At 41.1% G+C, this 41,891-nt stretch carries 41 protein-coding genes and 1 pseudogene; 20 read left to right on the plus strand and 22 right to left on the minus strand.

All coding sequences use genetic code 11. The annotated features are described in order from the left end of the window. Positions 1–404: 404 nt before the first annotated feature. The 7 genes from HWQ38_RS08395 to HWQ38_RS08425 all read left to right on the plus strand — a co-directional run bounded on the left by HWQ38_RS08395 (position 405) and on the right by HWQ38_RS08425 (position 8,148). Positions 405–659 carry a hypothetical protein gene (locus HWQ38_RS08395; protein ID WP_292792204.1) on the plus strand — a complete coding sequence of 85 codons (255 nt, stop codon included), beginning with the start codon at positions 405–407 and terminating at the stop codon, positions 657–659. Between the two features lie 1,293 nt (positions 660–1,952). Then, the gene (locus tag HWQ38_RS08400; RefSeq protein WP_292792206.1) at positions 1,953–2,336 is read left to right on the plus strand and encodes an EamA family transporter; all 384 of its coding nucleotides are present in this window, start codon (positions 1,953–1,955) and stop codon (positions 2,334–2,336) included. A 36-nt stretch (positions 2,337–2,372) separates the two neighbouring features. Next, entirely contained in the window at positions 2,373–2,729 is a 357-nt protein-coding gene (locus HWQ38_RS08405; RefSeq protein ID WP_292792208.1) for an EamA family transporter, read from the plus strand. 91 nt (positions 2,730–2,820) lie between these two features. Further along, entirely contained in the window at positions 2,821–4,125 is a 1,305-nt protein-coding gene (locus HWQ38_RS08410) for an NAD(P)/FAD-dependent oxidoreductase (protein WP_292792210.1), read from the plus strand. 45 nt (positions 4,126–4,170) lie between these two features. After that, positions 4,171–4,977: a glycosyltransferase family 2 protein gene (locus tag HWQ38_RS08415; RefSeq protein WP_292792212.1), complete on the plus strand. Its 807-nt coding sequence runs from the start codon at positions 4,171–4,173 to the stop codon at positions 4,975–4,977. A 218-nt stretch (positions 4,978–5,195) separates the two neighbouring features. After that, on the plus strand, positions 5,196–6,668 hold the full coding sequence (locus HWQ38_RS08420) for a TldD/PmbA family protein (protein WP_292792213.1): 1,473 nt from the start codon (positions 5,196–5,198) through the stop codon (positions 6,666–6,668). 139 nt (positions 6,669–6,807) lie between these two features. Then, positions 6,808–8,148 (plus strand): TldD/PmbA family protein, encoded by a 1,341-nt coding sequence (locus HWQ38_RS08425; RefSeq protein ID WP_292792214.1) that lies wholly within the window; start codon positions 6,808–6,810, stop codon positions 8,146–8,148. A 356-nt stretch (positions 8,149–8,504) separates the two neighbouring features. On the opposite strand, the gene HWQ38_RS08430 is transcribed toward HWQ38_RS08425, so the two are convergent. The 5 genes from HWQ38_RS08430 to HWQ38_RS08450 all read right to left on the minus strand — a co-directional run bounded on the left by HWQ38_RS08430 (position 8,505) and on the right by HWQ38_RS08450 (position 13,091). Continuing rightward, positions 8,505–9,497 (minus strand): pentapeptide repeat-containing protein, encoded by a 993-nt coding sequence (locus HWQ38_RS08430; protein ID WP_292792215.1) that lies wholly within the window; start codon positions 9,495–9,497, stop codon positions 8,505–8,507. A gap of 69 nt (positions 9,498–9,566) precedes the next feature. Continuing rightward, complete coding sequence (locus HWQ38_RS08435) at positions 9,567–10,451, minus strand: hypothetical protein (RefSeq protein ID WP_292792216.1); 885 nt, start codon at positions 10,449–10,451, stop codon at positions 9,567–9,569. Between the two features lie 637 nt (positions 10,452–11,088). After that, positions 11,089–12,183, minus strand: coding sequence for an aspartate carbamoyltransferase catalytic subunit (locus tag HWQ38_RS08440; protein ID WP_292792217.1), 1,095 nt, complete (start codon positions 12,181–12,183; stop codon positions 11,089–11,091). Then, positions 12,141–12,317: a hypothetical protein gene (locus HWQ38_RS08445; protein WP_292792218.1), complete on the minus strand. Its 177-nt coding sequence runs from the start codon at positions 12,315–12,317 to the stop codon at positions 12,141–12,143. The genes HWQ38_RS08440 and HWQ38_RS08445 overlap by 43 nt, the downstream gene beginning before the upstream one ends. A gap of 321 nt (positions 12,318–12,638) precedes the next feature. Beyond that, positions 12,639–13,091, minus strand: a complete 453-nt coding sequence (locus HWQ38_RS08450; protein WP_292792219.1) for a Crp/Fnr family transcriptional regulator — start codon at positions 13,089–13,091, stop codon at positions 12,639–12,641. 309 nt (positions 13,092–13,400) lie between these two features. Here HWQ38_RS08450 and HWQ38_RS08455 point away from each other — a divergent pair, with 309 nt between their 5' ends. Then, on the plus strand, positions 13,401–13,904 hold the full coding sequence (locus tag HWQ38_RS08455) for a hypothetical protein (RefSeq protein ID WP_292792220.1): 504 nt from the start codon (positions 13,401–13,403) through the stop codon (positions 13,902–13,904). A 29-nt stretch (positions 13,905–13,933) separates the two neighbouring features. On the opposite strand, the gene mgtE is transcribed toward HWQ38_RS08455, so the two are convergent. Beyond that, complete coding sequence (gene mgtE / locus HWQ38_RS08460) at positions 13,934–15,286, minus strand: magnesium transporter (protein ID WP_292792221.1); 1,353 nt, start codon at positions 15,284–15,286, stop codon at positions 13,934–13,936. Positions 15,287–15,839: 553 nt separating this feature from the next. On the opposite strand from mgtE, the gene HWQ38_RS08465 reads away from it, so the two are divergent. Then, positions 15,840–16,496, plus strand: a complete 657-nt coding sequence (locus HWQ38_RS08465; protein WP_292792222.1) for a PEP-CTERM sorting domain-containing protein — start codon at positions 15,840–15,842, stop codon at positions 16,494–16,496. A gap of 160 nt (positions 16,497–16,656) precedes the next feature. Here HWQ38_RS08465 and nblB read toward each other — a convergent pair whose 3' ends face one another. The 7 genes from nblB to carB all read right to left on the minus strand — a co-directional run bounded on the left by nblB (position 16,657) and on the right by carB (position 24,415). Further along, on the minus strand, positions 16,657–17,322 hold the full coding sequence (gene nblB, locus HWQ38_RS08470) for a phycobilisome degradation protein NblB (RefSeq protein WP_292792224.1): 666 nt from the start codon (positions 17,320–17,322) through the stop codon (positions 16,657–16,659). A 91-nt stretch (positions 17,323–17,413) separates the two neighbouring features. Beyond that, positions 17,414–17,878, minus strand: coding sequence for a CBS domain-containing protein (locus HWQ38_RS08475; protein ID WP_292792226.1), 465 nt, complete (start codon positions 17,876–17,878; stop codon positions 17,414–17,416). Positions 17,879–17,966: 88 nt separating this feature from the next. Beyond that, on the minus strand, positions 17,967–18,095 hold the full coding sequence (locus tag HWQ38_RS08480; RefSeq protein WP_292792228.1) for a hypothetical protein: 129 nt from the start codon (positions 18,093–18,095) through the stop codon (positions 17,967–17,969). Between the two features lie 49 nt (positions 18,096–18,144). Continuing rightward, positions 18,145–18,576, minus strand: a complete 432-nt coding sequence (gene mutT, locus HWQ38_RS08485) for an 8-oxo-dGTP diphosphatase MutT (protein ID WP_292792230.1) — start codon at positions 18,574–18,576, stop codon at positions 18,145–18,147. A gap of 450 nt (positions 18,577–19,026) precedes the next feature. Continuing rightward, complete coding sequence (locus tag HWQ38_RS08490) at positions 19,027–19,371, minus strand: DUF760 domain-containing protein (protein ID WP_292792232.1); 345 nt, start codon at positions 19,369–19,371, stop codon at positions 19,027–19,029. Positions 19,372–19,604: 233 nt separating this feature from the next. After that, positions 19,605–20,561 (minus strand): RNA polymerase sigma factor, RpoD/SigA family, encoded by a 957-nt coding sequence (locus HWQ38_RS08495; protein WP_292792234.1) that lies wholly within the window; start codon positions 20,559–20,561, stop codon positions 19,605–19,607. Between the two features lie 587 nt (positions 20,562–21,148). Next, complete coding sequence (gene carB / locus HWQ38_RS08500; RefSeq protein WP_292792236.1) at positions 21,149–24,415, minus strand: carbamoyl-phosphate synthase large subunit; 3,267 nt, start codon at positions 24,413–24,415, stop codon at positions 21,149–21,151. 193 nt (positions 24,416–24,608) lie between these two features. Between carB and HWQ38_RS08505 the strand changes: the two genes are divergently transcribed. Then, the gene (locus HWQ38_RS08505; protein WP_292792237.1) at positions 24,609–24,752 is read left to right on the plus strand and encodes a hypothetical protein; all 144 of its coding nucleotides are present in this window, start codon (positions 24,609–24,611) and stop codon (positions 24,750–24,752) included. A gap of 316 nt (positions 24,753–25,068) precedes the next feature. Here the strand turns inward: HWQ38_RS08505 and HWQ38_RS08510 are convergent, their stop codons facing one another. Continuing rightward, positions 25,069–25,623, minus strand: coding sequence for a Dps family protein (locus HWQ38_RS08510; protein WP_292792239.1), 555 nt, complete (start codon positions 25,621–25,623; stop codon positions 25,069–25,071). A gap of 454 nt (positions 25,624–26,077) precedes the next feature. On the opposite strand from HWQ38_RS08510, the gene HWQ38_RS08515 reads away from it, so the two are divergent. From HWQ38_RS08515 to tumE, 4 genes are all read left to right on the plus strand, one after another. Further along, a complete protein-coding gene (locus HWQ38_RS08515; protein WP_292792241.1) occupies positions 26,078–26,329 on the plus strand; it encodes an Asr1405/Asl0597 family protein in 252 nt (83 codons plus the stop codon). Positions 26,330–26,398: 69 nt separating this feature from the next. Next, positions 26,399–27,064 (plus strand): (2Fe-2S) ferredoxin domain-containing protein, encoded by a 666-nt coding sequence (locus HWQ38_RS08520; RefSeq protein WP_292792243.1) that lies wholly within the window; start codon positions 26,399–26,401, stop codon positions 27,062–27,064. A gap of 979 nt (positions 27,065–28,043) precedes the next feature. Further along, positions 28,044–28,274, plus strand: coding sequence for an antitoxin TumA (tumA, locus tag HWQ38_RS08525; RefSeq protein ID WP_292792245.1), 231 nt, complete (start codon positions 28,044–28,046; stop codon positions 28,272–28,274). Next, entirely contained in the window at positions 28,264–28,647 is a 384-nt protein-coding gene (gene tumE, locus HWQ38_RS08530) for a toxin TumE (RefSeq protein ID WP_292792247.1), read from the plus strand. Before tumA ends, tumE begins: the two co-directional genes overlap by 11 nt. A gap of 74 nt (positions 28,648–28,721) precedes the next feature. Here the strand turns inward: tumE and HWQ38_RS08535 are convergent. Both HWQ38_RS08535 and HWQ38_RS08540 read right to left on the minus strand, forming a co-directional pair. Then, positions 28,722–29,228 (minus strand): annotated as a pseudogene (locus HWQ38_RS08535) (RidA family protein); the annotation flags it as partial. A 282-nt stretch (positions 29,229–29,510) separates the two neighbouring features. Then, a complete protein-coding gene (locus tag HWQ38_RS08540) occupies positions 29,511–29,942 on the minus strand; it encodes an NUDIX hydrolase (RefSeq protein ID WP_292792249.1) in 432 nt (143 codons plus the stop codon). 158 nt (positions 29,943–30,100) lie between these two features. Between HWQ38_RS08540 and malQ the strand changes: the two genes are divergently transcribed. Then, on the plus strand, positions 30,101–31,609 hold the full coding sequence (gene malQ / locus HWQ38_RS08545) for a 4-alpha-glucanotransferase (RefSeq protein WP_292792251.1): 1,509 nt from the start codon (positions 30,101–30,103) through the stop codon (positions 31,607–31,609). Between the two features lie 84 nt (positions 31,610–31,693). On the opposite strand, the gene HWQ38_RS08550 is transcribed toward malQ, so the two are convergent. Both HWQ38_RS08550 and HWQ38_RS08555 read right to left on the minus strand, forming a co-directional pair. Further along, entirely contained in the window at positions 31,694–32,506 is an 813-nt protein-coding gene (locus HWQ38_RS08550; protein ID WP_292792253.1) for a RodZ domain-containing protein, read from the minus strand. 29 nt (positions 32,507–32,535) lie between these two features. After that, entirely contained in the window at positions 32,536–33,294 is a 759-nt protein-coding gene (locus HWQ38_RS08555) for a pseudouridine synthase (RefSeq protein ID WP_292792255.1), read from the minus strand. A gap of 102 nt (positions 33,295–33,396) precedes the next feature. On the opposite strand from HWQ38_RS08555, the gene HWQ38_RS08560 reads away from it, so the two are divergent. After that, positions 33,397–34,110 (plus strand): DUF2993 domain-containing protein, encoded by a 714-nt coding sequence (locus tag HWQ38_RS08560; RefSeq protein ID WP_292792257.1) that lies wholly within the window; start codon positions 33,397–33,399, stop codon positions 34,108–34,110. A 233-nt stretch (positions 34,111–34,343) separates the two neighbouring features. Here the strand turns inward: HWQ38_RS08560 and HWQ38_RS08565 are convergent, their stop codons facing one another. Together HWQ38_RS08565 and cbiT are read right to left on the minus strand one after the other, a co-directional pair. Continuing rightward, on the minus strand, positions 34,344–35,231 hold the full coding sequence (locus tag HWQ38_RS08565; RefSeq protein WP_292792259.1) for a phosphatidate cytidylyltransferase: 888 nt from the start codon (positions 35,229–35,231) through the stop codon (positions 34,344–34,346). Positions 35,232–35,373: 142 nt separating this feature from the next. Beyond that, positions 35,374–35,976, minus strand: coding sequence for a precorrin-6Y C5,15-methyltransferase subunit CbiT (gene cbiT / locus HWQ38_RS08570; protein WP_292792260.1), 603 nt, complete (start codon positions 35,974–35,976; stop codon positions 35,374–35,376). Between the two features lie 94 nt (positions 35,977–36,070). Between cbiT and HWQ38_RS08575 the strand changes: the two genes are divergently transcribed. From HWQ38_RS08575 to HWQ38_RS08590, 4 genes are all read left to right on the plus strand, one after another. Beyond that, a complete protein-coding gene (locus HWQ38_RS08575; RefSeq protein ID WP_292792270.1) occupies positions 36,071–37,513 on the plus strand; it encodes a serine/threonine-protein kinase in 1,443 nt (480 codons plus the stop codon). Between the two features lie 60 nt (positions 37,514–37,573). After that, entirely contained in the window at positions 37,574–37,741 is a 168-nt protein-coding gene (locus HWQ38_RS08580; protein WP_292792262.1) for a hypothetical protein, read from the plus strand. A 24-nt stretch (positions 37,742–37,765) separates the two neighbouring features. After that, entirely contained in the window at positions 37,766–37,999 is a 234-nt protein-coding gene (locus HWQ38_RS08585) for a type II toxin-antitoxin system RelE/ParE family toxin (protein WP_366933258.1), read from the plus strand. Positions 38,000–38,078: 79 nt separating this feature from the next. Further along, positions 38,079–39,161 (plus strand): site-specific DNA-methyltransferase, encoded by a 1,083-nt coding sequence (locus HWQ38_RS08590; RefSeq protein ID WP_292792264.1) that lies wholly within the window; start codon positions 38,079–38,081, stop codon positions 39,159–39,161. Positions 39,162–39,618: 457 nt separating this feature from the next. On the opposite strand, the gene HWQ38_RS08600 is transcribed toward HWQ38_RS08590, so the two are convergent. Then, positions 39,619–41,001, minus strand: a complete 1,383-nt coding sequence (locus HWQ38_RS08600) for an ATP-binding protein (protein ID WP_292792266.1) — start codon at positions 40,999–41,001, stop codon at positions 39,619–39,621. Next, complete coding sequence (locus HWQ38_RS08605; protein WP_292792268.1) at positions 41,001–41,609, minus strand: cysteine hydrolase family protein; 609 nt, start codon at positions 41,607–41,609, stop codon at positions 41,001–41,003. Before HWQ38_RS08605 ends, HWQ38_RS08600 begins: the two co-directional genes overlap by 1 nt. Between the last annotated feature and the right edge of the window lie 282 nt (positions 41,610–41,891).

Here is a 41,891-nt window from a genome sequence, read left to right on the forward strand (position 1 = left end):
TTAATTTTATCAAACCCTTTCTACATAAGCTTTACGTCAAGTGTTTCTTGAAAGTTAAGAGGAGGTTTTACTAGGCTTTCACCTCTCCCTCTCCGACTCAAAGAGGGAAAGACTTGAACTTTAGTTCAAGGCAGGGAGAGGTTTGTCGAACTCACACTCAGGAACGTGGACTAAATAAAATGCAAAACTTCATTGTCTCTCTAGCTTCCCTCTCCTTTATAAGCAGAGGGATTGAGGGTGAGGTAAAATTCGAATTGGTGTAATATACAACGTTGCATAATCTTGACTTTATATAATATTTATTTCAAACGACTGTTGTGATTAAAAGCTGATTGGATGTAGAATTAACCCCAATTCCAATTTGTTTTATAAGCACAATAGTTTTTTGTTCAGAGGTTACTAAAATGCCTTTGTTTTTCTTGATACCACTGTGTACTGCTTTAGCCACTGGTTACTTATTTAAAAAGAGTACTGATGAAATTGCATATCTTGCAGGTGTATTTGCAGCTATTAGCTTGATTTTAAGTCTAGTATTAGCACCTTGGCAGATTCAGTTTGGATTTTTAATCACTGTCTTAATTATTACCAACAGACTTTTGCAGGAAAATGAGTCCAAACAAACTGAAGCTGCACGAAAACAACCTACACAAATTAAATAATACCAACTACCACGAACTAATTTTTTCTCAACTTTAAACTGTGGGAAATTATCAGACACCTAACCCAGTAATGTCTTTAAAAACGGAACTTGGTAATTTTTTATGGGAAATTCTTCGCTGTGAGTATGGTATTGACCACTTTAGACTCGCTTTTCAAATGCAACTGCAAGCTTATTGACTAAAAAGTGCTTCATAAATGTGCAAATTCTTAAAAATAAAAATTCATCTAGAGAAAGTTTCGATTTGATGAAGTTTCTGCTGAAGAATATTTTTGGTTAATGAAGTTTGGATGAAGTGTGGCGATATATTTGCAACAGGCTTTTATCGTGGTATTCTAGGAGGTGATTACATGTAACAATAAAGTTAAAGTAAATCTTTAGTGAAAATTATATGTAATTAAGAACAGTTAAGCCAAGATAATACTAAGTAATGTAAAAACATCTCAAATCAGATGCAATCAACATTAACTCCGAGTTGAACAACCAATGCTAGTTTATATTAGCCCTTGTGTTGTCAAAACTCCCTGTGGACATTCAGTAAAATTATCCAGAAACCTGTAAAGGAAAATACTGTAGACTGATTTATCTATAGTATGATTTCCGCAGACAAGCAGACTTCTGTTATTTCTTGTATTCCCATTTCCAAAAAAAGTACGTATACACACTCAATTTAAGTACAAACTTTTCTGAATCGGCTTAGTTACTAGCCGAGGTTACAGATATATCTGTGAGCCTAAAAATTCTGGCAGTCCATTTTTGTTCCCTCATCTCGAACTGTTGAATATGCGGGTCGAATCTGAGTTTAGTATCAGCAATGGCAAACTGCTCAACTTTGTGCAGAGCAAATTTGTGACAAAGCCCTCAACCTTAATTACATCTGTATCCACTATGACTTAGATATTGCGATCGCGCCAAAAGTAGTTTTGAAGCATAACTAGTTAAGACTGAACATTTCTGTAATTCACAGTTGGACAAAGGCTAAATTGATTATGCAAATTGCTAAACAATAAACTGGTTTCTCTGGTAGTATAACTCAGTAAACTAATTGAGCCTACTCTACTCCGATCATATCGGACGCTGCCATAATACAGCTACTATCCTGGAAGCTATATATTATTTAGTTGCTAACTCTTAGACATGAGCTCCAACATAGTAGGCTTCCTAATTTTGTTGTCTATTTACTGAAGTGGAAGTCAAATTGCACAGAAGGTGTTACTGAGATTTTAAACGTTCAAAACAACGGGCTGTTTACTGTCCGCTTCATACCGACTATATCGATTGAGGCAAATATACTATGAAATCTATCTCACAAATTTCTCACTTTAAAATAACTCCTTATATCATCCTGTTTATCAGTATTTTATTTAGTATTTCTGGGCAATTGCTGATGAAGCATACCATGAGCCATACAAATGAGGGACTATTTACTTGGGTATTTATTCAACAATTAACATTAGCTGTTAGTGTTTATTGCTTGGGAATAGTAAATTGGATATTGGCTCTGCGCTCTGTCAAATTGAGTATTGCTTATCCACTCACTAGTTTAAACTACGTCGGCATACTTTTTGGATCATACTACTTTTTTAATGAGGTAATTACACTAACTCGAATAGCAGGAGTCATCACTATTTTTCTGGGTGTTCTTTTAGTAGTTATTCCACTTAAAAAATCTCTATAAATTTTCTCTAGTTAATTCTACAAAAAGCATTGACAAATGAACATCATTAGTTGGCTACTTTTAATGGTTGTAGTTTTATTCGGAACAACAGCTAACGTATCACTCAAGTATGGACTTTACATTTCTAGCCCTACTAAGGGAGAAAGCACATCTCTCAAAAATCTATTATTGTCTCGTTATTTTTTGATTTGGTTTATCTGTTATACATTTATGACTATGTTGTGGCTTTATGTATTGCAGACAATTCCTTTGAGTCAAGCATTTCCAGTTCTAGGATTAATGTATGCACTTATACCAATTGCTTCTCACTATCTTCTAAAAGAGCAGGTTATATTTAGCCAGTGGTTAGGAATTTCCATTATCATAACTGGCGTAATCCTTGTTGGACATTAATAGCTTAATAGGCAAATAATCAAGTTATTAATATTAACAATCTCTGAATATAATTCTCTAAAACATCCTCACAAAATCTAAATTTAATTTTATGAATATAGGCATCATTGGCGGAGGCATAACTGGGCTAGTATTAGCCCAACGTCTTTCACATCAAGGACATACAGTCACTGTCTTTGATAGCAACAAGCAGCTTGGTGGACTTACCACCTATCATGATTATGGGTTGTTTACCTGGGATCGTTTTTATCACGTTATCCTACCTTCTGATACTCATTTAATAAATTTTCTTAGAGATATTGGTCTTGGAGATAAACTACGTTGGCATCGAAGTTTAACAGGTTTCTATGACAATCAAAAATTTTATTCTATCAGTAACACTATAGAATTTCTGCGCTTTCCTCTGTTTGGACTTATAGGTAAAATCAGATTAGCTTTTACTCTCTTGTATGGTTCACGCCTTAATAACTGGCGGCGCTTAGAGAAGATTTTAGTTGAAGATTGGCTATTGAAACTTGGGGGAAAACACACATACGAAAAGCTCTGGAAACCCTTGCTTTTATCAAAATTAGGAGAGAATTATAAGCGAATATCAGCAGTTTTTATCTGGGCTTATATTAAACGACTATTTTCAGCGCGGGATTCTTCATTAAATAAAGAACAACTTGGTTATGTCTCAGGCGGTTACAAAACTGTTTTTGACCATATAGAAAAATTAATTTACGCAGCTGGAGGTGATATTCGCACAGGTGTGGCGGTAGAGTATATCGCACCTCATCCAGAGGGTGGAATGTGGGTAGAATCTCAGGGAAAAAAAGAGCATTTTGATAAAGTCATTTTTACTGGGCCAGTTAATATTTTGCAACAGATTGCTGCCAATGAACTGGTGAAAGTTTCAGATACTGGTGAAACAGTAGAATATCTGGGTGTAATCTGCATGTTACTTATTACTCGCAAGGCTTTAGTTCCTTATTACGTAGTAAATATTGCCGATAGAAATATTCCTTTTACTGGAGTTATCGGTATGAGCAACTTAGTTTCTTTGCAAGAGACAGCAGGATATCACATCACATTCCTACCAAAATATATACTTTCTACTGACTCGTTGTTAAAACAGCCAGATGATGAATTGCGCCAAATATTTTTCCAGGGTATCCGTTTGATGTTCCCAGAACTAAAAGCAGATGATATTGTCGCAGCACATATTAATCGAGCTATTAAAGTACAGCCCCTACAAGTTTTAGATTATTCAAGTCTTGTTCCGAAAGTGAGTACTGAAAACGATGATTTTTTCGTCGTCAATACCTCACAGTTGGTCAACAATAGCGTCAACAACAACGCAGTTGTACGACACGTCGATGAGTTTCTCCAAAAATCAAAATTACTGAATTATTGAAATTTGATTAATGGTATTTTATTTTAAAAATCACACGAGGTTGTTATGAGTCTTTTTGTTCTTCTACCCGCATACAACGAGCAAGAATCAATTCGTCCCTTGTTCAAAAGATTTCAGACATTGCAGCAAATCTCTAATATGGACATAGAACTGATTCTTGTGGATGATGGCAGTAGTGATAAAACTGCTGAAACGGCTTTAGAAGAATCTCAATCACTGGGTATATTATTGAAATTAGTCCAACATCCCAAAAATGGTGGTTTAGGTCAAGCAATTAAAACAGGTTTCAGGACTTTCTTAGAAATTTCTCAAGAAGGCGATTTTTTAGCGGCGATGGATTGCGACAATACTCAACCACCAGAACTATTAATCAAGATGTATGACACCATGATAGCTGGTAGCTATGATATTGCGATCGCATCTAGATATCGAAAAGGCTCTAAAGTCATAGGCTTATCAAAATTTAGAGAGCTGATGAGTTACGGAGCCAGCTGGCTTTTTAGAATTGCAGCCCGTGTACCAGGTGTAAGAGACTACACTTGTGGTTACAGGCTATATAACCGTACTTTCGTCAGTAAACTGGATATGTGTTATGGGGACAATCTATTTACTGAAAGTGGGTTTGCTTGCATGATAGATTTACTACTGAAAGCCAAAGTGCTAAAACCAAAAATCGCAGAAATTCCAATGGTTTTGAGATATGACCAAAAGCCAACTGCCAGCAAAATGAAAATTCTTAAAACTATTACTCGAACTCTAAAGCTCTTGTTTAAGAATCTATCATCCACACCGCCAACTTTCAATCAGCAAGAAACAGCAAGAATTCCACTGAAAATAGGAAATCGTAAATAAACCTGAGAAGGATAGTTTGCTTATTATCTGCGTCTAAAACATTACATCCAGTTTCGTTACTGACAATATTTCACTGATGCTTAAGGGAGAGTGAGTTTCCCAGGTGAGGAAACCCCTACTACTTAATTGCTGACTCTGGCTTTCGCTCATTTGTTAGACTGAACACACCAGGATTTTTCAGTCAAATCTCTGAATTACGCCAGCAGACGAGGCTACTCATGCTTACAAGTACGCTACTTCTCTCGAATCAACTTCCGACCCTCCAATATTCCGCCACACCAGAGCGTTTCGATGAAACCTGGGAAGCCCCACTGGCTACCCTTCTGGGATTAGGACGCGCGGCTGGTGCGGACTTCATCGAATTATTTTTAGAGCGCCGCAACTATATTAGTTGTCTTGCAGAAGATGACTCCATCACGAGTATTTCACCTAGTCTGTCTACAGGCGCGGGAGTCAGAGTATTTCGCGGCAAAGCTGACTGCTACGTTAGCACCAATGACCTTTCTTTTTCCGGTTTGAAAGCAGCCTTAGAAAAAGGTCTTTCTATCTTGGGATTGCAACTACCCACTCCGAAAGCTTTCATCCCAGAAATAAACTTGGAATTACTGAGAGATTACGCCACCAAAAGAGGTAAAGATGCATGGCTACCTGTGTGTAGCTCCATCCGAGAAATGGGAGAAGTCCTCCTTGATGGTACTGCCAACCTGAAGCAAAAAGCTAGCCATGTCCAATCGCGCCGTGCTACCTATTTCCGGGATTGGCAAGAAGTTTTAATCGCCGCCAGTGATGGTACTTTTGCCCGTGACATTCGCCTTACACAGTCAGTCGGCTTTAACCTATTGTGTGCCGATGGTGCTAATCGTACCTCAATTGGCGATCGCGCGGGTAATACTAGCGATGCCAACTTCTTGAGAACTTGGGATTCTCAACAAGCCGCCGAAAAAATCGCCGAATCTGCGGGAAAAATGCTCTACGCAGATTACGTAGAATCGGGTACTTACCCCATCATCATGGCCAATCACTTTGGCGGCGTAATCTTCCATGAAGCTTGCGGACACCTGCTAGAAACCACTCAAATTGAACGCAATACTACTCCCTTTGCTGACAAAAAAGGCGAAAAAATTGCCCACGAAAGTTTGACAGCCTGGGATGAAGGGCGCTCTGAAAATGCCTTCGGGACTATTGATATGGATGACGAAGGTATGCCCGCTCAAAGAACCCTATTAATTGAAAAAGGCGTTCTGAAAAACTTCTTAGCAGATAGAACAGGTTCTGCACGCACCGGACACCCCAGAACTGGAAGTGGACGCCGCCAAAATTATACCTTTGCTGCTGCTAGCCGGATGCGTAATACTTATATTGATTCTGGCGAATACACCGTTGATGAATTATTTGCCTCTGTTGATAAAGGTATTTACTGTAAAAAGATGGGTGGTGGTAGCGTTGGTGCTACAGGGCAATTTAACTTTAGTGTTGATGAAGCTTATTTGATTGAAAATGGCAAAATCACCAAACCGTTAAAGGGAGCAATTCTTATCGGTGAAGCGAAGGAAATTATGAACAAAATTTCCATGTGTTCTCAAGATTTGGAACTTGCACCAGGTTTTTGTGGCTCTGTCAGTGGCAGTATTTACACCACAGTTGGACAACCCCACATCAAGGTTGATTCTATTACCGTCGGGGGAAGATAACCTCATCAACTTCCAGGTTCCACCTGGAAACGGCTTTTTCGTGGCTCTGCCACTATTTTATTTAGCAAGCAGAAGCCTTCCATTATTACACTCCCAGCCTGAAGCAGGGAGTAAGAAAATCCCAAATTAAAAATTGACTATGCCGAATATCAATGAGATTGCAAATTCCGCCAAGGACAATGCTGATAAGCTTGGTATTAAGAAATTTGACATTTATGGCTCAACAGTAGATGATACTAGCGTGCAAGTAGACCAAGGTGAGCCAAAACAAGTCAAAGCTTCAAATCGCTCTGGTGTTACTGTTCGTGTCTGGAATGAAGAGAATACAATGGGTGTCACCAGCACCACAGATGTAGATTCCAAGGGACTGGAATTAGCTTTGAAAACTGCCTACGAAGCCAGTTTCTTTGGTGTTAAAGAAAATGTCCCTGATTTTAGTCCAGAAGCTACTGTTTCGATTCCAAATAAACCTCAGGATAAGACACCGCAAGCACCTGTTGCTGAACTCATAGAAAGATTGTTAGTAGCTGAAAAAGAATTACTGGCAGCTCATCCAGCAATTAAAGGTGTGCCTTATAATGGGCTATCGCAAAGAGATATTGACAGGTTTTATCTAAATAGTGACGGTGCAGTGAGAAATGAATCTCATTCCTTAGCATCAGTTTATCTTTACACCAAAACGGACGAAGAAGGGAAAAAACCACGCAGTGCAGGCGCTTTTAGAATCAACCAAAGTTTAGATAATCTAGACATTAATGGTTGCATCAAAGAAACCGCCGATAAAACTATCAGTCACTTGAACTATGAAAAAATCAAGACTGGTAAATATCGAGTTGTTTTCTCTGCGGAAGCTTTCTTAAGTCTGTTGGGTGCTTTTTCAAACTTATTTAACGCCCAAAGTATTTTGGACAATCAAAGCCTATCTACTCCTGATGATTTAGGTAAGCAAATTGCTTCTCCTCTACTTTCAGTTTTTGATGATGCACTGCACCCAGCTAACGTAGGTGCAGAAAGTTTTGATGGTGAAGGAACTCCTACTCGTCAGATTTCGCTGATTGAAAATGGTGTTTTAACAAGCTTTCTCCACAGTGCAGGCACTGCTAAAAGGTTAAATGCCCAGCCCACAGGTAATGCTAGTATTGGTGCAAAAGTCAGTGTTAGTCCCAATTTTTATCACGTTTTTACAACAGCAACTTCTGAGCAGGAGTTGAGCTTAGAAACTGCTGAAAATGTGATTTTTATCGATGATTTACAAGCTCTCCATGCCGGAGTTAAATCTTTACAAGGTTCGTTTTCTTTGCCGTTTGATGGGTGGCTAGTTAATCAGGGTGTCAGGACGAGTATTGAGTCAGCAACTGTTGCTGGCGATTTCTTGGAACTCTTAAAGTCAATTATTTATGTAGAAAAAGAGCCAGAGTTAACGCCAGGGGGAGTCTGTCCCAAAATCTGGGTTAATGAACTGTCGATTACTGGTGAATAAAACTTAGTATTTGGGCAATACCTACCATGATAAAATAGTGGGTATTTCCCATGCTATATAACGATTCCGAGTAGGGGCAATTCATGTAGCTTTAGCTGACCGCAGGGTACATACGTGTCAACTTAACGTAAAAGTTATGTCCCGCAAGGAACTGAAGTTCCTTGCTAATAGCTCAAGTCATCTCAAGATGACTAAATAATCTGAAAAATCTTTAGTCTACTTGAGTAGACTTTAGCTAAAAGCCAAAGAACTTTAGTTCCAGGCGGGTGATGAAGCCAACAGTTAAGCTATTTCTAGCTTAAGTTGACACCAATGCGCAGGGTATTGCCCCTACTCAGGTAGGAAATGCCATATTTTTAGTCGTTAATTGTTCCATCAGGCATTACCGCCCCACGCAAATCTGCACCCGTAAGATTTGTACTACTCATTTCTGCTCTGATTAGATTTGCCTTACTTAAATTGGCACCAGTTAAGTCTGTCCTCGCAAGATAGGCATCAACCAAGTCTGCTTCAGTCAGGTTAGCCCCACGCAGGTTAGCCCGACTTAAATCAACTCTATTTAGCCTTGCAAAACTCAGGTTTGCTCCACTCATCTGGCATCTAGTCAGTTTAGCATCTGGCATAATTGCACCATATAAGTTAACACCTGTAAGTTCGGCATCTATCAGATTTGACCGTTCCAGTCTAGCGTTCATCAGGTTAGCATCTTTCAAATTGGCACCCCCGATGTTAGTATCTGCCAGAGATGCATTATACAAAATCGCTTCACTCAGGTTGGCACCACTCAAATCGGCATAACGTAGCGTTGCCTCGCTCAAGTTAGCACCACTCAGATTAACTTTAGATAAGTCTACACCAGTTAAATCAGCGCCTCGCAGGTCAGCCTTATGGAGGTTAGCACCCCGTAGACTAGCAGAGTACATTCTTTTCTCTTCTCGCAGGTTAGCACCACGCAGACAGGCACCGGTTAAATTTGCACCACTCAAATCTGCACCACGCAAATCGGCATTCATCAAGTTAGTATCGAGCATATACGCCAAAGTTAAATTGGCATTACGCAAATCAGCACCCTGCAAAGTTGCACCATGTAAATTAGCATCGTGCAAGTTGGCACTGATTAAACTTGCCTGATTTAGATTCGCGCCACTTAGCTTTGTACAAACTAGATTTGCCTTATTCAGAATTCCCCGATTTAGATAGCTAAAAATTAGGATGGCATTACGCAAATCTGCCTTATTCAAATCTATACCAATCAAGTCTGCACCAAACAAATTTACCCCATTTAAGTTTGCCTCAATAAATTTGGTTTCTCCATTTACATATCGCGTCAAAAGTTCATTGGCATCCATATTTTTCCTATTTAAATTCTCACAATCTTTCCAAATTTTCCCAGGTTCAACAATGGTCAAAAATTGCGATTATTCTTTGGTAGGAGGTACTATAAATTGACAGGTATTATTGTCATCCTTGAGTGCAATTTTCTGATGAGGATTAACTGGTGTTCTCGTTTCTGGAGATGAATCGCTGTTAAACGGTTGATATCGGTTGTCGCTGGATGAGATATTGTTATATAAACCTCGCATAGATTGGATGATAGCACTAGCTGCTTGAATATTTTCATCCGGCTTGCCTAGAGATATAACAGCACTATTTAGTTTAGATTCAAGCTCTCTGATAGTTGGACAAGTATCAAATAATCTCAGCAATAAATCATCAAGTTTTTCAGCCTTCAGTTTTAACCAGTCTTCTTCATTGAAAGTAAACTTTTTGTAAAGCGCAGAAAATAGAACTATTTTAGCCCTAAGTGGGTTAGTATACTTCATAATATTCTGCCGTAAATCAAACTGATTATATTGATGTTTAATTTGACTGTTTGGAGCTATATAATTTGATGATATTTGTCCCGGATGAGAAAATATCTGTTCATCTTGATTAGATTGATTTAATAGTATTCCTGTCGGTTCCTCTTGATTAGGTTGATTTAATAATATTCCTGTTGATTCATCAGGCGTTATATATAGCTTCTGCATTTCTTGAGAAATGACACTGGCAATTAGGGCGTATTCTGCTGGTTTATTAAGGGTTTTTACAATTTTAGATAAAGTATAATTTAAGTTATTTATAGTTGGATTCAATCTGGATAATTCTTGAATTAATTCTTGTAAGTTAAACCTATCTAGCGTCTGTTGATCATTCTCCCAAATATTTTTACAAGCGGAGTATATTAATTTTTTAATCCGTTTTGAGTTTTCATGCTGTTCTAAATCTTTAGTTACTGCATCAAGGCTAGATATAGTTTTCATCGGTAAATCTCCGGCACAGGTATCAAATAGTAAAAAATGATAGAACTAGCTCTTTCAAGGTGACTCGTAAAATCTCTTTTTCTCTGATTTATCTCTGTGTATTAGGTGATTTATTTAACCGCGCAAGCACAGTGTAAAGTCTGAGGGCAGGAAACCTCCCATTAGATACCTCAACCTCAATCCCTCTCCTTTATCAGGAGAGGGAAGCTAGAGCCAGGATGAAGTCTTGGATTTTATTTAATCCACGTTCCTTAGAGAGAAATTGATTTTTGAGAATTTCTACTTGCTTTGAAAGGGCTGGTCTTATGTTATACCTTTTTTATCTAGCTTGTGTAGTCATGTCGAATCACTTTGCTGATGGTTGGCGTTGCTGATTGGGGTTGGCACAACAGCCGAATCCTGATGGTCATTGCCTGTCACCGAAACAGTGCTGTCAATTACTGGTGAATAAAACTTAAAAAGTGCAGAGTTAGGAGTTGAATATATCTCTTAACTCATCACTTTGAAATTTTTACTCACCATTAGTATTCACCACCGACGCTAATGGCGGTATTAATCGGAGGAATATATAATTTCTATGAGATTAGGTATTCTTCCGTAAGGTAGTCCGATGGGACTAATATTAAAAGAGATTATATTAAGCCTTACCGCTACCTAATAGGTACAGCAGCGCCATCCGAACGGCGACACCACTGGTAACTTGCGATTGAATGAGACTAAATTCCGGGTCATCCATCAAATCTGAACTAATTTCAACACCACGGTTAACTGGACCTGGATGCAAAACTTTGACCTTAGGTTTACAAAGTTGCAACTTTGTGCGTGTAATGCCAAATAGCTGATGATATTCTCGCAAACTTGGCAGCAGATGAGCCGTCATGCGTTCCTTTTGCAGGCGCAAAGTCATCACAAAATCGGCATTCTGTAAAGCTGGTTCTAGTTGCCAGTGGAGAAAAAGTTGGGGAGTGGGGAGTCGAGAGTGGAGAGTGGGGGATGAGGGGGATGAGAGAATTAATTTGTCTCCTTTTGCTCCCTGCCCCCTGCTCCCTGCCCCCTGCTCTTTGCCCCCTACTTCCTCCAAGATATACTCGGCAAATAATTTGGGTAAGAGGGTGGGTGGTGCTGCCAAATGCACTTGGGCGCCACTGGCAATTAAACTCCAAATATTTGATCGCGCCACGCGAGAATGGAGAATATCCCCAACAATGGCAATCTTTTTACCCTTTAAAAGTTCTAATCTGGGACTAGCTGGGTCAATTAGAGTACAAATGGTAAATAAGTCTAGTAGTGCTTGAGAAGGATGTTCATGTTGACCATCACCAGCATTGAGGACACTAACTCGTACACCTAGACGATCCATTTCAGCCGCGATCGCATTCGGTACTCCTGCCTCTCGATGGCGGACTACCATAATATCAGTTCCCATGGCCAAATAGGTCTTCGCCGTGTCGAGAATTGTCTCTCCTTTAGTGATAGAAGATGTGGCTGCGGCGAAGTTCAGCGTATCTGCACTTAAGCGTTTGGCAGCGATTTCAAAACTGCTACGAGTCCGGGTAGAGGGTTCAAAAAATAAATTCGCCACCACCTGTCCCTGCAAGGTTGGCACTTTCTTCGTCCGCCGTGAGAGCACCTCTTGAAAACTGGCAGCAGTTTGCAAAACTGTATCATATTCAGTGGTAGTGAAGTCAGCTAGGGAAAGAATGTGATGACGATTCCAGGTGGTAGTAGGCATAAATAGTAATCAGTTTCCTGCATAGATATCCAAGCGTAGACGCAAAGCGGTGAGGGTGTCGCAGTCTTGGCGGTTCCCGTCGATTGCGTTAGCGAGTCTTCGAGCGTCACTCCCGAACCCGGAGGGCTTGTCATCAGAAATCGCGTCTCTATAGCTTTTTAATTTACATATGCAAAGGCAATGATACCACCTGTCTTCTATCCAAATAGATAACTGTTAATGATTGGCAAGTGTAGATAGTCTATATATTACTCTACGTTTCCTCTTGTTCTGATTTCACATTTAGTATTTTCTGTCAATGCGTATGTTTTAAAAAGATTCCGGAGAAAATAAATAAAATTTAGTTAAAGCTTTCTTGCTTACTGCCTTGTACCTTATTACATCTAAATATATATGTCAAACGTATTGTTCGAGTCTAGCTAAAGTAGCAACCACAGAAGCGAACTCGTCTATGTCTATCGGCTTGGAGCGGTATATATCATACCTTGCGCCAGTTCAGTGTATACAGCTTGTAAGTAGCACAGCAGCAGGGTTTGAATAGCTCCGCCCCGATTGAACTCGGCTTGAAGTACATCTGCATCCATCTGCATTTCAGCGCCTGAAATCTGCACAAACGCTCTTGTGGTTGTGGTCTTGTCTCCTAAAATTACCGGGATACCCACCATGCCTTCATTGCCTACTACCCCAACTTCCGCCATTGAGCCATCTTCCATTGTGGTGACTATAGAAACCATTGATTTATCAGGAAAATAGACCTGTGTGATCGGTTCGCCTGCTTCGTAAAGGATTTGCCCAACTGGGAGCGTAACTAGCTTTAGATGGGGAACAAGACGCTCATAATCACTGGCTGGCAAAGCTGCGAGCAGCTTATTTGATGGTTGCTGAAATAAGTTTTTATCTAATGACATTAGAAGTCACTCTCTTTAAGGTAGGTGACTTTAGAAAAGTAAACTTAGAGAACAAGGAAAGGATTTAAGGATCTGCTCCGAATACCAAAAGGTGTATTCTCTAAAGGAAGACGGAGAAAATCTAATAAAAGCTTAAATGAAGACACTTCTTCGCGTCTGTGCGATTCCACGCATAGAAACTTAAAAGGAATCAAATCCGCATAGCCAATATTAACATTTATTAATAGTAAACCAAAAAGTTTTTCTCAAAGAGCGATGGTCGCAAGCGAACCGACGTAGCCATCGTTAATCCAGCTTGCGTATTTTAAAGTGCTATCTAGCACACAATATCTAATTGATGCTTATATTGCTCTAAATAGTGGTCAGTTGGTGCTGGGTTATTTCGACCAAAAAATTCCTGGGATTTTAGATGGTGGTGCTTGTATAGTGGATGCGCGGGATGTAGCGCAGGCAATGATTAATGCATTAGAGAAAGGCAAGAGTGGCGATCGCTATATTACAGCCGGACAATATTTCATTCTGGAAAATCTGTTACACACTCTAACAAAAATTAGTGGTGTTGCCACTCCTCAACGTCGAATTCCCTATAATTTGACTGTGGTATTAGCTTGGTTTTCTGATAATTACGCGAGATTAACTGGCACGAAATCAGTAATTCCTATTGAAGGAATCCGAATCATGCATGAAAAAATACAGCTTTCATCTGCAAAGGCAATTCAAGAATTAGGAATTAATTTCCGTCCTTTAGAAGAAACATTGCATGATGTAGTTGAGTGGTATGAAAAAAATGGCATTGTACATTTAACTAAATAACTAACTCATTTGTTCAATGCCTAATCCCTTCACGTTGGTAAATGTAAAACATTCAATGCTAGAGAAATCAGACTGAGAAAAGTTAAAAACCCAATTGTATCTAACATCGTTGTTACTAACGGCCCACTAACTAGGGCAGGGTCAAGCTTCAGTCGTTTCAAACCCATTGGTAGTAAAGTGCCGAGTGTAACAGCCACAATTGTATTAGTTGCCATTACCATTCCGGCAATTAAAGCCACCCATCGCTCTTGAGGTCGCGCCCAAATTAAGGAAAGCAGGATCATCGTTGTGGCTAAAGCTAGGGCTGTACCTAAACCAGCTAAAAGTTCTTTGCGGAGAATTTTTAGAGTATCTTTGGGTGTTACCTCGCCTACTCCCAAGCCGCGGATTGTTACCGTTAATGATTGAATTCCAACAGTGCCACCAGTGTTAGAAAAAATCGGCATGATTACTGCTAAAACTGGCACTGCGGCAATTACAGATTGGAAAGGCGCGATCGCACTGGCTGCACCAATATACAGTGCCATAATCCCCAACAGCCAAGGCAAGCGGTTGCGGATGGTGAGTAGGGGGGAGGATAAAGCGGCTTCATCACCACTCACACCTGCCAGTTTTTGGATATCTTCTGTGGCTTCCTCTTCCAAAATATCCATCACATCATCAATGGTGACAATGCCAACCAAACGGTCTTCTCGGTCAACCACGGGGATAGCGATTAGGTCATAGCGCTGCATGATTCGCGCCACTTCTTCTTGAGGGGTTTCAGTTTTCACCTTAATGACGCGATCGCTAGCAATATCCTTGATGAATACATCGGGAAAGGTAAACAATAACTGGCGCAGTGAAACAACTCTCACCAGCGTCCGGTTGTCATCTGTGACATAGGCATAGTAAATCGACTCCTTGTCTTCGTCCTGACGGCGGATTTTGCTCAGGGCTTCACCTACAGTCAATCCTTCCCGCAACCGGACATATTCGGTTGTCATCACCCGCCCCGCAGTACCTTCTGGATAGCCGAGAATTGTTGCTGTTGCTTGCCTTTCTTCTGGACTCAGTTCTTGCAATAGCCGTTTGATTACCCCAGCAGGTAGTTCATCAAACAATTCTGCCCGTTCGTCGGGACTCATCTCTTCGACAAGTTGCACTACCTGAACATCATGCAGAGAATTAATTAGTTCTTCCTGCACCTCTGTGGGCAGATATTCAAATACATCAATTGCCTGACCTTTGTTGAGTAAACGGAATGCGATCGCGCGTTGTTGTTCAGGCAATTGTGTAATGTATTCTCCCACATCCACCGGTTGTAAGCAATTTAAATCCCATTTCAACTGGTTTAAATCGGTAGTATCAGCCAGCAAATCACGAATATCTTGTGTGAGCATGATATCTATCTCCTAAGTCTCCCCCGCGCTGGGAGACTTCCTCGCCAGTTCAGAGGAGGTTGATACTGCCATCTGGTGGACTATAGCCCATAAAATTTCAACAATTCAATATCGATATCTAATTCAAGGCATCGCTATTCATCATCCTAACCTGAAATAGCTCTCATCAGGAGATACTGAATGCTAATATTCAGTATTTGTGATATTCCTGACTAACTTATACCAATTCTCTATGAAGATGCACTAAGGCCCTAAAAAGTCTAAGTTATATACGCGACAGCTTATTGCCAACAATTTAAACCCTATGAAATAAAAGATATACGAAGCGCAGATATGTAGGGAATTAAAATTTCATGAAGGATAGTAATGCATTAAAGATGTAATGAAGCCCACTCAGTAAATATTGCAGGGTCTAAATCTATGTGATTTGATGAAGATAATCAGTAGAACACGCAAGTTTCGCTTTCACTGACAGTATTTTCTATAAATTACTGAGATTAAAAGTAAAGCAATTGCTCTGATTTAAAATTATTACTAGGAGCCTCAAACGACAATGATTGGTTTTAAATCTAAATTACTAAGTGCAACTCTAGCTATTACTGCTGCAATCCCTTTAGCTGCTACTGGGTTTTTTACGTCTGCTGGGTCTGCTCAAGCTGCTGCACTCAATGGTAGTTTTAATTACGGTGGTGCTGGGTTTCCTGCTACTACAGTTACAGTGTCAAATACATCCTTACAATTTACCCCTACCCCTGGTTTAGCTTCCCTAGCATTACAAACTGGAAGTTTTACAGCATTTGACGCAGCTCACATATTCAACGTTACTAACCCTTTAACATCGAGTTCTCTTTTTCTTGACTTAGGTGTATTTGCAACCTCTGGTACTTTAGGAGATGGAGCAAATACATTTAGTTTAACGTCTTTGGGTATCCCAACATTCACAACACAGAACGCAGGAACAGATATAAATTTGAATTACGTTGGATTCTTTGATGATGGATCTGGTAACAAAACCAATGGAACGGGATATATCACTTTTTCTACTCAAGATACTAATGCAGAAAATGACTACACATCTGGTAAAACATTCAAAGCCACTTTTACTGGTCTTGCAGTAACTACTGTTCCAGAACCAGCTGCATTATTAGGCTTAGGTGCAGTAGGTGCAGTAATGGCTATGTCTCGCCGACGCAGAAGTTTAGTTAAATAGACCTATCCTAAATATCATCAAGTGACTTTTAGCAACTAAAAGTCACTTGAATTTATTTATTCGATCTGGCTGGAATGCAAAATTAACCAACCAGGTCGAATTTTTTTATCCTGTCAGACAAATCTATATTAAAGGTGAATTTTCTTAACTTGAGATAGACTTAAACTGACTGCAAAGAACTTTTGGCTTCATTAGCGATCGCATCTACTTCATCATTAGCCAGAGTTTCTAATATAGATTTGGCTTCTGCACTACCTAAACGAGCCAAGGCTTGTACAAGTCTGTAACGAATTTGCCAATCTGGATTGGTAGCATAGGGAGCCAACAGGGGAACTGCTTGTAAATCTCCCAAATCACCCAAAGAACTAATCGCAGCAGTTTGGACTAATTCATTTTCTGATGAGAGTGCCTCTTTGAGTAGTTCAAAGGCTCGGGGATCGCCTAACTCTCCTAATGTAGCAATAATACTGAATTGGATTAGCCATTCACCGGTTGTATGATAAAGCAGCTGCAAATCTTCAAAAGCTTCACGTAACTTCAGAGCGCCCAAACAGTCAGCTGCTGCTGCTTGGACATCTACTTCGGAGTCATGAAGCAAGCGATCGCGCAAGATATCCAAGGATAACTGTAAATCCTGCCTTCCGAGTGTATCCATTTGACTCACTGCTGAGTAACGGACACGGGAATTGCGATCGCCAATCGCACTTTGAATTAATTCAAAGCCGATCGCAGGTTCCAATTCGCGGATTTGATTGACTGCACGTAAGCGATCGCCTAAATCCTCAGAACTGAGCAATTGCTTAACAGACTCCGGAGTAATACTCATTTAGTTATCCTTGATTTTAAAATGTATAAAAAAAGTCAAAAATCAACAGTTAAGTGTTAAAAACTCTTGACTAATGACTAATGACCAATGACTAATCTTGACTTGCAGCCATTGCCCGAATAATATCACCACGAGTCAGGATACCAATTACTTGACTTGCGCCGTCAAGTACTGGCAAGCGGTGAACGCTGCGATCGTGCATGATTGTAGCTGCTTCCGCTAAAGTTTTATCAGCGGAAATACTGATCGGGTTTTTACTCATCACCTCCCCAACGGTTTGCCCTAGTGCTTTGTGCAAGTCACGATCATAAGTAGCAGGATTTTGTAAATAGATAACGCTATCAAGAAACATAATGTACGCAGGTGGAGTAACACCAGTTTCTTGCCACATCAAATCGGTTTCCGAGATAATGCCCACCAATTTACCGAGATCATCCACAACAGGTAGTCCGCTAATGTGGCGTTCAGCGAGAATTTGGATAGCTTCCTTCAGTGGAGTTTCTACCCGAACCACAATTGGATCGCGGCTCATCACATCGGCAACGGTTTTAGGCATTTGTTTGACTTACACCTTTAATCAAAGTCCCTGCGCCTATTGTAGAAAATTGTGGGACTCAACCTGATGCAATTAATAGATTGTTACGCTATTGGACATTGGGCATGGAGCATTGGGCACTTGTAGTGAGCGTTGTCGTTGGCGTGGTCACTGAGCCTTGCCGAAGTGCAGCCTCTCGTAGAGAAGTATTGGGCATGGGGCATTGGGCATGGGGCATTGGAAAAATTCTCCCTTGTCTCCCTTGTCCTCCTTGTCCTCCTTGTCTCCTAACTCCTAACTCCCCACTCCCCACTCCCTTTCAAGGCAGCAATAATTTGAATATTTGCTTTCGGAAAAGTAAACTGCTCCAGTTCTTCCAAAGTTACCCAGCGAATTTCATCGGATTCCAAAGGTTGGGGAACACCTGTAACATGGCGGCAATGATGTACTGTCAGGGTAACGCGCAAGTCTGTATAAGTGTGGTCAATAGTAATCAGATGCTCTCCCACTTCAATTACTATTCCCAGTTCTTCGGAAATTTCCCGTTGAATACACTCGCTGATAGTTTCACCAGGCTCAATTTTACCACCAGGAAATTCCCATAAACCACCCATCATTCCTTCTGGACGACGGCGATCGATTAAAATTTGCTTTTGGTCATTCCAAATTACTGCAACACCAATGATTTTATGGGGTGGAAAAGAACTGGTTTCACTCATAGTTGATTGTGCAAATCGGGAGTAGGGCAAGAATTCCTGACTCTTGACTAATAACAAAACTCGGCAGACTGGTTTGAACTCTGCCGAGTTTGTATTTATTGTGAAGGTCGTCTACCTCTGTTAGTTTATCCACAAATGTGTATTAATCATTTAGAAATACCCATTTAGTTGAACTAATTACCAAATTACATCAGTTCAGACATAACCAAATCCAAAAACTCCGCATTACTGTGCGCCAAAATCCCCCTTCCTACCCTGCGGGAAAGGGAAGCCCCTATGCGTTTAAATTTCAACCTTAATTTGTCACTATTTGGGATTTTTTAAAAAGATTGAGCTGATGCATAATTGGCAATTAGAGACAAATATTTCCCAGAAGCTTATTTTAAATTCGTATTCCCGTGACTGTGACTAGCTCTCAGCCCAACAATATAGAATTTCCTAAATTTTAGTCTAGTCAATTTGGCTATTGTTGGTTTCAGTTCCTTGTAGGGCGATTTCAAAATCCATTCTCTGTTCAGCGTTACGCAAGAAATAACCACTAATCATCGCCGAAGCCAGAAGCCGACCCAGATTTTCCCGATTTGTGGTTACAGTAACACCAAAGTGTTCTGAAGGTAAATTACCCAATAGTCCTGTAATATTCCGTTCCATCACATGAAAGACTTCGGCAGACGTGGGTTTGGATAGCTGGGTAACTGTCTCTGGACTCAAGGATTTAACGTACTGCCATAATAAATCGCTAGTTTCTGATTCGCTATTAAAAAATTCTGAGACACGATTGGATGGGTTACTCATTTTTTAGCTCCTTAACTACCATTACTGGTTGACGTGCTTATGATTTGAATATTAAATACCCGTTTTGGATTTGACTTAGCTAGCTATTTGATCTTCCTGTCAACTAATGTAACAACCTAACGTCAGAGTGGAAGTAGGTGTAACCGTACCAAACTCAGCGTATTTTCTCACCCCAATCATTAACAAATAAACTGAGAAGTGAGAGTTAATTAAAAACTCATCACTCCTCACTCTTAACTCGCCAAATATTCATCCATGCTGGCTTTAGACTTGCGAAGTTTGGTTAAGGCTTCGCGCTCGATTTGCCGGACTCGTTCCCGACTGATGTTCAGTATTTCACCAATTCTAGCCAGAGTCAGGGCTTGCCCATCAGTTAAGCCAAAACGCAGGGTGATCACTTCCCTCTGTTGTGGCGTCAGGTCTCCCATCAGGCGATTTAAGTCATAAGATAGAGAAGATTGCATGACAAACTCTTCTGGAGATGCGCCTGGATCTTCCAGCATTTCTCCGAGTTCGGTGTCGTAATTATCACCCAGCCGCAAATCCAAGGAAAGGGGCAAACGCGCCTTTTCTAGATACTCTCGTACTTGTTTGGGGGTCAATTCTAATTCTTGAGCTAGCTCACCAGCTGTCGGAGCACGTCCCAATTTTTGAGACAATTGACGCTGTGCTTTTTTAATCTTATTTAATTTTTCGGTTATGTGGATCGGCAGCCGAATGGTACGAGCTTTTTCGGCTATAGCACGAGTGATCGCTTGCCGAATCCACCAATAGGCATAGGTAGAAAATCTGTACCCTTTGGTGGGGTCAAACTTTTCTACGCCGCGTTGCATACCAATACTACCTTCTTGGATCAAGTCCAGCAAATCGACGTTGCGCTTTATGTACTTTTTGGCAACGGACACTACCAGGCGCAAATTGGCTTCTACCATCTTGCGCTTGGCAATTTCACCATCAGCGATCGCTTCGTTCAAGTCTGCTGGTTCTAGCTTTGTTGCTTTGGCCCACTCTTCTAGAGTCGGTTGACGATCTAACTGGGTGGCAAGACATTCTCTTGATTGATGCAAAGCGCAGGAACGTTGCACTTGCTTACCATAGAAAATCTCTTCCTCGTGGGTTAAGAGTGGCACACGGCCAATCTCACGCAGGTAAGTCCGCACGAGGTCTGTGGCTGTCTGAGCGGTCTTCATGGCGCTACTCTTTGGTAATGATAGGTTTGGCGGTAGGGTCATTAACGGATAGATGCTTTGTAAGGGTGCTACCCAGTCAGATTGGGAACCCTGCTCTGGTTTGCAATTTACGCGCCCGATAAACTCGTCGGCTGCTCATAATAATCAAATTTAGGCTTGTTAACTGCTAAAAATTACAGTTATTTCCTACTTTTCACAAGTATCTACAGTTAGATAAAAGGTAGCTTCTTAAACATTTTTCTATGGGAACCTTATTAACAATTGTAACATTTATGAGAATGTTTTGGCTAGATGGCGACATTAAATTTCCTGGCTGTTCCAGTTCATGCAATGTCGCCCTTTTTCTTAAGGCTGACTAGAAGTCAATTTAAGAAATTATCTGGCTCAAAGTAAGCTTCCTCATATTTGTCAAGATATCTTAATGAGAACTATAGTCATTCTCTTATAACAATTGTTTAATTTTTTCTGGGAATGGGGAATGGGGCATTGGGCATTGGGCATTGGGCATGGGGTATGGGGCATTGATTATTCTCTTTGTCCCCCTTATCCCCACTCCCTAGTACAGACGCGATTAATCACGTCTCTCCCTACTCTCTCACGATCGCACAGTAATCTTGGATGGCTTTTACGTCCAAAGTCGTAGTTTGTAAGGAACGAATGGCGGCAACGGTAGCTTTTGCGCCGGCGATCGTAGTAATGATCGGAATTTTGTAAGCTAAAGCTGTGCGACGGATTAACCTAGCATCAGTCTGGGCTTCTTCCCCTGAAGGTGTGTTGATAATAAGTTGGATTTTCTGGTTTTTGATTGCATCAAGGACGTGGGGACGACCTTCATGGAGTTTCAACACCAACTCAATATTTAATTCCTGTTCGAGAAGAACTCGCCGTGTACCAAGGGTAGCCATTACTCTAAAGCCTAAATCGATAAATTCCTTCACCACACCACCGGCAGCAGCTTTATCGCGATCGCTCATTGATACAAATACGGTTCCCGTCAGTGGTAAAATCTCCCCAGCACCCATTTCGGCTTTGGCAAAGGCACGGCCAAAGTCGCTGTCAATCCCCATCACCTCACCAGTTGATCGCATTTCTGGGCCTAATATTGTATCAGTTCCAGGGAATTTATTAAAGGGTAATACTGCTTCTTTTACAGCAATATGCGTGGGGATGACTTCCTCAGTGAAGTGTAACTCCTCTAAGGTTTTGCCTGACATAATTAAGGATGCTAGTTTCGCCAACTGTACGCCCGTTGCTTTAGATACAAATGGGACTGTGCGAGAGGCACGGGGGTTGGCTTCCAGAATGTAAACTTGGGGAGAATAGCTGCTTGCACCGACAACGGCAAATTGAATATTCATCAATCCCACGACTGACAGCGCTTGTGCTAGCTGCACTGTCCAAGTGCGAATTTGATTGAGAACTGCTGGTGATAGGGAAATGGAAGGTAAAGAACAAGCGGAATCTCCTGAGTGAATTCCGGCTTGTTCGATGTGTTCCATGATGCCACCAATTACCACCCGTCCTGTATGATCAGCGATCGCATCGACATCAACTTCAATCGCATTTTCCAAAAACTTATCAATCAAAATCGGGTGTTCTGGTTCCACTAACACCGCAAAGGTCATGTAGCGTTCCAACTCAGCATCGGAATAAACGATTTCCATTGCCCGTCCCCCTAACACATAGCTGGGACGCACCACCACCGGATATCCAATGCGTTTGGCGACAATCAGCGCATCTTCGTAAGTCCGAGCGATACCATTAGGCGGTTGAGCAATATTCAACTGTTGAAGAATCTTTTCAAACCGCTCCCGGTTTTCTGCCATGTCGATGGAATCTGGTGATGTCCCCCAAATTTTAGTCAGCAGTCCAGAGGTATCATTGCTGAGAAATTCTTGTAACGGCAGAGCCAACTTTAGCGGGGTTTGTCCGCCAAACTGGATGATCACCCCAACTGGATTTTCAGTTTCGATGATGTTAAGGACATCTTCTTTTGTTAAAGGCTCAAAGTAAAGGCGATCGCTGGTATCATAATCTGTCGAAACTGTTTCTGGGTTAGAGTTGACCATAATTGTCTCATACCCCGCTCCCTTCAAAGCATAGGCGGCGTGACAACAACAATAATCAAACTCAATTCCCTGCCCAATGCGGTTTGGTCCACCACCCAAAATCAACACTTTTGGCTTAGTTGTTGGCAAAACCTCTGTTTCTTCTTCGTAGGTAGAATAGTAGTAGGGGGTAAATGCTTCAAACTCAGCAGCGCAGGTATCTACGGTTTTATAAACTGGGATAATCCCTAGTGACTTGCGGTAGGCGCGAACTTCATCTTCGGTGGTTTTGGTGGCATAGGCAATCTGGCGATCGCTATATCCGTCCCGCTTCACTTCATAAAGTTGCTCTTTTGTCAATTGCTGTAAAGGTGTCCGCTTCAGGAATTTTTCGACATCTAGCAGTTGTTGCAATTTATCCAAAAACCATCGGTCAATACCGGTGAGTTCGTAGATTTCCTCAATAGTCATCCCTTGCTGCAAGGCATGACGCACGGCGAAAATGCGATCGGGGTTAGGTGTCCGCAGTTGGGCGCGAATTTGTTCACCACTGGGTAATTTTTCGGCTTTGTCGCAACCCCAACCAGCGCGTCCTGTTTCGAGCGATCGCAGCGCCTTTTGAAAGGATTCGTTGAATGTCCGCCCAATTGCCATTGCTTCCCCGACAGACTTCATTTGAGTTGTCAGCACTGGTTCTGAACCAGGGAACTTTTCAAAGGCGAAGCGGGGAATTTTTGTCACCACATAGTCAATTGTTGGCTCAAAAGATGCCGGAGTTTTCTTGGTGATGTCATTTTGAATTTCATCTAGGGTGTAGCCCACAGCCAATTTTGCGGCAATTTTAGCGATCGGGAAACCCGTAGCTTTGGAAGATAAAGCTGAACTGCGGGAAACACGGGGGTTCATCTCAATTACAACTACATCCCCATTAACCGGATTGACGGCAAATTGAATATTAGAACCGCCAGTTTCTACACCGATCTCGCGGATAATTTTGATTGCCATATCCCGCAGCCTTTGATATTCTTTATCAGTAAGGGTTTGCGCGGGAGCGACGGTAATCGAGTCGCCGGTGTGGATGCCCATAGGGTCAAGGTTTTCGATGGAGCAGATAATCACCACGTTATCTGCCAAGTCACGCATCACTTCGAGTTCATATTCTTTCCAGCCGAGTAAAGATTGGTCAATGAGAATTTGCGAAACGGGGCTAGCATCTATACCTACCTGTGCCATTTCTTCAAATTCTTCTTTGTTGTAGGCAATACCGCCGCCACTTCCGCCCATTGTGAAAGCGGGACGAATAATTAGGGGATAAGTACCAATTTGACGGGCAACAGCTTTGGCTTCTTCCAAAGATTCGGCTGTGTCGCTGGGACACACAGCTACCCCGATTTTTGCCATTGCTTGACCAAAAAGTTTTCGATCTTCGGCTTTTTCAATGGCTGGTAGTTTAGCGCCGATTAACTCAACGCCGTACTTTTCCAACACCCCATTTTTCGCTAAAGCAACGGCGAGGTTGAGGGCGGTTTGTCCTCCCATCGTGGGTAGGAGAGCATCAGGGCGTTCTTTCTCAATAACTTTTTCGACCAATTCCGGTGTCAACGGCTCAATGTAAGTGCGATCGGCCGTTTCCGGGTCGGTCATAATCGTTGCAGGGTTGGAGTTGACCAAAACCACTTCATAGCCTTCTTCTCGCAGCGCTTTACAGGCTTGAGTGCCAGAGTAGTCAAACTCACAGGCTTGTCCGATCACAATTGGACCAGAGCCTAACAGGAGAATCTTCCGAAGGTCGTCACGGCGGGGCATAGTAGTTGTGTTGGAGTACGAGAATACAAATCCTGATTATTTTAAGGGTCTTTATCCCCTGTCGTGCTTTTTATTATTAAGATTTTCTAAGTTTGATTATAGAGAAGGGGTAGGGAGTGGGGAATGGGAGATGAGGTAGATGAGGGAGATGAGGGAGACAAGGGGGATAAGGGAGACAAGGAGAAAATAACGAATGCCCAATACTTCTCTACGAGAGGCTGCACTTCGGCAAGGCTCAGTGACCACGCCAACGACTTCTCTACGAGACGCTGTTCGCGTTCGCTCAGTACAAGTGCCCAATGCCCAACAATTATTTTGTATTTCTAATTTTATTTAGTTGTGATGCTTAAATTTATTAAGCTTTTGCAAATCTTTATTCTTTAAGCTGATGACAGCTTGCAACAGATGGTGATTTATTTTGGCATATATCTATCTGATTATTCAGGATAAATAAATTTATTTGATAAAAATCTATCTTAACTAGCTAATTGCTAAATATTTTCAATGTTAAATATTCTGTGCATATCTTTACTTAAATTAAAAATGGCAGAGAAATAGGAATGCCATTCTCTGCCATTTTTATAATATTTTAAGAGTTAGTACTGCCAACTTTTTCTTTCAGTCTAGGTAGACAAATCTAGATTATGAGAGTTTTAGCTTTGAGCCGCTTGGACAAACGCTAAGGTTAAGCTGTCTTTGGCGAGGAAGTGAGACAAATGATAAGCACGTTCCTCAGTCTTCAACAAAATCTTTTCGTATAGATAGCGTGTGCCCCGATCGCCTAAACTCTCTGCCTGAGCAGCTTGACGGCGAATTACGCCAATAATGGCTTGTTCTGCCGCTAGGTCATTTTCTACCATTTGGCGAGAGGAATATACGCCTTCAGATTCTTGCTCAAAAACAGTTAATTCTGCTAATTTGCTGAAGGTCGCTACTGGCACACCACCTAGTCCATCCAAGCGTTCCCCAATTTCATGAACGTGGTCTTGTACTTGGTTGTAGCTTTCGTTAAAAAACTCATGCAGAGAATAAAATTCTGAGCCTTCAACTACAAAATGATGCTTTTGGTACTGCAAATACAGTGCCTGGAAACTAGCTAATAAGACGTTGAATCCTTCTGTAACTGGAGCAGTGACGCTGTGATCCAGCAACACGGGATTGTCATATACATGACCAAAATTCCGTAACAAAGTTTGCGTTTCAGACATTGTTCTCCTCGCTCTTTAGCAGTTATAGATTTTAACTGCTTATTCTTTACATATTAACATTTTAATAATGAAGAGCAAGCCGATTCGCCATCACAAGATTTTGTATTTTTGCTGACTAAAAGTCTCAAGTTTATTGTTTGCTGGATGATGGTACGCTCATCAAGTTGCATATGTTTATCATTATTATTGACATAATAATTTAAGTGTGTATATTTACAATGGAAGTAGGAAAAAACAGGGTATAATTTCTCCTTTGTCTCCCTTGTCTGGGTCATCCCGCTCTCATTTCACTATGCGATCGCGGCAAATATTTTATTTTTTCCAAAAATTAATGACAATAATTTGCACTTAAGGTATGCTGGTGTGCAGAGGCTAAACTCCTAAGACTTTCAAAAAGCAGGGAGCTAAATCTTAGTAGTTACTGCAAGTTTGTTGGACTTTGAGGGCAATTCTCTTGAAATCATCTAGTTCAGAAATAGAAATAAAGCACCTTGTAGAGGTGAATTGGGCAGATCGCTGGCAAGTCTATCATCGCCTAAAGGAATTAGACATTCCCTGTAGTTGTGCGGCTAACCAGCCATTAAAAGTTGAAATTGGCTCTCCTCTGACAGCTATTCAACTTTGGAGTGTGAATCGGCGATTTACAGCCTCCCGTCAAGACCAGATTTTGACTCTTGAGCGCTGCTGGTATAGTCGCTATCAATAGTTATAATCTGTGGCTGCTGCTGAGAATCTCTCACTTGACAGCTTGTATTAGTTAAAATAGGTCAAAAAAATGAGTGCATCCCAGACTACAGAAGGATCAGAATTTTGCCTTGAAGGCAGGTTTATAGAGTTTGTTATTAAAGATGGCTATAAGCTTAAAGGCTTACTGCTGGCTACTCATGAGGGTGAGTCTTACATTAAACTCGCTAAACATTTACGCGCTGCTTTTGATTTGCGGTTACAACCAGGTACTTGGCTACAAGTTGTTGGTTATAAAGAATACGATATAAAAAAAGACAAAGTTACACTGAAAGCTGAACGTGTGATGGCGGCGCGTTCTGAGATGGAGAGAGTTCACACGACTACTCCAGTAGAAGAACCCCCATATATTGATAATGTCAAGGTAAAACCAGCTAAAACTAAAGCCACGATTTTGGTATGTCAAAAGTCTGATTGCATGAAACGCGGTGGTAAAGCTGTTTGTCAGGCGTTGGAGGCGGCTTTAAGCGATCGCGGTTTAGAAGACCAAGTTACAATCAAGGGCACTGGTTGCATGAAAAACTGTAAAGCTGGGCCGAATTTAGTAATGCCAGATAAAACCCGCCATAGCCGAATTCAAGCTGCACAGGTTCCCGCGTTGATGAATCAGCATTTTGGTGACAAGAGTTTGTCAGCACAGGCGGAGAATTTAAGGGAAGTGGCGATATCTAATGGCAAGTTTTGCGGAAATAAGTAGTGGAATCTTGACATTTTAATGAGAAAGTTTAATAATATCTTTTCAAGTGTGTTCCATTAATATTCGGCATTAAGCTTTTGCTAGAAGTTGCAATAGCTTCAAAAAACTGGCTTGAATTCAAGCCAGTTTTTTGAGTTAATAGAGTTTCTATTCGCTCGTGACTTCAAAGCTTGATGTAGCAGTACGTTGATATCTTTAATTAACTGTTCCCTTTCGTTTGTTGATTTCATTTTTAATCATCCAAGCGTGGTTTTACTTTTCTGCCACCGTCTTGATGGTAGACCGTCGCGTTTGTCATAAAAGAGGCAAAATTCTTTAACATCTCTATGCAATTGAATTGAGCGATGCCTGCGGTTCTTGCTAGCCTATGCCTACAGCATTTCATGAGAAGGACACAGTTGTAAAAGCGATCGCTTAATATTTTTATACAATTACGTTCGCTGGTTTGGTAGAGTGTGTTAGCAGCAGCGTAACGCATGGAAAGTATCTAGAATGATGCATTAAGAATGTAATTCACTCTACAAATTTTTAATGTTTGTAAGTCATTCATCCGAGTCTAAATCTGATTCTAATTGTAGTGATCGCCTGCATGACTGCTTCTTTGTCTGCTGGGGCTAAGTTGGCACTGATGCGATTTACTGCCATTTTTATTACTCCTTTAGAGGGCCTAATTTCAGTATTCCCCAAATTATGGAGGCGATGTCTACGACGGGCTACGCCTACGCTATTGTTGAGAGGTAATTAACAGAGTTTTATCTGCTTTTTATCTAGATTTGCAATATGATCTTTCTAGAGTCAAAAACTAGATACTAAAAATGACAGCGTATGCTGTTGGATACAGATACTCTAGTTCTCAGCCTTAATAATTTCGTTTTACTTCGCTCAATAAACAAAGAATTTTATAAAGGTAATCAACTATTTCGACGATGAAGTGATGAAATTGTTTAGTATAAACTAATCAAACTGAATGTAGAAATAAATGCGTAAACAAATCATCGAATATACATCTCCACTAGATGCACTGATTGCCCTTACCAAACAGTTAAATACCTATGAAATAAAGTACCAAATGAATTCAGAAGAATTTTTTGCTAAATATAACCAAGGCGAAACTTCTGACGATGAAGTGTTTGTCGAATGGGCAGGAAACTACCAACATTATCTAGCTCTACACCAAGATATCAAGAGCAAACTCAGAGATGTCGCGTAAAGTTATCCAAGCCTATTTAGATGAAATTGAGCAAATTTTACTCAACTGCTCTAACACATACGTTGAGGAATATAGTGCAGTAATTATAACGACAGAGAGAGCTAATCTCCGCATTAAGATACGTTTCGCTCTCAAATATTTACTGGCAGTTAGTGAAGCCTTTGTGATTGTAGATAATCAGATTACATATATCGATTACCGCTATCACTTTCAAGATGAGCAAAATAGTCTGATTTTTCGTTATGACAGTACACCACACTTTCCCAACTTGCCTAGCTTCCCGCACCATAAACATCTTTTTGATAACGTAATTGCTTGTGAAAAGCCACATATAGCCGATGTGCTAGAGGAAGTGATGGAGTTTTTAGAGTAGGAAAATGGAATTTATATCGCAAAACAAAATTATCAAATGTAACCGTTAAAATTTTGCTCATTGATACCTTCCTTCTAATCACTAATTACCGCGATCGCATCAATTTCTACTAAGACATCTTTAGGTAAGCGCGATACCTGGACACAAGCCCGCGCCGGGGCTGTATCTTCGGGGAAATATTTAGCATATACGGCATTCACCGCCGCGAAATCATTCATATCAGCGAGAAATACTGTGGTCTTGACGACATCTTGAAAAGTCGCACCAGCTGCTGTGAGGATGGCTTCCAGATTAGTTAATACCTGCTCAGTTTGCTTTTTGACATCATCAGTGTAGACGACATCACCAAGGCGGGGATCGATGGCAATTTGTCCAGCGACGAATAGAAATTGACCAGAAGCTGCGATCGCTTGATTATAAGGGCCGACTGGTGCGGGTGCGTTATCAGTACGAATTACTTTACGAGTCATAGATATTACTTTATTTAACGATGTTTCCTGCTTACCGATTTCCACCTCAGAAGCGATCGGCTTGTAGGGTTCTCCATCTGGCATTATTGCACGACTGAAGTCAGCATCCTCAATGAGCCATCCATAAGTCGCCAATAATCGCGCAAAATGCGATCCCCATCAGCATACGATTAGTATTGTGTTTTTGGCGACAGCGACGGGGGAACCTGGCAAGGGGATGACTTTGAGGAATGCTTGCAGCTTGTTTATGAAACCCGTTCCCCGGCTGAATTTTAGTGATGTACCTCCTAGATACCAATCATTACGTTTACACAAACTATATGGTGGGGAATTCTAGGTATTACTCTCCCTTCTTCTCTTTGCGCCCTTTGCGTCCTTTGCGGTTCGTTCCTCCTACCCCAACCTTGGACGTATCCCATAATGCCGATATCGCCAATAATCGCGCAAAATGCGATCGTGATCAAAACATAAACTACCCGGCACACGCCAAGACTCAAAAACACCTACACCCTTAGCATCATCCCCAGCCAGAGGTTCCCCCGTCGCCGTCGCCAAAAACACAATACTAATCGTATGCTGACGCGGATCGCGATTCGGGTCAGAATACACTAATAATTGTTCAACTAACTCCACCTGCAAACCCGTTTCTTCCTCAGCTTCTCGCCGTGCCGCCACTTCCACCGCTTCCCCATAATCTACAAAACCACCAGGAATAGCCCAACCTAAAGGTAGATTCTGTCTTTCAATTAACACTATTGGCCGATGAGGCCGATCTACTAATTCAATGATGATATCAACTGTCGGTGTAGGATTTCGGTAAGTCATAGTTATTAGTCATTGGTCACTGGTCATTAGTCCTTGACTAAGGACAAACAAAATGAGTTTACTTGATTTACCTTGCAAATGCTGTTCCGTGATAAATTCAATGCGATCGCCAAGCGTGTTGATCAGACAACTGCTTCTTCCCATAATTCAGGTTAAATATGCCTTTTCCTAGATCCAGTGGCATTTTGCTGCATCCTACCTCCTTTCCCAGTCGATTTGGCGTTGGAGATTTAGGCTTAGAAGCCTATCGCTTCATCGATTTTCTCAAAGAGAGCCATCAACAATATTGGCAAGTTTTACCCTTAGGCCCCACTGGATATGGCAATTCTCCCTATATGTGCTACTCGGCAATGGCGGGAAATCCCCTGCTAATTAGCCCAGAAAAACTCCTAGATGAGGGTTTGCTAGCTGAAGAAGACTTTGCTAACTTACCAGGATTTCCGGTAGAGAAGGTAGATTTTGAGCAGGTTGTGCCGATTAAGATTGGGCTACTCAAAAAAGCCTGTGAAAATTTCACAGCTAATGCTACGCCCATCCAACAAAAAGAGTTTGAGGGTTTTTGCGACAGTAAAGCCTATTGGCTAGATAATTACGCCTTATTTATGGCGCTCAAAGATGCCAACAACAATGGAAACTGGTATACATGGGAGCCAGAAATTGTCAAGCGTGATCCGCAAGCATTAGATGAAGTACAGGATCGGCTCAAGGAACAGATTTTTTATTACAAGTTTATCCAATTTGAGTTTTTCCGCCAGTGGTCAGAACTGAAAAGCTACGCCAACATGCGCGGCATTGACATTATCGGCGATATCCCCATCTATGTAGCTCATGATAGCGCTGACGTGTGGGCGCATCCCGACATCTTTTGCTTAGACAAAGAGACAGGAGCTGCTGCCCAAATGGCAGGAGTTCCACCAGATTACTTTAGCGCCACCGGTCAATTGTGGGGAAACCCGGTTTATAACTGGGAAGAATTGCAAAAACAAGATTTTAAATGGTGGGTACAGCGCTTTGAAGCAATGCTGGATTATGTAGATATAATTCGCATTGACCACTTCCGGGGTTTCCAGGCTTATTGGTCAGTAGCCCAAGGCGAAGAAACTGCGATGAATGGCAAATGGGTGGAAGCGCCTGGAGATGCTTTTTTTGAAGTGATTAGGGAGAAGTTGGGCAAACTACCCGTTTTAGCTGAAGATTTGGGAGTAATTACACCAGAGGTAGAAGCGCTGCGAGACAAGTATGAATTTCCGGGGATGAAAATTTTGCAGTTTGCCTTTGGTTCTGATCCCGATAATCCCTTTTTACCATTCAATTACCCCAGAAATGCTGTAGTTTACACTGGCACTCACGATAATGATACAACTGTAGGCTGGTTCAATTCAGCTAACGACAACGAAAAGCAAAACCTCTTGCTTTATTTAGGTTCTATTAGTCCTGAAGGCATCCACTGGGATTTAATTCGCCTAGCTTTGAGTTCCATTGCCAACCAAGCGATTATTCCTTTGCAAGATATTTTGGGATTAGGAAACGAAGCGCGGATGAATTTTCCCAGTGTTGCTGAGGGGAACTGGGAGTGGCGCTATCAAGCGTCAGGGTTGACTGAGGAATTAGGCGATCGCTTAAAAGTTCTTACCAGACTTAATGGACGCGCCCCGCAAGCCCAGTGAGGAGATAAGGGAGACAAGGGAGACAAGGAAGACAAGGAAGAGGGAGGAGTAAATGCCTGCTTGTCCTCCTTGTCCTCCTCATCCTCAAAACTTAGGTTTAGCAGCAATCCTAATTTCTTCCTCTTTCCCCGGCTCTCCCATTTCCTTCGCTTTCTCTTGATTGACGCTCATCAATACACCACCAGCATTATCAGTTTTCACTGTCAGTTGCTGTTGGGCTTTCCAAGTCCGATGAGTTCCCTCTGGCAAAATACCCTCAAACTCGGTTTTGCCATCGGCTACTACGCGAATCCAAGATGACGCTTTCAAGGTGACACCAATCTGTACAGCCTGTCCCTGGTGGACTTTGCTAAGGCGATCGCTGATCGGTTCAACCTCAACTGCCTTTTTTCGTTGGGCTAGTTCTGGTTTAACAACGGACTTTTGTTTTTGGTACGGCTGGTTTTGGCTATTACTTGCTTGTAGTACAGCGTTATTTAATAACTGAGATAAGCCATTTACAGAGCAGAAAATTAGCAATATGTAAAGAAAGTAAAGATGAATTGGACGTAATTGACTAAGGGGTGAAATATTCCCCATCCCTTGGGAGTTTACTTGTGCAGAACTGATCGGAAAAGTGCCGGAAAATTCCACTCCATTCAAGCCGAGTGCTTCGGAAAATTGCCTGATCAAACCCTGAATATAAATTGGTTCTGGCAGTTCCTTTAAATTACCTTCTTCGATCGCCTGCAATAATCGCCGGGGAATCCTGGTCAATACAACCACTTGCTCTAGAGATAAGCCTTGTGCTTGACGCAATGCCAAAAGTTTAGCGCCTAATTCTGCCAACTTTTCAGATCGTTGTTGCTCTAATGAAAGTGATGGCTGGTGATTATTCTTCTTTCTTGGCCATTTCATGGCTGCTGACGCTCCTTAATTCCACTGAATCAATAATTAGGTTGTATTATTTGCTCTTGCAAAAAGTGAATCTCATAATCTTTGAGGGAACGATATTTACCCTCATCTAAAAAGGGTTCTTTTGAAGTTTGTAATTGAATTGAACCAATCGCAGTCCGATGCAGTTTGATTACTGGGTATCCTAACTGTTCGGCTATACGGCGAATTTGGCGATTTCTTCCCTCCTGTAACACTATTTCTAAAAAGCTTTGCTCGGCACAATGTTCTATTAGCTGTACCTTAGCAGCCCTAGTTTTTCTACCCTCCAACATCACACCCTGGCGCCACTTATGTAGTACTGCTTCTGGAGGATGTCCTTTGACCAAAACACGATATGTCTTGGAAATACTGTGACGTGGATGGGTTAGTCCAAATGTCAGTTCTCCGTCATTTGTCAGGATTAATGCTCCTGTAGAGTCTGCATCTAAACGTCCAACTGGGTGAATACCGCAACCTTCTCGTAATTCTTTGGGTAGTAGATCCAGAACTGTCGGTCTGCTCTGGGGGTCGTCGCAAGTCGAAACCACTCCCGCAGGTTTGTGTAGCAATAAATATATTAAAGCCGGACGGTGCTTTACGGATATGGGTTTACCATCAATTGCGATCGCATCTTTTTGGGGATCAACTTTTTGACCTAAATGTGCCAATTCTCCATTGATCCGTACCCGTGAGTGCCTAATCATTTCTTCGGCTTCCCGACGTGAGGCAATACCCCATTGAGCGAGAATTTTTTGTAACCGTGCCTCCATGTGGAAATTGCTTATTTACTGTTAACAATTAAATGATATTTGCATTTTGTAGCGAGTAGGCATAAATGTTACATTTAAAGCTTGTTTAATTAAATTGGTTAAATGCCAGAGCGAAATTTCCCACCCAAAAATACAAGTAAAATACGCATAATTACGCAGGTACTCACAACAGCACTAAAGCTGTGGTTAAGAGCGCAAGTGAGCCAAATATCGGAATTAAAAGTGGAGATTAAAGCCAGCGATCGCCAAATTATCTCTGGGCGCATCCCTTCGGTATCTATTTTTGCTACTCATGCAGTTTATCAAGGTCTCCTGATTACACAAATTCAATTAATAGCAGAAAATATTCGGATAAATATCGGCTCGGTACTCAAGGGACAACCTCTGCAACTGTTAGAAATAGTACCAGTGGTTGGCGATTTGATCGTAGACGAGAAGGATCTGAATGCTTCTCTCTCATCTGACTTATTATCTACTGCTTTGAGTGATCTATTCGTTAAGGTTTTACCAACAGATTGCCCCCAGTTACAACCAATTAATTGGCAAGAAATTATCCTTGAGAATAATCAAATTATACTCCGAGGCATGAGAGGAACCAATAGTGAAACCACACCTCTAGAGATTTGTCTGGGCTTACGGTTAGTCAGTGGGCATGAGTTGCAAGTAACACATATCCCAATCAAGCCCGACCAGGGAGATATATTAGAGGACAATCATGAGTACAATCTGGATCTTGGCTCAGATGTCGATATCCAAGAACTAACGCTGATCCCAGGCAAGCTGGTGTGTCGTGGACGGATTAACGTTAATCCTTGATGATTACGGATTAAAAAATACTAATAACCTATTTTAAATGATCTAGCGCCTCTCGAAACAAGAGTGGGGAGTGAGGAGTAGGGAAGATCAGGGGGATAAGGGGGACAAGGGAGACAAGGGAGAATAATCTTTATGCCCAATGCCCAATACTTCTCTTCTTAGGCTACGCCAACGACTTCTCTACCAGACGCTGTTCGCGTTCGCTCAGTACAAGTGCCCAATGCCCAACTCACTTATTTGCTAAGTAGCGGCAACAATAGTGTCACAAAATAGTAAACCAAGGGAGCGGTGAAAATATAACTATCGGTACGGTCTAAAATACCACCGTGACCGGGGATTAATTGTCCAGAATCTTTGACTCCAGCATCCCGCTTGAGCATAGATTCGGTAAGATCCCCTAAAATACTAGCAATGCCAATCAACAAACCCAATGCTAAACCAGTGAAGGGGGATTTAGGCAAATGTAGATAATAGGCTCCGGCTACGGCTACGGCAACACTGGAGATGATGCCAAAGACAGCACCTTCTACAGTTTTTTTCGGGCTAATCTCAGACAGACGGGTTTTACCAAAGAATTTGCCAATGGTGTAAGCACCGATATCGGCTGCCCAAATACACAAAAAAGTCAGCAGTGTTGCTGTAAAACCTTGTGGTAGAGAAGCGGAATTTGCTTTTTCCCAGAAATCTGTCCAGGTTGTCGGCCAGTAACCTCCGAAAGGGAGATTGCTAAAAGCTGCACTATCAATTGCTCGTAAGCGCACCCAGTAACTCGGTAAATAACCGACGTAAAATAGCCCCATAATAGAAGCGGAAACATCAGCGATCGTGGCAAATTTTGGTTGAAACAGCAGGTAAAAACAAATCAGTGTGCCAGCTATTGGCATCACAGCATCAGCTAAACTGCCATTTAGGGTACAAATCACCAGCAACACTTGGCTGACAGCCATTGTGGTTTTAGCGGCGGGAGTGATGCCTCTGGCTCGCACCAAATTAAAATATTCCTGTTGACCCAAAAAGACGATAACCGCAAACATGATGGTAAAGTACCAACCCCCCAAAAGGGTAACAGAAAGAGCAAGAGCGATCGCAACAATTCCACTAATAATCCGAGACCAAGGCATAAAAGTATTTTGGATTTTGGATTTTGGATTTTGGATTAGAGATTAGGTATTCGAGATTAGGAATTGGTAATTGTGGCTTGGTTTCTTATGGCCTAAACCCCCAATCTAAAATCTAAAATCTAAAATCTAAAATCTTTTTGATTTAGTCCAGTTTCTCACCACTAAGGATAAAAATGGGATCAACGGCGGTAAAGGTTTGAGAAAAGCCGCGCGTCTCTAGGCGGTTAACCGCAGACTGGACGACTTCGATATTTCTAGCCCTTAACAGGGAAAAGCTCTGGGAAATAGCATACAGACTTTCTAGATTAGCAGCTGTGGCTACAACCCGACCGGATGGTGGCAAATACTGCCAAGCTGCTTGGAGAATTTCTTGAATAGGGCGTCCTCCCTCAATACAAACGCGGTGAGGAGTAACTTTGAGGTCATGTAAACACTCTGGGGCACTACCTTCAATAACTTCGACATTCTTGACTTCAAAGCGATCGCAGTTTCGCTTAATTAGATTAGCTACTTCTTCATCCCTTTCTATAGCAATAATCTGTCCACCTGGACACAATAGCCCCACCTCTACCGGAATTGTACCTGTCCCTGCGCCAATGTCCCACAAGACTGAATTAGGTTCTAGTCGCAGTTGAGAAATCAACAATAGCCTGACTTCTCGCTGGCTCAGGGGAATTCCTGGCAAATGTTCAAACAATTCATCGGGAATACCAGGGGAAATATAAGGCCAAAGTTGGGAGGGCATAGAACTACGCAATTATACTAAAGATATCGGTTTGCCAAATTGAAAAGCCATAAGTTATAAAAACTTTTCAACCCTAGCATTATCAGAAACCATGATGATTGACGAAATATTAGGCGATGTCCAGGGAGAAGACGCTACACGTCTACGCTACAAAGTTCAGCAGCTATTAGGAAAAAAAGCGGGGCGGCGGACGCTGTTAGCTCGTGATTTGAACACTCAGGAATTAGTTGTCATCAAGTTACTCTCTTTTGGTGGTGACTTTGAGTGGGATTCACTCAAGCTGTTTGAGCGGGAAGCTGAAACTTTAAAAAACCTAGCACATCCCTTAATTCCTCGCTATTTAAACTATTTTGAGGTAAATTTACCAACCATCAAAGGATTTGCCCTGGTACAAACTTATATTCCTGCACAAACTTTAGAGCAATACTTACAAACTGGGCGGACTTTTACAGAAGCAGAAGTCAAACAGATAGCCAAAGCAGTTTTAGAGATTCTCGTTTACTTACATGGGCTGTATCCGCCTGTAATTCACCGTGATATTAAGCCTAGCAATATTTTATTAGGCGATCGCTCTGGTAATAGTGTCGGTCAACTCTATTTGGTAGATTTTGGCTCAGTGCAGACTGTCCTCGCCACAGAAACCGGCACAAGGACTGTGGTCGGAACTTATGGATATATGCCACCCGAACAATTTGGCGGACGCACTGTTGCAGCATCTGACCTTTATAGTTTAGGTGCAACTTTAATTTATTTAGTGACGGGTACTTACCCCGCCGATTTACCCCAAAAGGATTTTCGGATTCAGTTTGAACAAGCGGCTAATCTCAGTCCCAGCTTTAGCAATTGGTTGAGATCGATGATTGAACCCAGTTTAGAACGGCGTTTGAGTTCTGCTACCAAAGCGATATCTACGATGGGCTCCGCCTACGCAGCTTTAGAGAAACCACAACTAACAAACTCACCTGCTTTGGTTGTTGGCAAACCAGATGGGAGTAAAATTCAACTAACCAAAAATGCGGATTCTCTAGAAATTATCATTCCACCGACTGGTTTTGATGCATCAATATTATTCACAGGTTTATTTGCGATCGTTTGGAATTCATTTATCCTCTTTTGGACAATTGGCGCACTCTCCGCACCTTTTCCTGTCAACATCCCCTTTGCCATGTTCTCACTTCCTTTTTGGGGTGCTGGCTTTGTCATGGTGTATAAAATTCTCTTTCATTTATTTGGACGCATCTGCTTACGCCTGAATCCTAAACAAATTAGCCTAACCTGGGAGTTGTTTGCTTGGAAATTTTATCGTCCCCGGACATCGCCAAGACAAAGTATTACTAAGTTGGTTTACATTCCCAAACATTTTACTAAAGACTCTGAAGGCACTAGAATTGCCGTTCCAGCACAATTGGATATTTGGGTAGGAGTAAAAAAATATCAACTTGGTGGTATTAGTGGTGCGATTAAATCTGAAGCCGAACTGGAATGGGTAGCTGATGAATTAAGCGATTGGTTAGGTTTACCAATTCAGCGAGAATAAACAAAATCAATAATATTAAAGAGGTCTACAAATGGCAACTACAAGCAAAAGCGATCGCTAATGCAATTAATTCAAAAACATCTAAACATCGCACCCAATAGCACTCTAGAAAAAGTTTTAGAACTTTTAGAGGATGAAGAAGATATTAGAGATGCTCGTGCTGAAATAGTAGATGCAAAAATTAACGGTACTATATCTTGGGATGAATACAAGAAAGAAACCGCGTGACTTACCAAATTGAATTTACTAAGGGTGCTAATAAACAACTCAAGAAACTACCAAGCGATATCAAAGAACGTATCGACTCAAAAAGAATTAGCAATAGAACCACGTCCAGTTGGTGTTAAAAAATTGGCAGGCGAAGAATCTTTATATCGGATTAGAGTAGGTGGTTATAGAGTAATTTATCAAAAATTTGATAATATTCTCTTAGTAAGTGTAATTAAAGTGAAACATCGTAGAGAAGTTTATAGAAATGAGTCCTGATAGACAATAGCTGGAAAACTTATGCTTCTATGGATGATACTGTCTTCATTGTCCGTACACTTGTACTAAAAAAGTTTAGATGAGACTTAATTGTAAACCTTACTACGAAACAAAATTTGGTGCTGCTTATTTGGGAAACAGCCTAGAATTAATGACAGGTATTCCCGACGAAAGTATTGACCTAATTTGTACCTCTCCACCATTTGCACTGGTTCGTAAAAAAGAATACGGAAATGTTAATGCCGATGAATATGTTGAATGGTTTAAAGATTATGCGGCACATTTTTACCGGATTCTTAAACCAACAGGCTCACTGGTTATTGATATTGGTGGCAGCTGGATTAAGGGGATGCCAGTTCGTTCTCTTTATCATTTTGAACTAGTTATTGCTTTATGCAAAGCAAAAGAAAAAGGTGGACTTGGATTTTATCTGGCACAAGAATTGTATTGGTATAATCCAGCAAAACTACCCACTCCTGCGGAATGGGTAACAGTTCGCAGGGAAAGAGTTAAAGATTCGGTAAACACGATTTGGTGGCTATCAAAAGAACCGCATCCTAAAGCTAATAATAGAAGGGTTTTAAAGCCTTATAGTGATGCGATGAAAAACCTTCTGAAGAATGGCTATAAACCCAAATTTAGACCATCAGGACATGATATTTCCAATAAATTTAGTCAGGACAGGGGAGGAGCCATTCCCCCGAATATTATTGATGGACGTTGTAGTACAGACAAAGAAGAAATAGGGCAACAGACTATTATAGAAGAAACTTTATTTGAAGATTTAGTCCAGCCTGTAAATGTAATTTCTGCCTCGAATACTGCTTCCAACGATTATTACCAAAGGCGTTGCAAACAAGAAGGTTTTAAGCCACACCCAGCAAGATTTCCTCAAGCTTTACCAGAGTTTGTTATCAACCTTTGTACAGAACCAGGCGATATTGTTTTAGAACCTTTTGCTGGTTCTAATATGACAGGTCGAGTTGCAGAAACTTTACAAAGGCGCTGGTTAGCTTTTGAGATTGATGAAGACTACATCAGAAGCTCAAAACTGAGATTTGAAGAAAATGCTCCTTTGGTTGTTGAACTTCCAGCAGATTTACCACCAATAGCAACAGAAAATGCTGATAATAAGCAGTCAGTACAGTTAGGACTATTTTGAAAAAGGCTTTCTCAAATTAATTAGATATTTTAAGGAAATTGTCCAATCTGACTTTTCCCGTTAAGTCTTCAAAAGCTTGTTCACAAAGGATTTAGGAAACAGCACAGTATATACTCAAAGCAAGTAAGTCTTTTAGAAGCGTTTCTTGAAAAAGAAATCGGGCAACGTTTTTCCCTGATTTTTGAAGTTAGTCAGGTAAAAGAGGTCAGGCGAGAAAAACCAGATTCTCCTAACAAAAGTCTAATAGACAAAGAGGAATGAATAATGAACCTAGAGAATTATCCCTCTTAATCACTTTCCGAGTATTCTGAATAATGTCTTCTCTTGTCATGGTTGGTTGCGCCCCCGAAGTATCAAATAACCAGGCTAATGAAAGCCCTATAGCTATGAATGCAGCCTAGAGTAATAAAAGAGGGTTAAATCAACATTAGTCAACCTTTTGAAAGCGATAGTTCTATTAGATGGGAATTTGGATACAAAATTCTGTTTCTTGGCTTGTTTTTGAGTTACATATTAACTTCCCTTGGTGCATTTCTGCTACAATCTGATAACTAATAAATAAGCCTAGTCCACTTCCTTTCCCAACAGGCTTTGTTGTAAAGAACGGATCAAATATTTTGGAAATTATCAATTCGTGAATACCCAGCCCATTATTTTTAATACGAATATTAAGCCAATTTTTATGAATAATTTCAGTAATAATCCAAATAGTAGGAACGAACGGTTGAGATTCAGGATTTTGACTAATTGATGGATTAGCAATTGCCTCATTTAAAGCATAGATAGCGTTATTTATAATATTCATAAATACTTGATTTATTTGCGCGGGATAACACTTTACCTGGGGAATTACTCCATAATTTTTAATTACTTGAATTACCTGAGTTTTCGACTCATTTTGGAAGCGGTGACGCAGAAATGTGATTGTGTGATTGATACCTGTGTGAATATCAACATTTTTGATTTCTGCTTCATCCAAGCGAGAAAAATTTCGCAGTGACAGCACAATTTCTCTAATGCGATCGCTGCCAACTTGCATCGACTCCAGCAGCTTACCTAAATCTTTTTGAATAAAGTCCAAATCCCAGGTTACTATTGCTTTTTGAATGTCTAGCGAGGGAACTGGATAGGTTTGCTGGTAGAGTTGCAATATTTTTAATAAGACTTTTGTATATTCAGATGCATGGGTGAGATTAGCGTAAATAAAGTTAACTGGATTATTAATTTCGTGAGCAATCCCTGCAACTAATTGCCCCAAACTTGACATTTTTTCAGTTTGTACCAGTTGAGCCTGAGTATATTTGAGTTTCTCAAGGATAACTTTTAGGTCGTGATTAGCTTGAATTAGCTCAATATTTCGTTGTTCTACCCTAGTTTCCAGTTCCTCATTCGTTTGCTTCAGTAATGCTTCTGCGTGTTTGCGTAAGCGAAGCTCGTCGTAGACATCGCTAATATTGATCAGTGAGCCAGAGAATTCTGTTTCACTTTGAGGTTGAGCAGACAGTTCCAACCAAACAATTACACCAGTTTGATGGTAAAAGCGGAGTACTTGACAAACCTCTACTCCGGTTTGTAACTTTTCTAGAGTTTTTTCCCACAAGTGCCGATCATCCAAGTCAATGAAATTGCCTAAAGCACTACCGATGGCATCTGTTATCCCATAACCAAGGGTATTTGTCCAGGCTCGGTTGAGGAAATTGAGATTACCCAAGCGATCGCACTTAAAGACAATTTCGCGCAGACTATCCACCAATTCCCGGTAACGCCGTTCGGATTCAGACAATTTCTCAATCAAACTGTACTGAATCTGTGTATGCAATTCATTGCTAAAATCTGACATTATACTGTACTCGTCAAACGCTGAAGTAGCTCGGTATGGTTAATTGTATCGGCGTATAAGGGGAAGACGTGAGTGTGGTAGAATTCTTGCTCAAACACCGTGCGAGCAGAAGTGCAATCAGACAAAAGAACAACCTGATAGCCTTTCTCATGGGCAGAACGACCTGTAGAATCAATACAGACCGAAGTGACTGCACCAGCTAAAACTACATGAGTAATCTGTTTTTCATGGAGAATCATGTCTAGGTTAGTATTCATGAAAGCATTAAATCCCCGTTTTCCGGGAACTTCGAGAATTCTGCTGCGGAAGGGTAGCAACTCATCAATCATCTGCGATCCCTTCGTACCAGCTTGAAAAGCCCCAACTTCCTTGATAGTTTTAAGAATGCCAACAGGTTCAACCAATTCCTGGTAGTTTGGCGTAAAAAAAATCGGTGTGGTAATCATCAACACTGGAGTTTGTAGCAAACACCCTACAAGCTCAACCGTGTTTTCTAATACTTTGGTGGCCCTTGAGGATTCCTCAATGACACTATGTAGAATACCATCAGCTGCAAAGTAGTCATTTTGATAACCAATCAAGATCACAGCAGTACTTTGGGGTTGCATTGTATTTCTAACTATTTAGTATGTACAGACACTTTATTATTCCCGTTCTAAGTGTGTTTCTAACGAAAACTAACAGGGAAAACATATAGAGGTGTGAGTCTGGAAGCTATTGGCGGAATATTGCTTAACATTTTGTGATTAAAAAGCTGTTGGTGAAGTTTCCGCAGTGGGGTATTGCTTGTGTTGATGGAGTGTTGGTGGATTGGCAAGAGTAATTGTTTCTAAGCTAATCGGCATTTAAATTGCAACATAGTCACTATTACCCTTGTTTTTTATTTTTCG

Source organism: Nostoc sp. NMS7 (assembly GCF_017115085.1).
Lineage (GTDB): Bacteria > Cyanobacteriota > Cyanobacteriia > Cyanobacteriales > Nostocaceae > Nostoc.

Coding starts and splice junctions, on each gene's coding strand:
- HWQ38_RS08395 (WP_292792204.1), top strand. CDS start 405: ATGCCTTTGTTTTTCTTGATACCACTGTGTACTGCTTTAGCCACTGGT.
- HWQ38_RS08400 (WP_292792206.1), top strand. CDS start 1,953: ATGAAATCTATCTCACAAATTTCTCACTTTAAAATAACTCCTTATATC.
- HWQ38_RS08405 (WP_292792208.1), top strand. CDS start 2,373: ATGAACATCATTAGTTGGCTACTTTTAATGGTTGTAGTTTTATTCGGA.
- HWQ38_RS08410 (WP_292792210.1), top strand. CDS start 2,821: ATGAATATAGGCATCATTGGCGGAGGCATAACTGGGCTAGTATTAGCC.
- HWQ38_RS08415 (WP_292792212.1), top strand. CDS start 4,171: ATGAGTCTTTTTGTTCTTCTACCCGCATACAACGAGCAAGAATCAATT.
- HWQ38_RS08420 (WP_292792213.1), top strand. CDS start 5,196: ATGCTTACAAGTACGCTACTTCTCTCGAATCAACTTCCGACCCTCCAA.
- HWQ38_RS08425 (WP_292792214.1), top strand. CDS start 6,808: ATGCCGAATATCAATGAGATTGCAAATTCCGCCAAGGACAATGCTGAT.
- HWQ38_RS08430 (WP_292792215.1), bottom strand. CDS start 9,497: ATGGATGCCAATGAACTTTTGACGCGATATGTAAATGGAGAAACCAAA.
- HWQ38_RS08435 (WP_292792216.1), bottom strand. CDS start 10,451: ATGAAAACTATATCTAGCCTTGATGCAGTAACTAAAGATTTAGAACAG.
- HWQ38_RS08440 (WP_292792217.1), bottom strand. CDS start 12,183: ATGCCTACTACCACCTGGAATCGTCATCACATTCTTTCCCTAGCTGAC.
- HWQ38_RS08445 (WP_292792218.1), bottom strand. CDS start 12,317: ATGACAAGCCCTCCGGGTTCGGGAGTGACGCTCGAAGACTCGCTAACG.
- HWQ38_RS08450 (WP_292792219.1), bottom strand. CDS start 13,091: ATGTCATTAGATAAAAACTTATTTCAGCAACCATCAAATAAGCTGCTC.
- mgtE (WP_292792221.1), bottom strand. CDS start 15,286: ATGCTCACACAAGATATTCGTGATTTGCTGGCTGATACTACCGATTTA.
- HWQ38_RS08465 (WP_292792222.1), top strand. CDS start 15,840: ATGATTGGTTTTAAATCTAAATTACTAAGTGCAACTCTAGCTATTACT.
- nblB (WP_292792224.1), bottom strand. CDS start 17,322: ATGAGTATTACTCCGGAGTCTGTTAAGCAATTGCTCAGTTCTGAGGAT.
- HWQ38_RS08475 (WP_292792226.1), bottom strand. CDS start 17,878: ATGCCTAAAACCGTTGCCGATGTGATGAGCCGCGATCCAATTGTGGTT.
- HWQ38_RS08480 (WP_292792228.1), bottom strand. CDS start 18,095: ATGCCCCATGCCCAATGCCCCATGCCCAATACTTCTCTACGAGAGGCT.
- mutT (WP_292792230.1), bottom strand. CDS start 18,576: ATGAGTGAAACCAGTTCTTTTCCACCCCATAAAATCATTGGTGTTGCA.
- HWQ38_RS08490 (WP_292792232.1), bottom strand. CDS start 19,371: ATGAGTAACCCATCCAATCGTGTCTCAGAATTTTTTAATAGCGAATCA.
- HWQ38_RS08495 (WP_292792234.1), bottom strand. CDS start 20,561: ATGAAGACCGCTCAGACAGCCACAGACCTCGTGCGGACTTACCTGCGT.
- carB (WP_292792236.1), bottom strand. CDS start 24,415: ATGCCCCGCCGTGACGACCTTCGGAAGATTCTCCTGTTAGGCTCTGGT.
- HWQ38_RS08505 (WP_292792237.1), top strand. CDS start 24,609: ATGCCCAATACTTCTCTACGAGAGGCTGCACTTCGGCAAGGCTCAGTG.
- HWQ38_RS08510 (WP_292792239.1), bottom strand. CDS start 25,623: ATGTCTGAAACGCAAACTTTGTTACGGAATTTTGGTCATGTATATGAC.
- HWQ38_RS08520 (WP_292792243.1), top strand. CDS start 26,399: ATGAGTGCATCCCAGACTACAGAAGGATCAGAATTTTGCCTTGAAGGC.
- tumA (WP_292792245.1), top strand. CDS start 28,044: ATGCGTAAACAAATCATCGAATATACATCTCCACTAGATGCACTGATT.
- tumE (WP_292792247.1), top strand. CDS start 28,264: ATGTCGCGTAAAGTTATCCAAGCCTATTTAGATGAAATTGAGCAAATT.
- HWQ38_RS08540 (WP_292792249.1), bottom strand. CDS start 29,942: ATGACTTACCGAAATCCTACACCGACAGTTGATATCATCATTGAATTA.
- malQ (WP_292792251.1), top strand. CDS start 30,101: ATGCCTTTTCCTAGATCCAGTGGCATTTTGCTGCATCCTACCTCCTTT.
- HWQ38_RS08550 (WP_292792253.1), bottom strand. CDS start 32,506: ATGAAATGGCCAAGAAAGAAGAATAATCACCAGCCATCACTTTCATTA.
- HWQ38_RS08555 (WP_292792255.1), bottom strand. CDS start 33,294: ATGGAGGCACGGTTACAAAAAATTCTCGCTCAATGGGGTATTGCCTCA.
- HWQ38_RS08560 (WP_292792257.1), top strand. CDS start 33,397: ATGCCAGAGCGAAATTTCCCACCCAAAAATACAAGTAAAATACGCATA.
- HWQ38_RS08565 (WP_292792259.1), bottom strand. CDS start 35,231: ATGCCTTGGTCTCGGATTATTAGTGGAATTGTTGCGATCGCTCTTGCT.
- cbiT (WP_292792260.1), bottom strand. CDS start 35,976: ATGCCCTCCCAACTTTGGCCTTATATTTCCCCTGGTATTCCCGATGAA.
- HWQ38_RS08575 (WP_292792270.1), top strand. CDS start 36,071: ATGATTGACGAAATATTAGGCGATGTCCAGGGAGAAGACGCTACACGT.
- HWQ38_RS08580 (WP_292792262.1), top strand. CDS start 37,574: ATGCAATTAATTCAAAAACATCTAAACATCGCACCCAATAGCACTCTA.
- HWQ38_RS08590 (WP_292792264.1), top strand. CDS start 38,079: ATGAGACTTAATTGTAAACCTTACTACGAAACAAAATTTGGTGCTGCT.
- HWQ38_RS08600 (WP_292792266.1), bottom strand. CDS start 41,001: ATGTCAGATTTTAGCAATGAATTGCATACACAGATTCAGTACAGTTTG.
- HWQ38_RS08605 (WP_292792268.1), bottom strand. CDS start 41,609: ATGCAACCCCAAAGTACTGCTGTGATCTTGATTGGTTATCAAAATGAC.